59 protein-coding genes (2 of these 59 running past the window's edge) are annotated in these 57671 nt (G+C 51.3%); 31 read left to right on the top strand and 28 right to left on the bottom strand.

Going from position 1 to position 57671, the window contains the following annotated elements; translation table 11 throughout:
- The 6 genes from M975_RS03880 to artJ (M975_RS03855) form a co-directional block, all read left to right on the top strand.
- Window positions 1-391, top strand: partial view of a lipoprotein gene (locus M975_RS03880; protein ID WP_064557459.1) — the 3' portion only. Its footprint begins 137 nt before the window's first position; 391 of the gene's 528 nt are visible here — the last part of the coding sequence; its start codon lies beyond the left edge, outside the window; its stop codon occupies window positions 389-391.
- A gap of 251 nt (window positions 392-642) precedes the next feature.
- Window positions 643-1371: an arginine ABC transporter ATP-binding protein ArtP gene (gene artP / locus M975_RS03875; protein ID WP_064557670.1), complete on the top strand. Its 729-nt coding sequence runs from the start codon at window positions 643-645 to the stop codon at window positions 1369-1371.
- A gap of 19 nt (window positions 1372-1390) precedes the next feature.
- Window positions 1391-2122 (top strand): arginine ABC transporter substrate-binding protein, encoded by a 732-nt coding sequence (artJ, locus tag M975_RS03870; protein ID WP_064557457.1) that lies wholly within the window; start codon window positions 1391-1393, stop codon window positions 2120-2122.
- Between the two features lie 5 nt (window positions 2123-2127).
- A complete protein-coding gene (artQ, locus tag M975_RS03865; protein ID WP_064557455.1) occupies window positions 2128-2844 on the top strand; it encodes an arginine ABC transporter permease ArtQ in 717 nt (238 codons plus the stop codon).
- Entirely contained in the window at window positions 2844-3512 is a 669-nt protein-coding gene (gene artM / locus M975_RS03860) for an arginine ABC transporter permease ArtM (protein WP_064557453.1), read from the top strand. Before artQ ends, artM begins: the two co-directional genes overlap by 1 nt.
- A gap of 163 nt (window positions 3513-3675) precedes the next feature.
- Window positions 3676-4407, top strand: coding sequence for an arginine ABC transporter substrate-binding protein ArtJ (gene artJ, locus M975_RS03855; RefSeq protein ID WP_064557451.1), 732 nt, complete (start codon window positions 3676-3678; stop codon window positions 4405-4407).
- Window positions 4408-4461: 54 nt separating this feature from the next.
- Here the strand turns inward: artJ (M975_RS03855) and rlmC are convergent, their stop codons facing one another.
- The 13 genes from rlmC to M975_RS03790 all read right to left on the bottom strand — a co-directional run bounded on the left by rlmC (window position 4462) and on the right by M975_RS03790 (window position 16729).
- Window positions 4462-5589, bottom strand: coding sequence for a 23S rRNA (uracil(747)-C(5))-methyltransferase RlmC (gene rlmC / locus M975_RS03850; RefSeq protein WP_064557449.1), 1128 nt, complete (start codon window positions 5587-5589; stop codon window positions 4462-4464).
- A 45-nt stretch (window positions 5590-5634) separates the two neighbouring features.
- Window positions 5635-6069 carry a YbjO family protein gene (locus tag M975_RS03845; RefSeq protein ID WP_425338987.1) on the bottom strand — a complete coding sequence of 145 codons (435 nt, stop codon included), beginning with the start codon at window positions 6067-6069 and terminating at the stop codon, window positions 5635-5637.
- Between the two features lie 115 nt (window positions 6070-6184).
- Window positions 6185-7030, bottom strand: a complete 846-nt coding sequence (gene potI, locus M975_RS03840) for a putrescine ABC transporter permease PotI (RefSeq protein WP_064557448.1) — start codon at window positions 7028-7030, stop codon at window positions 6185-6187.
- The gene (potH, locus tag M975_RS03835; protein ID WP_064557446.1) at window positions 7027-7980 is read right to left on the bottom strand and encodes a putrescine ABC transporter permease PotH; all 954 of its coding nucleotides are present in this window, start codon (window positions 7978-7980) and stop codon (window positions 7027-7029) included. Before potH ends, potI begins: the two co-directional genes overlap by 4 nt.
- 9 nt (window positions 7981-7989) lie before the next feature.
- Window positions 7990-9123, bottom strand: coding sequence for a putrescine ABC transporter ATP-binding subunit PotG (gene potG, locus M975_RS03830; protein WP_157093323.1), 1134 nt, complete (start codon window positions 9121-9123; stop codon window positions 7990-7992).
- Window positions 9124-9393: 270 nt separating this feature from the next.
- Window positions 9394-10518, bottom strand: coding sequence for a spermidine/putrescine ABC transporter substrate-binding protein PotF (gene potF, locus M975_RS03825; RefSeq protein ID WP_064557444.1), 1125 nt, complete (start codon window positions 10516-10518; stop codon window positions 9394-9396).
- 380 nt (window positions 10519-10898) lie between these two features.
- A complete protein-coding gene (locus tag M975_RS03820) occupies window positions 10899-11378 on the bottom strand; it encodes a YbjN domain-containing protein (RefSeq protein ID WP_064557443.1) in 480 nt (159 codons plus the stop codon).
- Between the two features lie 107 nt (window positions 11379-11485).
- On the bottom strand, window positions 11486-12388 hold the full coding sequence (rimK, locus tag M975_RS03815; protein ID WP_064557440.1) for a 30S ribosomal protein S6--L-glutamate ligase: 903 nt from the start codon (window positions 12386-12388) through the stop codon (window positions 11486-11488).
- A gap of 64 nt (window positions 12389-12452) precedes the next feature.
- The gene (locus M975_RS03810; RefSeq protein ID WP_064557668.1) at window positions 12453-13370 is read right to left on the bottom strand and encodes a LysR family transcriptional regulator; all 918 of its coding nucleotides are present in this window, start codon (window positions 13368-13370) and stop codon (window positions 12453-12455) included.
- Window positions 13371-13436: 66 nt separating this feature from the next.
- Complete coding sequence (locus M975_RS03805; RefSeq protein ID WP_064557667.1) at window positions 13437-14693, bottom strand: nucleoside permease; 1257 nt, start codon at window positions 14691-14693, stop codon at window positions 13437-13439.
- 43 nt (window positions 14694-14736) lie between these two features.
- Complete coding sequence (gene xapA, locus M975_RS03800) at window positions 14737-15570, bottom strand: xanthosine phosphorylase (protein WP_064557435.1); 834 nt, start codon at window positions 15568-15570, stop codon at window positions 14737-14739.
- A gap of 153 nt (window positions 15571-15723) precedes the next feature.
- Window positions 15724-16446 (bottom strand): oxygen-insensitive NADPH nitroreductase, encoded by a 723-nt coding sequence (gene nfsA, locus M975_RS03795; protein WP_064557433.1) that lies wholly within the window; start codon window positions 16444-16446, stop codon window positions 15724-15726.
- Window positions 16430-16729: a YbjC family protein gene (locus M975_RS03790; RefSeq protein ID WP_064557432.1), complete on the bottom strand. Its 300-nt coding sequence runs from the start codon at window positions 16727-16729 to the stop codon at window positions 16430-16432. The genes nfsA and M975_RS03790 overlap by 17 nt, the downstream gene beginning before the upstream one ends.
- Before the next feature lie 293 nt (window positions 16730-17022).
- On the opposite strand from M975_RS03790, the gene M975_RS03785 reads away from it, so the two are divergent.
- Window positions 17023-17295, top strand: coding sequence for a GrxA family glutaredoxin (locus tag M975_RS03785; protein ID WP_034456459.1), 273 nt, complete (start codon window positions 17023-17025; stop codon window positions 17293-17295).
- 48 nt (window positions 17296-17343) lie between these two features.
- Here M975_RS03785 and M975_RS03780 read toward each other — a convergent pair whose 3' ends face one another.
- Window positions 17344-17709, bottom strand: a complete 366-nt coding sequence (locus tag M975_RS03780; RefSeq protein WP_064557430.1) for an inner membrane protein YbjM — start codon at window positions 17707-17709, stop codon at window positions 17344-17346.
- Between the two features lie 304 nt (window positions 17710-18013).
- Here M975_RS03780 and M975_RS03775 point away from each other — a divergent pair, with 304 nt between their 5' ends.
- The gene (locus M975_RS03775; RefSeq protein ID WP_064557428.1) at window positions 18014-19696 is read left to right on the top strand and encodes an aspartate:alanine antiporter; all 1683 of its coding nucleotides are present in this window, start codon (window positions 18014-18016) and stop codon (window positions 19694-19696) included.
- 293 nt (window positions 19697-19989) lie between these two features.
- Window positions 19990-20787 carry an SDR family NAD(P)-dependent oxidoreductase gene (locus tag M975_RS03770; RefSeq protein ID WP_064557426.1) on the top strand — a complete coding sequence of 266 codons (798 nt, stop codon included), beginning with the start codon at window positions 19990-19992 and terminating at the stop codon, window positions 20785-20787.
- A 46-nt stretch (window positions 20788-20833) separates the two neighbouring features.
- On the opposite strand, the gene M975_RS03765 is transcribed toward M975_RS03770, so the two are convergent.
- Window positions 20834-21379: a TetR/AcrR family transcriptional regulator gene (locus M975_RS03765; RefSeq protein ID WP_064557666.1), complete on the bottom strand. Its 546-nt coding sequence runs from the start codon at window positions 21377-21379 to the stop codon at window positions 20834-20836.
- A 106-nt stretch (window positions 21380-21485) separates the two neighbouring features.
- On the opposite strand from M975_RS03765, the gene M975_RS03760 reads away from it, so the two are divergent.
- Both M975_RS03760 and M975_RS03755 read left to right on the top strand, forming a co-directional pair.
- The gene (locus M975_RS03760) at window positions 21486-22709 is read left to right on the top strand and encodes an MFS transporter (protein ID WP_064557424.1); all 1224 of its coding nucleotides are present in this window, start codon (window positions 21486-21488) and stop codon (window positions 22707-22709) included.
- Window positions 22706-23521 (top strand): Cof-type HAD-IIB family hydrolase, encoded by an 816-nt coding sequence (locus M975_RS03755; RefSeq protein WP_064557422.1) that lies wholly within the window; start codon window positions 22706-22708, stop codon window positions 23519-23521. Before M975_RS03760 ends, M975_RS03755 begins: the two co-directional genes overlap by 4 nt.
- 91 nt (window positions 23522-23612) lie before the next feature.
- Here the strand turns inward: M975_RS03755 and M975_RS03750 are convergent, their stop codons facing one another.
- Together M975_RS03750 and mntR are read right to left on the bottom strand one after the other, a co-directional pair.
- Window positions 23613-24722, bottom strand: coding sequence for an anion transporter (locus M975_RS03750; protein WP_064557420.1), 1110 nt, complete (start codon window positions 24720-24722; stop codon window positions 23613-23615).
- Window positions 24722-25192 (bottom strand): manganese-binding transcriptional regulator MntR, encoded by a 471-nt coding sequence (gene mntR, locus M975_RS03745; protein ID WP_064557418.1) that lies wholly within the window; start codon window positions 25190-25192, stop codon window positions 24722-24724. Before mntR ends, M975_RS03750 begins: the two co-directional genes overlap by 1 nt.
- 190 nt (window positions 25193-25382) lie before the next feature.
- Here mntR and mntS point away from each other — a divergent pair, with 190 nt between their 5' ends.
- Window positions 25383-25511 carry a manganase accumulation protein MntS gene (gene mntS / locus M975_RS03740; RefSeq protein WP_064557416.1) on the top strand — a complete coding sequence of 43 codons (129 nt, stop codon included), beginning with the start codon at window positions 25383-25385 and terminating at the stop codon, window positions 25509-25511.
- A gap of 317 nt (window positions 25512-25828) precedes the next feature.
- Window positions 25829-27415, top strand: coding sequence for a phosphoethanolamine transferase family protein (locus M975_RS03735; RefSeq protein ID WP_064557414.1), 1587 nt, complete (start codon window positions 25829-25831; stop codon window positions 27413-27415).
- 186 nt (window positions 27416-27601) lie between these two features.
- Here the strand turns inward: M975_RS03735 and ompX are convergent, their stop codons facing one another.
- On the bottom strand, window positions 27602-28105 hold the full coding sequence (gene ompX / locus M975_RS03730) for an outer membrane protein OmpX (protein WP_064557412.1): 504 nt from the start codon (window positions 28103-28105) through the stop codon (window positions 27602-27604).
- A gap of 370 nt (window positions 28106-28475) precedes the next feature.
- Between ompX and rhtA the strand changes: the two genes are divergently transcribed.
- The 6 genes from rhtA (at window position 28476) to ybiO (ending at window position 35145) form a co-directional block, all read left to right on the top strand.
- Window positions 28476-29363, top strand: coding sequence for a threonine/homoserine exporter RhtA (gene rhtA, locus M975_RS03725; RefSeq protein WP_064557410.1), 888 nt, complete (start codon window positions 28476-28478; stop codon window positions 29361-29363).
- Between the two features lie 305 nt (window positions 29364-29668).
- Entirely contained in the window at window positions 29669-30172 is a 504-nt protein-coding gene (gene dps, locus M975_RS03720; RefSeq protein WP_064557409.1) for a DNA starvation/stationary phase protection protein Dps, read from the top strand.
- Window positions 30173-30536: 364 nt separating this feature from the next.
- On the top strand, window positions 30537-31283 hold the full coding sequence (gene glnH, locus M975_RS03715) for a glutamine ABC transporter substrate-binding protein GlnH (RefSeq protein ID WP_064557407.1): 747 nt from the start codon (window positions 30537-30539) through the stop codon (window positions 31281-31283).
- Between the two features lie 84 nt (window positions 31284-31367).
- Entirely contained in the window at window positions 31368-32027 is a 660-nt protein-coding gene (gene glnP, locus M975_RS03710) for a glutamine ABC transporter permease GlnP (RefSeq protein ID WP_064557405.1), read from the top strand.
- Window positions 32024-32746, top strand: a complete 723-nt coding sequence (gene glnQ, locus M975_RS03705; RefSeq protein WP_064557403.1) for a glutamine ABC transporter ATP-binding protein GlnQ — start codon at window positions 32024-32026, stop codon at window positions 32744-32746. The genes glnP and glnQ overlap by 4 nt, the downstream gene beginning before the upstream one ends.
- Window positions 32747-32889: 143 nt before the next feature.
- Window positions 32890-35145, top strand: coding sequence for a mechanosensitive channel protein (ybiO, locus tag M975_RS03700; protein WP_064557401.1), 2256 nt, complete (start codon window positions 32890-32892; stop codon window positions 35143-35145).
- Here the strand turns inward: ybiO and rlmF are convergent, their stop codons facing one another.
- Window positions 35146-36087, bottom strand: coding sequence for a 23S rRNA (adenine(1618)-N(6))-methyltransferase RlmF (gene rlmF / locus M975_RS03695; protein ID WP_064557399.1), 942 nt, complete (start codon window positions 36085-36087; stop codon window positions 35146-35148).
- Between the two features lie 92 nt (window positions 36088-36179).
- Between rlmF and M975_RS03690 the strand changes: the two genes are divergently transcribed.
- The 6 genes from M975_RS03690 to M975_RS03665 all read left to right on the top strand — a co-directional run bounded on the left by M975_RS03690 (window position 36180) and on the right by M975_RS03665 (window position 41499).
- Window positions 36180-36806, top strand: a complete 627-nt coding sequence (locus tag M975_RS03690) for a flavin reductase family protein (protein WP_064557397.1) — start codon at window positions 36180-36182, stop codon at window positions 36804-36806.
- A gap of 178 nt (window positions 36807-36984) precedes the next feature.
- The gene (gene mcbA, locus M975_RS03685; protein ID WP_064557395.1) at window positions 36985-37245 is read left to right on the top strand and encodes a DUF1471 family periplasmic protein McbA; all 261 of its coding nucleotides are present in this window, start codon (window positions 36985-36987) and stop codon (window positions 37243-37245) included.
- A gap of 224 nt (window positions 37246-37469) precedes the next feature.
- The gene (gene celB / locus M975_RS03680) at window positions 37470-38777 is read left to right on the top strand and encodes a PTS cellobiose transporter subunit IIC (RefSeq protein WP_064557394.1); all 1308 of its coding nucleotides are present in this window, start codon (window positions 37470-37472) and stop codon (window positions 38775-38777) included.
- Between the two features lie 7 nt (window positions 38778-38784).
- Entirely contained in the window at window positions 38785-39753 is a 969-nt protein-coding gene (locus M975_RS03675; protein ID WP_064557392.1) for a glycosylasparaginase, read from the top strand.
- Window positions 39750-41219 carry a leucyl aminopeptidase gene (locus tag M975_RS03670; protein ID WP_064557390.1) on the top strand — a complete coding sequence of 490 codons (1470 nt, stop codon included), beginning with the start codon at window positions 39750-39752 and terminating at the stop codon, window positions 41217-41219. The genes M975_RS03675 and M975_RS03670 overlap by 4 nt, the downstream gene beginning before the upstream one ends.
- On the top strand, window positions 41194-41499 hold the full coding sequence (locus M975_RS03665; RefSeq protein ID WP_064557388.1) for a PTS sugar transporter subunit IIB: 306 nt from the start codon (window positions 41194-41196) through the stop codon (window positions 41497-41499). Before M975_RS03670 ends, M975_RS03665 begins: the two co-directional genes overlap by 26 nt.
- Here the strand turns inward: M975_RS03665 and M975_RS03660 are convergent.
- Window positions 41496-42317, bottom strand: coding sequence for a helix-turn-helix domain-containing protein (locus M975_RS03660; protein WP_064557386.1), 822 nt, complete (start codon window positions 42315-42317; stop codon window positions 41496-41498). The genes M975_RS03665 and M975_RS03660 overlap by 4 nt on opposite strands.
- A 361-nt stretch (window positions 42318-42678) precedes the next feature.
- On the opposite strand from M975_RS03660, the gene ybiJ reads away from it, so the two are divergent.
- Window positions 42679-42939, top strand: coding sequence for a DUF1471 family protein YbiJ (ybiJ, locus tag M975_RS03655; RefSeq protein WP_064557384.1), 261 nt, complete (start codon window positions 42679-42681; stop codon window positions 42937-42939).
- A 206-nt stretch (window positions 42940-43145) separates the two neighbouring features.
- Here ybiJ and ybiB read toward each other — a convergent pair whose 3' ends face one another.
- Both ybiB and dinG read right to left on the bottom strand, forming a co-directional pair.
- Window positions 43146-44114 (bottom strand): DNA-binding protein YbiB, encoded by a 969-nt coding sequence (gene ybiB, locus M975_RS03650; RefSeq protein ID WP_064557382.1) that lies wholly within the window; start codon window positions 44112-44114, stop codon window positions 43146-43148.
- 14 nt (window positions 44115-44128) lie between these two features.
- Window positions 44129-46288 (bottom strand): ATP-dependent DNA helicase DinG, encoded by a 2160-nt coding sequence (dinG, locus tag M975_RS03645; protein ID WP_064557665.1) that lies wholly within the window; start codon window positions 46286-46288, stop codon window positions 44129-44131.
- A 165-nt stretch (window positions 46289-46453) separates the two neighbouring features.
- Between dinG and M975_RS03640 the strand changes: the two genes are divergently transcribed.
- The 3 genes from M975_RS03640 (at window position 46454) to M975_RS23300 (ending at window position 48648) form a co-directional block, all read left to right on the top strand.
- The gene (locus M975_RS03640; RefSeq protein ID WP_064557380.1) at window positions 46454-47575 is read left to right on the top strand and encodes a ribosomal protein uL16 3-hydroxylase; all 1122 of its coding nucleotides are present in this window, start codon (window positions 46454-46456) and stop codon (window positions 47573-47575) included.
- A gap of 81 nt (window positions 47576-47656) precedes the next feature.
- On the top strand, window positions 47657-48412 hold the full coding sequence (locus M975_RS03635; RefSeq protein WP_064557378.1) for a MerR family transcriptional regulator: 756 nt from the start codon (window positions 47657-47659) through the stop codon (window positions 48410-48412).
- A 143-nt stretch (window positions 48413-48555) separates the two neighbouring features.
- Window positions 48556-48648, top strand: a complete 93-nt coding sequence (locus M975_RS23300; protein ID WP_374941768.1) for a hypothetical protein — start codon at window positions 48556-48558, stop codon at window positions 48646-48648.
- Here the strand turns inward: M975_RS23300 and M975_RS03630 are convergent.
- From M975_RS03630 to bglX, 5 genes are all read right to left on the bottom strand, one after another.
- Complete coding sequence (locus M975_RS03630; RefSeq protein WP_064557376.1) at window positions 48629-49360, bottom strand: ABC transporter permease; 732 nt, start codon at window positions 49358-49360, stop codon at window positions 48629-48631. The two genes, M975_RS23300 and M975_RS03630, sit on opposite strands and share 20 nt — an antisense overlap.
- Window positions 49344-50288, bottom strand: a complete 945-nt coding sequence (locus tag M975_RS03625; RefSeq protein ID WP_064557374.1) for an ABC transporter ATP-binding protein — start codon at window positions 50286-50288, stop codon at window positions 49344-49346. The genes M975_RS03630 and M975_RS03625 overlap by 17 nt, the downstream gene beginning before the upstream one ends.
- A complete protein-coding gene (locus M975_RS03620; protein ID WP_064557372.1) occupies window positions 50285-51442 on the bottom strand; it encodes an ABC transporter permease in 1158 nt (385 codons plus the stop codon). The genes M975_RS03625 and M975_RS03620 overlap by 4 nt, the downstream gene beginning before the upstream one ends.
- 112 nt (window positions 51443-51554) lie before the next feature.
- Window positions 51555-52466 (bottom strand): glycine betaine ABC transporter substrate-binding protein OsmF, encoded by a 912-nt coding sequence (gene osmF, locus M975_RS03615; RefSeq protein ID WP_064557370.1) that lies wholly within the window; start codon window positions 52464-52466, stop codon window positions 51555-51557.
- Window positions 52467-52627: 161 nt separating this feature from the next.
- Complete coding sequence (bglX, locus tag M975_RS03610) at window positions 52628-54925, bottom strand: beta-glucosidase BglX (protein ID WP_064557664.1); 2298 nt, start codon at window positions 54923-54925, stop codon at window positions 52628-52630.
- A gap of 193 nt (window positions 54926-55118) precedes the next feature.
- Between bglX and dld the strand changes: the two genes are divergently transcribed.
- Together dld and M975_RS03600 are read left to right on the top strand one after the other, a co-directional pair.
- Window positions 55119-56864 (top strand): D-lactate dehydrogenase, encoded by a 1746-nt coding sequence (gene dld / locus M975_RS03605; protein ID WP_064557368.1) that lies wholly within the window; start codon window positions 55119-55121, stop codon window positions 56862-56864.
- A 110-nt stretch (window positions 56865-56974) separates the two neighbouring features.
- Window positions 56975-57526, top strand: a complete 552-nt coding sequence (locus M975_RS03600) for a GNAT family N-acetyltransferase (RefSeq protein ID WP_064557366.1) — start codon at window positions 56975-56977, stop codon at window positions 57524-57526.
- A gap of 137 nt (window positions 57527-57663) precedes the next feature.
- On the opposite strand, the gene pbpG is transcribed toward M975_RS03600, so the two are convergent.
- Window positions 57664-57671, bottom strand: the 3' end of a protein-coding gene (pbpG, locus tag M975_RS03595) for a D-alanyl-D-alanine endopeptidase (RefSeq protein WP_064557363.1). 934 nt of this gene lie beyond the right edge of the window; 8 of the gene's 942 nt are visible here — the last part of the coding sequence; its start codon lies off the right edge, out of view — the gene reads right to left on this strand; it ends in the stop codon at window positions 57664-57666.

Raw genomic sequence — 57671 nt, 5'->3', positions numbered from 1 at the left:
GCAATTTTACGATTATCAAATAGGCCATAAAACCCAGGGCAGCAGCGCGATTACCGGCTTACGCCCATACATGAGTGATTCACTGGCGCAGCAACTGCAAAAAGCCAGTACGTCGCCAAATGCGCAAAATGAATTTATGCGCAGCAATATGTTCACCAGCAACGCTGATGGCGCAGACACTGCTGAAGTCGCGTCCTCGTCAACCATTCTGAATACCGATGCACGCAATATTCCGTTGCGCGTGAAACTCACTAAAGGCAGCCAGAGCTGGCAGGATGAAGTTCTGATGATTCGTGAGGGTCAGTGTTGGGCGGTTGATGACGTGCGTTACCTCGGCGAAAACAGCCATGCTCCATCGGGCAGCTTGCGTCAGGCAATAGAAACCAACTAACGCTGCCTCTCGAAGTATGTCGGGTAGGTACAATATTCACACAATCGGCGGGGCGAAATTCATAACCCATATAAATAGTCTGGAGTTTACTTATAACTCCGACATTTATTCTTGCCTTCACCCCGCCCCGCTATATTGTGCTACTTTTAGTATGTGGGAGTAGTTATTTTTAGGTTTTAACGCACAAAGATTGCATAACTATTCTGTTAAAGGTACTCTTTCCGGCTTCAATTGCTATTCAACTTATGCGCATGAGTATTCAACTAAACGGCATTAATTGTTTTTACGGCGCACATCAAGCGCTGTTCGATATCACTCTTAGTTGCCCACAGGGCGAAACGCTGGTGCTGCTTGGTCCAAGCGGTGCAGGCAAAAGCTCGCTTCTGCGCGTACTCAATCTTCTTGAGATGCCGCGTTCCGGGCAACTCACCATTGCAGATAACCATTTTGACTTTGCTAAAGCGCCTGGCGATAAAGCCATTCGTGAACTGCGCCGCAACGTTGGCATGGTGTTCCAGCAATACAATCTCTGGCCTCATCTGACTGTGCTGCAAAACCTGATGGAAGCGCCTTGCCGCGTCCTGGGTATCAGCAAAGATGAAGCGCGCCTGCGTGCAGATAAACTGCTTGAGCGTTTACGCCTGAAGCCGTATATGGACCGCTATCCGCTCCACCTTTCCGGTGGTCAGCAGCAGCGTGTCGCGATTGCACGAGCATTGATGATGGAACCACAGATTCTGCTGTTTGATGAACCGACCGCAGCACTGGATCCAGAAATCACCGCGCAGATCGTCAGCATCATTCGTGAGCTGGCAGAAACCAATATCACTCAGGTCATCGTTACCCACGAAGTGGAAGTTGCGCGTAAAACCGCAAGCCGTGTGGTTTACATGGAAAATGGCCACATCGTCGAGCAAGGTGATGCGAGTTGCTTTGCAAAACCACAGACCGAAGCGTTTAAATTCTATCTGTCACACTGATGTATCCGGGAAAATAACCATGAAAAAAGTTCTGCTTGCCACACTATTAGCTAGCCTGAGCCTTTCCGCGACGGCTGCACAAACTATTCGTTTTGCTATGGAAGCGTCTTACCCTCCGTTTGAATCTATGGATGCCAGCAACAAAATTGTTGGTTTTGATGTCGATTTGGCGAACGCACTGTGTAAAGAGATTGATGCGACCTGTACTTTCAGCAACCAGGCCTTTGATAGCCTGATCCCAAGCCTGAAATTCCGCCGTATTGACGCGGTTATCTCTGGTATGGATATCACGCCTGAGCGTGAAAAACAGGTTCTGTTCAGTAGCCCATATTATGAAAACTCTGCACTGTTTGTCGGTCAGAAAGGCAAAATCGCTGATATCAGCGCGCTGAAAGGCAAAAAAGTTGGCATGCAGAACGGCTCTACACATCAGAAGTTCATCATGGATAAACATCCGGAAATCACTACTGTTCCTTACGACAGCTACATGAACGCTAAGCTGGATATGGAAAGCGGTCGTATTGACGCGGTATTTGGTGACACTGCTGTAGTAACCGAATGGCTGAAAGCCGATCCTAAACTGGCTGCTATCGGCGATAAAGTGACGGATAAAGACTACTTCGGTACAGGCTTGGGCATCGCTGTTCGTCAGGGCAACACTGACTTGCAGGCGAAGTTCAACACTGCGCTGGAAAAAGTGAAGCAAGATGGTACCTACAAAACCATCTACGAAAAATGGTTCCAGAAGTAATCTGAATGAACGAAATGTTTACTTTAGCGAGCGCCGCCGGGATGACCGTCGGCCTTGCCGTCTGTGCGCTAATCATCGGCCTGGCTCTGGCGATGATTTTTGCCGTATGGGAGTCCGCGAAATGGCGCCCGATTGCCTGGCTGGGTTCAGCTCTGGTAACGGTGCTGCGCGGCTTACCTGAAATTCTGGTGGTGCTGTTTATTTATTTCGGCTCCTCCCAGTTATTGCTGATCCTGTCAGATGGCTTTACGCTCAACCTCGGTTTTGCGCAGATCCCCATCCAATTACAAATTGAGAATTTTGACGTCAGCCCATTCCTGTGCGGTGTGATTGCGCTTTCGCTGCTCTATTCAGCCTACGCTTCGCAAACTTTGCGTGGTGCGCTTAAAGCCGTGCCCGTTGGGCAATGGGAATCCGGCCAGGCTTTAGGCCTGTCGAAAGCAGCGATCTTCTTCCGTCTGGTGATGCCGCAAATGTGGCGTCATGCGTTACCGGGTTTAGGCAATCAGTGGCTGGTATTGCTGAAAGATACCGCGCTGGTTTCGCTGATAAGCGTCAATGATTTGATGTTACAAACCAAGAGTATCGCCACCCGAACCCAGGAGCCGTTTACCTGGTATGTGGTTGCTGCCGCGATCTACCTCGTGATTACCCTCATCAGCCAGTACGTGCTCAAACGTATTGACCAGAGAGCGACACGTTTTGAACGGAGACCCGGCTGATGCTCGAGTATTTACCGGAACTGTTTAAAGGCCTGCACACCAGTCTGACACTCACCGCGGCATCCATTGTGGTCGCGTTGGTTTTATCGCTGTTTTTCACCATCGTTTTGACGCTGAAAACACCGATACTGGTTTATATCGTGCGTGCCTATATTACGTTATTTACCGGCACGCCTTTGCTGGTGCAAATCTTCCTGATTTACTACGGCCCGGGTCAGTTCCCATCCATTCAGAACTACCCTGTTTTGTGGCATCTGCTTTCTGAGCCGTGGTTGTGTGCGTTGATTGCATTGTCTTTAAACAGTGCAGCCTACACCACGCAACTGTTTTACGGAGCGATTCGCGCGATTCCTGAAGGCCAGTGGCAATCATGTGGTGCATTGGGGATGAGCAAAAAAGATACGCTCGCCATTTTGCTGCCTTATGCATTTAAACGCGCACTTTCTTCCTATTCGAACGAAGTGGTTCTGGTGTTTAAAAGTACTTCTCTTGCGTACACCATTACGCTGATGGAAGTGATGGGCCACGGGCAACTGCTGTATGGCCGTACTTACGATGTCATGGTATTCGGCGCCGCAGGCCTGGTTTATCTGGTCGTGAACGGACTATTAACGCTGCTGATGCGTGTGGTAGAACGCCGTGCACTGGCATTTGAACGCCGTAACTAAAACGTAAAAATCACTCGAATCAGGCGGGGACTTCCCCGCCTTTTTTACGCCCGCAAAAATATAATTATACATTTTTATTGCATACAAATTCACTTGATGGCATGATTTTTTGACGTCGAGAAACGGCGAATACAATAAAACATGACAGACGGGAGCAACACACATGAAGAAGTTTATTTTGGCCGCTATGTTCGCTACAGCCGCATTCAACGTGGCCGCGGCCGATAAAATCAACTTTGGTTCTTCGGCCACTTATCCGCCATTTGAATCACTTGATGCCAACAATCAGATTGTCGGTTTTGATATCGACCTGGCTAAAGCTTTATGCAAACAAATGCAGGCTGACTGCACCTTCACCAACCATGCATTTGACAGCCTGATCCCGTCGCTTAAATTCCGTAAATACGATGCTGTCATTTCCGGCATGGATATTACGCCTGAGCGTAGCAAGCAGGTCGCCTTTACGACACCGTACTACGCTAACTCTGCGGTAGTGATTGCCAAAAAAGGTGCGTTTAAATCTTTCGACGAACTGAAGGGTAAGCGCATTGGTATGGAAAATGGCACCACACACCAGAAATACCTCCAGGATAAACACCCGGAAATTAAAACTGTCTCTTACGACAGTTACCAGAATGCGATTATCGACCTGAAAAATGGCCGTATTGATGGGGTGTTTGGTGATACAGCGGTGGTGAATGAGTGGCTGAAAACCAACCCGCAATTAGGCACCGTTGGTGAGCATGTTACTGATGCAGAATATTTCGGTACCGGTTTGGGTATTGCTGTGCGCCCTGACAACCAGGCTTTGTTGACCAAATTGAATACCGCGCTGGCAGCGATTAAAGCTGACGGGACTTATCAGAAGATTAGCGATCAGTGGTTCCCGCAGTAATTATTGCCCTCACCCTGCCCTCTCCCTGGGGAGAGGATTAGGATGAGGGGAAAACTACCCGCGCACCAGCAACGTCAAAACCTCGTAATGCGCCGTGTGCGGGAACATATCGAATAACTGCACGCGCTCCACACGATAACCCGCCAGTGACGAGATATCTTGCGCCATGGTCTGTGCATTACAACTTGAATAGATAATGTATTTCGGGGCCATGTTATTGAGGAAATAACACAGCGCCTGGCCGATACCGCGCCTTGGCGGGTTCACTAAGACCAGGTCTGGAGTATCTTGCTGCTCGGTGGCAAATTTCGTTGAATCCAGCGCCTGAAAATGAATATCCGTTAACCCGAGTTTCTCCGCCGACTGGCGTGCGCAGGCAATCGCTTCTGATGCAATTTCAATACCCGTTAGTTTCATATCCGGCGTGGCGCAATGCAGCCCAAAACCACCGACTCCGCAGAATAAATCCCACATATGGTTAACCGGTAATTCGCGCACCCAATCACGCGCAGTTGCATACAATGAAGCAGCAACGGCCGGGTTGGTCTGGAAGAAACTTTGCGGACGGATAAATAGCGGCACGCCGTTGAATTGTTCTTCCAGCGCCTGCTGCTCAGTAAATGGGATCTCCTGCTCGCCTTCCAGAATCGCCATATGCACTGGCTGGATATTGGCAGAAATCACTTTGAGCTGCGGAAGTTGCTGTTGTAACCAGGGTATCGCTGCACGCAGTTGTTCCAGCTTGGCTTCTGAGCGCAGAACAAAACGCAGCATCATTCCGCCGTCTAACTGGCTTTCCGTTAACAGCAGAAATTTCAACTCACCACGCTTACGCGCAACGTTATACGGTGTCAGGCCTGCACGGGCAATAAACGGTTTAAGAACCGCAAACACAGCCTGGAATGAAGCAGGATAAAGCGGGCATTCAGTTAAATCTTCCGGTGTTCCATCGCGATGCAGCATCCCCAGCAAGGGTTTTTCTACACTGCCGCTGACAACCATTTTGGCTTTGTTACGGAATGCGTGCTCAGGGCCGCTGATTGGCGCGCACCACTCATGCACCGCTGTGCCCTCCAGCAATTGCTGAAGTTCGGTCATTTTGGCGGTGAGCTGTTCGGAAATCGGCTGTTCAATCCACTGACAAGAGCGGCAGCGATTAGCCTGATAGAGCGCGCAATGCATTATGTAATCCTAAGAACCGGGGGCGCAGATTGTAACACTACGCGGTCATTGAAGTTTGAAAAAAAGCCGACTCCGCGAAGGGACAAACAACAGAAACAGCACCAATAAATCGGGTAGTTTCTGCGTCATTAGCGAACGGAAGATCTCACGTTTTGACTCACCGGGGATGCTGAACAGTTCAGGGTAACCCCAGCCAAGGGACGCCGCCCACAAATACCCCACCGCAATAACCTGCGTGGCAAGAAAGACCCAGCGCCCCCAGTTGCGCCCTTTCATGATGACAAACGCACAACGTAATTCGATACACAGCATCACCAGGCTGCCGAGAAAAATCAGCGTCAGGCTCCAGGTTTGCACGCTGCGATGCACAAAATCCATCACACCACGCACGCCGAGCATGTTGAACAGCAACATGAGATCGAGCACTCGCGTAGTAAGAATAGCGATCGCCGCCACCAGCACTAATGTGGGAGCGTTCAATTTAGCTTGTGTTTGACTTCGTTTCCTGAAAATTTCCGCAAACCTCGTGTTCCATACGATACTGTGCCGCGTCTGGCGCGGCACAGTAGGCTTATCATTGCAGATTTTAAGCTACTCAGCTATGCCTTGCACGCTGGATGTCGCGCAAGCGTTGCTTTTCTGCTCGCGCCATAAACCACCAGGCAATCAAACCAATCACCCCGACGACACCTAAAATTATAGACGCCAGTGCGTTAATTTCAGGGTTGACCCCCATTCTTACGCTTGAGAATACCAGCATCGGCAACGTTGTTGCCCCCGGCCCTGAAACAAAACTGGCAATAACCAGGTCATCCAGAGACAGCGTGAATGCCAGCAACCAACCGGAAATAATCGCCGGAGCAATCATCGGAACGGTTATCACAAAGAACACCTTTAGCGGCGTTGCACCCAGGTCCATGGCCGCCTCTTCGATTGAGTGATCCAATTCCCGCAAACGGGAGCTAATCACGACCGAAACGTAGGCAGTACAGAACGTGACGTGCGCAAGCCAGATGGTCAACATGCCGCGATCGCTTGGCCAGCCAATAGCGTGCCCTAAGGCCACAAACAGTAACAGCAGCGAAAGGCCGGTGATGACATCAGGCATGACCAGCGGTGCCGTAAGCATAAAGGCAAATCCCGTGGAACCGCGAAATTTGCCAAAACGCACCATTACCACCGCAGCAATAGTTCCGAGAATAACCGCAGCGGTGGCTGCGGCTGCGGCAATGGTCAAACTCAGCCCTACCGCGCTCATCATCGCCGAGTCATGGAACAGTTCAACATACCATCGCGTCGACCACCCGGCCCAGACTGTCACCAGTTTTGAGCTGTTGAATGAGTAGATCACAAGCATCAGCATCGGCGCGTAAAGGAAGGTGAAGCCGATCACCAAAATCAAAATGCGCCAGGGTGAGCGCACTACCGGTAAATTGTTCATGCGTGGTCCCCCGCCGTTTTATTCTGGTATTTGTGGAACCACATAATCGGCACAATCAGCAAGATAAGCATGGTGATCGCCACCGCTGACGCCACCGGCCAGTCGCGGTTATTGAAGAACTCCTGCCACAATACCCGGCCAATCATGATGCTATCTGGCCCGCCCAGCAGTTCAGGGATCACAAACTCACCCACTGCCGGGATAAATACCAGCATCGAACCGGCAATAATTCCGCCTTTAGTTAGCGGCACAATGACGCTGAAAAACGTTTTCAACGGACGTGCGCCCAGGTCTAACGACGCTTCAACTAATGAGTAGTCGAGTCGGGTTAGCGCGGTATAAATTGGCAGCACCATAAAGGGTAGATAGGCATAAACAATACCGATGTAGACCGCGAGATTGGTGTGCAAAATTACCAGTGGTTGGTCGATAACGCCCAGCCACATCAGCACGTTGTTGAGGACGCCGTTATTTTTTAGGATCCCCATCCACGCATAAACGCGAATTAAGAACGAAGTCCATGACGGTAAAATCACCAGCAACAGCAAAATATTACGTGTTGATGGTTTGCTGTGAGCCACCGCCCATGCCAGCGGATAGCCCATCAGCAAACAACAAATGGTAGAAACACCTGCCACTTGCAGCGACTGCAAATAGGCTTCAGCATAGAGCGGATCGTCGGTTAACTGGAGATAGTTCGCCAGATTAAGTACGAAGGTTATCTGATCGTCAGCCCAGGTGATTAAGTCGGTATAAGGTGGAATTGAACGGGCTATTTCACCAAAGCTAATCTTGAAGACAATCAAGAATGGCAGCATGAACAGCAAAATCAGCCAGAGATAAGGCAAAGCGATAACCAGCTTGCGGCCATGGCGCATCTGCATTTTCCCCAGCCACAATTTAAAACTGCTTGCCGGTGGCTCAGCCGGGCGTTCCGTGATCGTGCTCATTTCGCCCCCTTAAACAGTCAGAACGACACAACTTTCAGCATCCCAACACAGGCGAACTTCATCGCCCCATGTTGGCATTCCTCTACGATTGCGGTTCTCGTTTTGTAACTGTGCGCTGATCATCTGGCCGCTTTTCAGGCGCACATGGTAAATCGACAAATCGCCCAGATACGCGATGTGCACCACTTCACCGACCGCGAAGTTGTAGCCATCGGCTGGCGGTTCCTCGCACAACATGACCTTTTCCGGGCGCAGGGCGACGTAAACCGGCACGCCATCGACAACAGAAATATCAGGGTCAACTTTTAGCGGATGTACAAGCCCTGGGCTATCAATCACCAGACCATCGTCCTGGCGATCTTTAAGCAACCCTTCAAAGACGTTCACCGAACCGATAAATTCGGCGCTGTAGCGGGTTGCCGGGTACTCATACACTTCTTCCGGCTCACCAATTTGCTCGAACTTGCCGCGATTCATGATGGCAATACGCCCCGCCATGGTCATCGCTTCTTCCTGATCGTGGGTCACCATGACGCAGGTTGCCCCCACGCGCTCAAGAATATCCACCACTTCGAGTTGCATACGGTCGCGTAATTTTTTATCCAGCGCGCCCATTGGCTCATCAAGCAGCAAGAGTTTTGGCCGTTTTGCAAGGCTCCTTGCCAGCGCGACACGCTGACGCTGCCCGCCAGAAAGCTGGTGTGGTTTACGTTTCGCGTACTCTTGCATATGCACCAACGCCAGCATTTCCTGCACCCGCTGAGTGATTTCACTTTTCGGGAGTTTGTCTTGCTTGAGGCCAAACGCAATGTTTTGCTCCACGGTCATATGCGGGAAAAGCGCATACGACTGAAACATCATATTGATTGGACGCTGGTACGGCGGCACGTGTGATAAATCCACGCCATCGAGCATGATTTGGCCAGCACTTGGTTGTTCAAAACCGGCCAGCATGCGTAACAATGTGGATTTTCCACAGCCAGACGGGCCGAGCAACGCAAATATTTCGCCTTTATAAATAGTGAGATTGACATCATCAACGGCATGTTGCCCGTCAAAGGACTTAGTGAGGTTGCGAACTTCAAGCAGCGGGGTGAGCGCTTTACGCGTTTTCGCATGCGGACGAGGAGTGACGTCGTTCAATTATGTTGCTCTCCGGCATAAACAAAAAGATGTACGACCCGGTTGCCGTACCAATGACGTGACAGAGGTTTGTGCCTCTGTCCGTGTTGGGGCGCATGCACCATTGGGGTGCACTGCCCCGTTGCATATCTAATTAGATAACACTTATACCCAAAATAATTCGAGTTACAGAAAAGCGACCAGGCCGTAAGTCCCCAGGAACATAGATAACTATGTGACTGGGGCGTACGGGTGCAGTCAACGCATCTGCGGCTTGAAGTATGACGGGTATTATTTGCCTGTCTTAACCTTAGTCCACGCACGGGTAATAACACGATCAACTTTTGGTGATTGCACGCCCTGAGTAAACAACTTGGCGCGCACATCAGCCGGTGGGTAAATCCCCGGGTTGTCACGAATCTCAGCGTTCAGCAATGGCAGCGACTCTTTATTCGCGTTCGCGTAATAAACGTGGTTACTGATATTCGCCACCACATCCGGGCGCATCAGATAGTTCAGGAACTGGTACGCTTCGTCTTTGTTTTTCGCATCAGCCGTCATTGCGAACATATCGAAGTACACCATCGCCCCTTCTTTAGGAATGGTATAAGCAATATTCACGCCATTTTTTGCTTCTTTGGCGCGGTTGGCTGCCTGGAGAATATCGCCGGACCAGCCAATCGCAACGCAGATGTCGCCGTTAGCCAGGTCATTGATATATTGGGATGAGTGGAAATAACGAATAGAAGGGCGCAGTTTCAGCAGCAGATCGTTCGCCGCACCGGTGTAATCTTTCGGATCGGTACTGTTTGGATCTTTGCCAAGGTAATGCAGAACCGATGCGTAAACTTCGCTAGGCGCATCAAGGAAGGAAACGCCGCAGCTTTTCAGCTTCTCAAGGTTTTCTGGTTTCAGGATAAGATCCCAGCTATTAACCGGGGCGTCTTTGCCCAATGCCGCTTTCACTTTCTCGACGTTGTAGCCGATACCGGTGGTGACCATCATGTAAGGAATGCCGTATTTGTTGTCATGGTCGTTATGCGCGACCAGTTTCAGCATTTCCGGATCAAGGTTTTTGTAGTTCGGCAGTTTGCTCTTATCGAGAGGCTGGAAAATACCGGCCTGAGCCTGGCGCTCGAGGAATTGTGAAGACGGCACAACCAGATCGTAGCCCGTACTTCCCGCCATCAACTTCCCTTCCAGCACTTCATTAGAGTCGAAGACGTCATACACCACTTTAATACCGGTTTCTTTAGTGAAGTTTGCCAGCGTATCCGGCGCAATATAATCAGACCAGTTATAAACGTGCAGCGTCTTTTGTTCAGCAGCAAACGTGGTGGCAGAAACGGCCATCAGCGCTGTCATCAGCACACCTGCCACCATACCCGATAGCAATTTTTTACGTTGGTTAAACATATTTAATTCCTTCTGAAAAAGTCTAATTCCCGCTTTCGCGAGCATAATTTACTCAATCATACTTTTACGCATTTTCTTCTCGCTTCTGGCACATGCAAGAATCATGCATCTCTATGCAAACTGCAGTAAAAAAGCTCAGACGACTTCCTGCGAATGTTGCACGCTTGACGCGTCTCGCAAGAATAACTGTAGCCAGACTTCGAGACTATAGCCCAAGCAGAAAAGTGACTTTTATCAATTTTTTAACCATAAAACATCTATGGTATGGCGCAAAACGGGCAGGAGTGGCGAGAATAATTCTGGTCGGAGGCTAAGAAGGCAGAATAAAAAAACGTGGAACGCAGCGGGTATAGTAGCCGCTGCGGTTAAGAATGAAACAATTAGTGAAGAAAGTGAGTTTGAATAACGGTGCCGTCTTGCTCTTCTTCTTCAGAGATATAGAGCAGCTGGTTTGCGCAGGCTTCCAGAATCACCATCGAGATTTGCTCTTCGCTCTGTTTTACAAAAGCCGCAAACTGCTCGCGGGTAATTCCCACCGACGCCTGCAATGACTGGCAAACCACTAATTTTGGCAGGTTATCATCCTGAATATCTAAAAACGCTTTCACGGTTAGCGAGCTTGCGTTAATTGATGACAGATCGGATGCCAGTGGTAGCAAAGCAGAAGGTTTTACTTCCGCCAGCGCTGAGAACAAAACGATATCGTCGACCAGATCGATTTTGGCATCATAGACACCATCGAAATTCTGCATATGCGGCAGATGGAGCGCCTGGCAAGTATCGCACTCGAAAATGGTCACACCGATTTCGTCAAGCCAGCGGCGTAAGATGTCCAGAGTCGGGACAACGAGTGAATCCATATTTGCCGTAGCCTCTTCTTAAAGGGAGTGATTAAGTCGCGCCATAGATTACGCAAAAATGGCGACGCATACTAATTTTATGCGCCCAATGACGCATTCGCTTGAATTTAACCGCCTATTTTCAGGCAAAATCCCGGCTGAGCCTGATGCTCAATCCATTCAATCATCAACGTGGCGATATCCACACCACTCGTCTTTTCAATGCCTTCAAGACCTGGGGAGGCGTTAACTTCCATCACCAGCGGGCCACGTTCAGCACGTAAAATATCAACACCCGCAACATCAAGCCCTAACGTCGCGGCGGCGTGTAAGGCGATTTCGCGCTCACGTTCGGTAATATCGACCTGATTAGCGACCCCACCACGGTGCAAATTGGAGCGAAAATCACCCGGCTTGGCCTGCCGTTCTATCGCCGCCACCACTTTATTGCCCACCACCAGGCAGCGAATATCCCGCCCTTTCGCCTCTTTTATATATTCCTGCACCAGAATATGAGCATTCAGGCCACGGAATGCATCTATCACGCTTTCCGCCGCCTGGCGCGTTTCGGCTAACACCACGCCAATTCCCTGAGTGCCTTCCACCAGTTTCACCACCAGCGGCGCACCACCCACCATGTCGATTAAATCACTGGTGTCATCGGGTGAATGGGCAAAACCTGTCACCGGCAAATCAATCCCCTGCCGCGCCAATAATTGCAGCGAACGTAGCTTGTCACGCGCGCGAGTGATCGCGACAGATTCATTTAGCGGATAGCTTCCCAGCATTTCAAACTGGCGTAAAACGGCGGTGCCATAGAAAGTGATCGCAGAACCAATGCGTGGAATAACCGCATCATAATGAGGCAGTTGGCGTCCTTTATAGTGCACAGAAGGTGCCGCCGGGTTGATATTCATATAGCAAGAAAGGGGATCGATGATTTCGACGACGTGACCACGGCGTGACGCCGCCTCGCGTAGACGTTTACAAGAATAAAGCGTTCCATCCCGGGATAAAATGGCGATTTTCACCGTACACCTCAGCGTTTCCAGTCTAATAATCACAGCGCGGATATCATAGCACTGCCATTCTGATTCAACGAACGGGCAATGTATCTGGAGACTGTTTTAGCACGTCAATTAGATGGCGCGTTGTCGACGCCAGATGATGCGGATCGTAGACCACATAGAGATCCGCTGGGATCGCTTTTGTGAGTGGGCGGAACGTGACGCCCGGCCAGTTCATTTGCGCGTAGCTGTCCGCCATAATCGTCAGCCCCATACCAATACTCACCAGTGCCAGAACCGTCTGCGGTTCAACGGCTTCTCTGACAACCCGTGGCGAGAACCCGGCTTCACGGCAAACACCTTGCAAGAAGGTCCAGTCCGAATGCACCGCCGTCATGGTGACAAAGGCTTCGTGGCGCAGTTGCTCAATATCAATGGCAGATTGTTTTGTCAGAGGGTGCTTTTCTGGCAAAGCGACCAGGAAGGTGGCGTCGTGGAGTTTTTCGCTGCGCATACCCGCTGGCGGATTGGTTTCCATACGCCAGATACCGGCGTCAATTTCGTGACGCTCAATTAATGAAATCTGATCGCCCGGTGACTTTTCACGAAACAAGATATCAATCGCCGGGAAGTCGGCGATAAACGTTTGCAGCCCGAGGCGTAACCCGCCCCAGATAGCCGTGCCGACAATCCCAAGGTGAATACGCCCACCTTCACCCCGGCCGATTTGCTCAACCCGCGCCAGGGCTATATTCGCGCTATCGAGCAGACGCCGGGTTTCTTCGAGCAGGATTTCGCCGGCATGCGTCAACGCAACACTGCGTGAGTGGCGAATAAACAAAACGGTGCCGAGCTGGGATTCTAACTCTTTGATGTGAAAACTCAGCGGCGGTTGGGACATATTCAACCGCACAGCAGCTTTGCCAAAATGTAGCTCTTCCGCCACCGCCTGGAAATAACGCAGAAGCTTTAAGTCGGTACGGTAAGTTCGCTGTGAAATAGTCATGGGGCCCCTTTGTTTTGGCAGCCCCATAACTTACCACTCCTGCCGCTCGCTGTAATCCTGACGGCTTTAAGGTGCGATCGGTGCCGCAGCCTTGAGCGCTGGATTGTGACGATACTGGAAACTGAAGTGGAAAATAACTGCCAGCACCAGTGCGTATCCGGCAAACACCAGCCAGATGGTGGTCCAGTCTTTAACGCCATCGACGCTAAAATAGTCCACTACATAACCGCTGAGTATTGCGCCAACATACGCACCAATGCCGTTGACCATCGTCATAAACAGCCCCTGCGCACTGGCACGAATACGCGAATCCACCTCTTGTTCCACAAACACGGAACCGGAAATATTGAAGAAATCGAATGCGCAGCCGTACACCACCATCGAGAGCAGCAGTAACACGAAACCAAACGCTGACGGATCACCCCAGGCAAAGAGAGCAAAACGAAGCACCCAGGCCACCATACTCATCAACATCACCTGCTTGATACCAAAGCGGCGCAGGAAGAATGGAATGGTCAGGATAAACGCCACTTCCGACATCTGAGAAACAGACAGCAGAATCGACGGATATTGCACCACGAAGCTATCGGCAAACTCAGGGTTGCGCGCGAAATCATGCAGGAACGGGTTGCCGAAGGTGTTCGTTATCTGTAGTACCGCACCGAGCAGCATGGCGAACAGGAAGAAAACGGCCATACGTGGGTTTTTGAATAATACGAAAGCATCCAGCCCCAGGCGGCTCACCCATGTGCGGGATACGCCACCTTTTGCCACCGGAATCGTTGGCAAAGTCAGTGAATAAAGAGCCAGTACAAGCGACGATCCGGCGGCAATATACAACTGAAGATTACTGAGCTCAAAACGCATCAGACTCACGGTCCACATCGCCGCAATAAAACCGATGGTGCCAAAAACGCGGATCGGCGGGAAATGGCTGACGGTATCCAGACCCACTTTTTCGAGACTGGCGTAAGAGATGGTATTCGACAGCGCAATCGTTGGCATAAACGCCATTGCGTTCCCAAGCATGATCCAGAACATCAACCCAGGTTGGTTAATGCTGGCCGCCCAGGTAAGCATAAGCGCACACACCAGGTGACACAGGGCATAGACTCGATTCGCAGGCAGCCATTTGTCAGCAATAATGCCGACAATCCCCGGCATTAATAACGCTGCAATGCCCTTGGTACTGTAAACCATACCTACGTCTGCCCCCCGGAACCCGAGGGTATTAATCATGTATGAGCCTAGCGTGACCAGCCAGGCGCCCCAAATGAAATACTGCAAAAACAACATGATTTTCAAGCGAGGTTTAATCGCCAGGTAGTGAGTCGCCATGTGTTTTACCCGATGTGTTGGAAATGCCTCAGGCGAGTTTGCCCAGGAAACCGCAGATAAGATTGATAAAGTTCTGGCGTGATAGCGCCGCGGCCGCCAGGGTTTGCGCATGGGAAAGCTGAATACTGCCCAACCCCTCTGCCAGGTTAGTAATTGCCGAAACCGCTACAACTTTCAGGCCGCAATGGCGCGCACTGATAACCTCAGGCACCACAGACATACCGACCACATCGCCGCCGATGATTTGCATCATGCGAATTTCTGCAGCAGTTTCAAAGTTCGGGCCAGGGTATGAAACAAACACACCTTCCGTGAGCGGGAAGCCCTGCTCTTTTGCCACGCTCTGCAAAACGCCACGGTAATCTGCGTCATAAGCATTCGCCAGTGAGAAGAAGCGCTCACCAAAACGATCATCGTTAGGGCCCACCATCGGTGTACCAGGCATGGTGTTGATATGGTCGTTAAGCGCAACCAGGCTGCCAGGCCCGACTTCAGGACGTAATGAACCGGCGGCATTAGTGGAGAACAGAATTTCACAACCGAGTAATTTGAATGTACGAATCGCGTTGGTCATCAACGACATACCGCGCCCTTCGTAGAAGTGACCACGCCCTTTCATGCAAGCGACAGGCACACCCGCCAGCGTGCCGACAACCAACTCACCCGCATGGCCATGCACGGTGCTCACCGGGAAACCAGGCAATTCATCGTACGGGAACACAACCGGCTGTTCGATTTTCTCAGCCAGCTCACCAAGGCCAGAACCCAGAATGAAAGCCACGCGTGGCACAAGCCCGTTAATACGAGAACGAATAATATCTGCGGCGTAATACGGGGAGTTATCAAGTGTTGTCATCGGCATCGGGAGTTCCTTATCAGAAGGTCGAAATAACAGAGTAAAAATTCTGAAACTGTTATACCGACTGATAAGTCCCCTCAACCAATACCGTTTAGGCGGCTGATTGATAGTAAAAATGTATTGATCGGCGGTGGCAGGAGCCACCCCCGAGGCCTTTTATCTCACAGCCCAACCCTGCTTATGCAGATAATCGAGAATGAAAGGACGGTTTTCTTTAATGATGGTACGACGAATATGGTCACTCCAGGTATCACGGCGCGTGTTGCTGCCACGCGAGAGATAATACTGCGCCATCTCTTCGTCATACTGTTCAAGCACGTTGTGGTCGACTGGCTGATAACTGTTTTCATGCATCAACATGGCAGCAGGCATACGCGGCTTGATACCGTGATCCTCATCAGGCCAGCCGAGGCACAGGCCAAATAGCGGCAACACATGTTTTGGCAGAGCCAATAATTCCGTTACGGCTTCAATGCCGTTACGAATACCACCGATGTAAACGCCACCTAAACCCAGCGACTCCGCTGCGGTAAACGCGTTTTGTGCCAGCATTGCTGTGTCAACAACGCCAAGCAGCAACTGCTCTGCAAGGCCGAGCTGCGCTTCGGGGCAAATTTGCAAATGGCGGTTAAAATCGGCGCAAAATACCCAAAACTCTGCCGCCTGCGCCACATGCTGTTGGCCCCCAGTCAGTGGAACAAGTTGCTCACGCAGCGACTTATCCGTGATGCGTATAATCGACGTGCACTGTAAAAAACTGGAACTGGAAGCCGCCTGGGCACTGGCAACAATCGCTGCGCGTTGTTCGTCGGTAATCGGCTCGTCGGTATAGCGACGAACGGAACGGTGTGAGCGCAGCAGATCAATGGTCGGCGTCATCGCGTTTATCCTTTGGCTTGTCTGAAAGAGATTTATCGAGTGGAGCTTGCCCTTTGGTCAGCAGCGGTGCAACGTTCTGAGCCATCGCCCAGACCATGAATGCCGCCGCTGGGATCATCAGCGCAATCCCTAAAAATACCATGATGATAGCCGCCGTGGCATTCCCAAAGGGTGCGGGTAAAACCACGTAACCGTTCAGGGAAAGATACGACAGCAGTAAAAAAGCGATACCGATAACTTCGAGTATGAGTACAGGTTTCGGTAACGAACCAAGTGAACGCATCCGCTTGTCTCCAGAGGCAATTATTGGCTCAGTATATACCCGAGGCATTTCGGGCGGCATCTTTGTTGTCTACGTTGTATGCCCTAAATAATTCACCAGGCAGGCGGCAACAAAGGGAATCTACAGGAGCTTACTCAAGTTATTGACCGTGGCACCAGCAGCCTGGAGTATGACGGGTATATAGGCGAGGAATATCAGACTAACAGGCAAGACCTTCTTTCCATTCGCAACAGTTAGCGGCATTATAGTTGCATTCGCCGGTTCGTTCGGCCACAAAAAATAAAGGAGATTCCATGTTTGCAGTAATCTTTGGTCGCCCAGGCTGCCCATATTGTGTTCGTGCTAAAGAGTTGGCTGAGAAATTGACCGCTGAGCGTGATGACTTCAACTTCCGTTATGTTGATATTCATGCTGAAGGTATCAGCAAAGCCGACCTGGAAAAAACTGTTGGTAAACCTGTTGAAACCGTACCGCAGATTTTCCTCGATCAGAAACACATTGGCGGTTGCACTGATTTTGAAGCGTACGCTAAAGAACATCTGAGCTTGTTCCAGAACGCGGAATAAGCTGCAAAATTCAGATATAAAAAAACCGGCTCAGTGAGCCGGTTTTTTTTATCGCCGCTGACGGCGGAGCGCAGTACGTACAAACAAGTAGCACAATGCTCCAAGAGCACACCAAAACACAGCGCTAAACATCCAGGCCATTTCTTGCCAGAACGTTCGCGTTGGCGACAGCCAAAAGTGAATGATTAACAGACAAAGCGGTGAAGCCAGTACTGCACCCATCAGCGGTTTGATCACTCGGCCATGGCGTGAAAACACGCTAGCGATGACACCCGGCAGGATAAAAAACAACAACCCCCACTCCGAATGCCTGTCACCCGGGTAGCTGTTGGCGACACTAAGTTTCTGCGAAAGAAACACGCCAACAAACAACACGAAGCAGCAAATGACTCCAAACCAACGTTGTCCACGCATGAACAGACATCCTCCTGACGATCGCTTGTATCGAACTTAAATTTACAGTTCTGCATGCAGAACCTTGCCCCAGTCAGATAAAGTCTCAGCAATCCCTGCTAAAAAAACACGTAGCGCAATTAGCACAATATTCTTACTAGCCGTTAATGTTCATAAAGATTAAACTAACGGCTATTATCAGGTCTGCGCACTGGATATTTTAATGCAACGAAAAAAACATTAAATTGCGTCGTAATTAGTAGAAACCCTAACCCAAAAAACCATCTCTTTCAACAAGTTACTAGTAAACAAGAAGTTATCCTTCGTGAATATAAACGTCGCAGATTTGTTAAGCGGGAATTACATCCTGTTATTATTTGTTGTTCTGACCTTAGGTTTATGCCTGGGTAAATTACGCCTTGGTTCCGTCCAACTGGGTAATTCCATTGGTGTTTTAGTGGTCTCTTTATTACTCGGCCAACAACATTTTGCCATTAACACAGACGCCCTAAATCTGGGTTTTATGTTGTTCATTTTTTGTGTCGGAGTGGAAGCTGGGCCAAACTTTTTTTCAATTTTCTTCCGCGATGGCAAGAATTATTTGATGTTGGCGCTGGTGATGGTCGGCTCTGCAATGCTGCTGGCATTAGGGTTGGGGAAACTCTTTGGCTGGGATATTGGCCTCACAGCGGGGATGCTCGCAGGCTCAATGACCTCAACGCCAGTGTTGGTCGGTGCGGGTGATACCTTGCGCCATTCCGGTGCCGCCGGAGCCCAGTTAGCCACTTCGCTCGACAACCTGAGTCTTGGCTACGCACTGACCTATCTTATTGGTCTGGTGAGTCTGATTGTTGGCGCACGCTACCTGCCAAAACTCCAGCACCAGGATTTGCAGACCAGCGCACAGCAAATTGCTCGCGAACGCGGGCTTGATACCGATGCAGCCCGCAAAGTTTATCTGCCTGTTATTCGTGCCTACCGCGTGGGTTCTGAACTGGTGGCCTGGGCTGATGGTAAAAACCTGCGAGAGCTGGGCATTTATCGCCAGACCGGTTGCTACATCGAACGTATTCGCCGTAACGGTATTCTGGCGAACCCGGATGGCGATGCCGTGCTGCAAAAAGGTGATGAAATCGCGCTGGTCGGTTACCCGGATGCACATTCACGCCTCGACCCAAGTTTCCGTAACGGTAAAGAAGTTTTCGACCGTGACCTGCTGGACATGCGCATCGTCACCGAAGAAATTGTGGTTAAAAACCACAACGCCGTCGGCCGCCGCCTTGGGCAATTAAAGCTGACCGACCACGGCTGCTTCCTGAACCGAGTTATCCGCAGCCAGATTGAAATGCCAATCGACGATAATATCGTGCTCAACAAAGGCGACGTATTACAGGTCAGCGGCGATGCCCGCCGCGTGAAAACCGTTGCAGAACGTATTGGGTTTATCTCGATTCACAGCCAAATTACCGACCTGCTCGCCTTCTGCGCCTTCTTCATTATTGGCCTGATGATCGGCATGATCACCTTCCAGTTCAGCTCATTTAGTTTCGGCGTGGGCAACGCTGCTGGCTTGCTGTTCGCCGGCATCATGCTCGGCTTCCTGCGAGCCAACCACCCGACATTCGGCTATATTCCGCAAGGGGCGCTGAATATGGTGAAAGAGTTTGGCCTGATGGTCTTTATGGCCGGTGTCGGTTTAAGCGCCGGTAGCGGCATTGGCAACGGCTTAGGTGCTGTTGGTGGGCAAATGCTGATTGCAGGGCTTATCGTAAGCCTGGTGCCTGTGGTTATTTGCTTCCTGTTCGGTGCATATGTTTTACGTATGAACCGTGCACTGCTCTTTGGCGCAATGATGGGGGCACGTACTTGCGCCCCGGCGATGGAAATCATCAGCGACACCGCACGCAGCAACATTCCAGCCCTTGGATACGCCGGGACTTACGCTATCGCTAACGTGTTGTTAACGCTGGCGGGGACGCTTATCGTAATCATATGGCCCGGTTTGTGATCCGTGCTGCAGACAAAGAAAAAAGATTTTTTTATGACAGTGCGAACTTTTTGCCCGAGGCAAAGTCTTAATTAGTGCCACTGCTTTTCTTTGATGTCCCCAATTTGTGGAGCCCATCAACCCCGCCTCTTTGGTTCAAGGTTGATGGGTTTTTTATTGCCTGGAGTTTGTGGCCCTCTTTTAAATCAAAAACTTGAGTTCCCGCCCTGACACCAACTCGTCACTATCTGCACCGAATATCTTTTCATCGTCCATAATTTTGGATGGTGCGGTTTGGTGAAGAGGTACACCCAATGTTACTTAAAGGCAAAGTAGCGGTGATCTTCGGTGGCAGCGGTGCTATTGGCAGCGCGGTTGCGCATGTTATGTCGCGCGAAGGGGCTGATGTTTATCTTGGCGCACGCAGCCAGCATAAGTTGGATCGGGTTGTGGGCGATATTCGTGCATCAGGCGGGAAATCCGAAACATTTTGCATCGACGTTCTCGATGAACAGTCAACTATCGAGCGAACGGCGCAACTGGCCCAACAAACCGGTGGTTTTGACGTGGTAATTAACGCAACCGGCTTTATCCATAATCAGGGCAAAGGCATTGCCGAATTATCTCTCGCAGAGTTCAGGCAGGGATTTGAACCGTTCCTCAGCGCGCAATTCAACATATCAAAAGCAGTTGCTCCGCATATGGGCGGCGAACGCGCGGGAAGTATCCTGACGGTAGTGGCTCCCGCAGGCGTAATGGCGATCCCCGGCCACTCCGGGCACATCGTCGGCTGTGCGGGCATTGAAGCCTTCGTTAAAGTTCTCGCCAGCGAACTGGCAGCCAGGAATATTCGCGTGATCTGCGTGCGGTCGCATGCGCTTGTGGGCGCAGTTCAGGCAGGTTCCTACACCAACGAAGTGTTCGCATCAAAGGCACAGGCGATGGGGTTGACGGTGGAACAATGGGTGGATGGTGCCGCACAAAGCACGATGCTCAAACGCCTGCCAACGCTTTCACAAATCGCGGAACTAATGGCGTTTCTGGCTTCAGATCATGCGAGTGCCATGACGGCAACGGTGGTCAATATGACTGCGGGTACAACAACGATATAAATGTTTTGCGCGGAATGAAAGTCAGCACCCTGGGCACCAACAAACTCTACCCGACAATTTTTGCCAGCATTCTGCCGAGGTCTTCACGGCTCAGCGGATGTCGGTCAGTCACATAATGCAGCGTCATGCCTTCGATAAAAGCATCCAGTGTGCGGGCCGTAATCGGGTCAACGAAGGCTTCCAGCACCTGTTGGCTGCGGCACATCCAGTCCTGCATGATGATTTTTAGCGCCGGGTTGCGGTTGGCGTAAGCGTAAAGCTGGTACATCACTTGCAGATTGTATGACGTGGCAATTTTCTCACCGCAAATCATATCAACTATCGCTTCGCAGGCTTCATCACGATTGCGGGCTTGTTCCATGCGGTGACGGTAATCGTCCGACATCTGATGTGCAAATTGCGTAAACGCTTCACTCAGTAGCGATTCGATGCCGTCAAAATAATAGGTCATTGACCCTAACGAAACGCCCGCCGCTTCGGCAATTTTACGGTGCGTGATATGGCTAATACCGTGTTCTACCAGCATATCCAGCGTGGCTTGCACAATGCGGGCTCGCCGGTCTGGATCGTTGCGCCTTGGGGCTTTGCTCATCATTTTCGCTCGGTAATAACTGACTGAAAAGAGTTTACCAGGCAATATGTACAAATGTACACAAACTTGCTAGTGTAATTTGTATTCACCGCCAACCGGTATATCCATGTCCGCCGCCATTAGCCATCGCAAAGCCACACAACTTCGCACCTGGGCGCTGTTCGCCTTCTTCTTTCTGCCTGGCCTGGTTATGGCCTCCTGGGCTACACGCACTCCAGCCATTCGTGACACGTTAAGTGTTTCGACTGCGGGCATGGGCGTTGTGCTGTTTGGCCTGTCAGTGGGGTCGATGAGCGGCATTTTATGTTCCGGCTGGCTGGTTAAACGTTTCGGTACACGCAGTATCATCCGCAGTGGTATGACGTTGATGGTCACGGGCATGCTGGTGATGGGCGTTGCGCTATTCCTTTCGTCACCTGTGCTGTTCGCACTCGGCCTGGCCATTTTGGGCTCAGGGCTTGGCTCTGCGGAAGTGGCGATGAACGTAGAAGGTGCCATTGTTGAAGGGCTGCTGAAAAAGACCGTGCTACCGATGATGCATGGCTTCTATAGCCTCGGCACGCTTGCAGGTGCGGGTATCGGCATGGGGTTAACGGCCTTCAATTTCAGCGCATATGGGCATCTGTTAGTGATTGGCCTCGTTGTCATTGCGCCAATCGTGATTGCCATTACCGCCATTCCGCATGGTGTTGGCAAAAGCAATGCAGTCACTGATGCCGAAAACCCACATGAACCCCACCCACCCTTTTATAAAGATCTCCAGCTGTTACTAATTGGCACCATCGTGCTGGCGATGGCGTTTGCCGAAGGTTCCGCCAACGACTGGCTGCCGCTTTTGATGGTCGATGGGCATGGTTTTAGCCCGACATCGGGTTCGATGATTTATGTCGGCTTTACGCTGGGCATGACGGTCGGGCGTTTCACTGGTGGTTGGTTTATCGACCGTTATAGCCGCGTGACGGTGGTGCGTGCCTGTGCATTGATGGGCATTTTAGGTATTGGCCTGATCATCTTTGTCGATAACACTGTTGTGGCAGGCATTTCAGTTATTTTGTGGGGATTGGGTACCTCGCTCGGCTTCCCATTAACCATTTCGGCGGCAGGCGATACCGGGCCAGACCCGGCCACTCGCGTCAGCGTCGTTGCCGCATCCGGTTATATTGCATTCCTGGTCGGCCCGCCGCTGCTTGGTTTCCTCGGTGAGCATTATGGCCTGCGCCTTGCCATGTTAGTCGTATTGAGTTTGATGGTCGTCGCGGCATTAGTCGCGAAAGCCGTCGCTAAACCTACAGACCTTGTTACCAACTCAGTTGAAGGGAGAGTTCGATGAGTGTGAAATTAATTGCCGTCGACATGGATGGTACGTTCCTGGACGATAAAAAAGAGTACAACCGCGCCCGCTTCGCTGAACTTTATGCGCAAATGAAAGCGCAAGGGATTCGTTTTGTGGTCGCCAGCGGTAACCAGTATTACCAGCTGATTTCATTTTTCCCGGAAATTGCCCACGAGATTTCATTCGTTGCTGATAACGGCGGTTGGGTAGTCAGTGAAGAAAAAGATACTTTCAACGGTGAACTGACGAATCAACAATTCAACACGGTTATCGACCATCTGCTGACCATACCGCATGTGGATATCATCGCCTGTGGCAAGCACAATGGCTATACGCTGAAAAGCTATGACGATGCCTTTATAACCATGGCGCGTAGCTACTATCACCGCCTTGAACTGGTAGATAACTTCTCGAACCTGGACGATGTGTTCTTTAAGTTCGCACTGAATCTGCCAGACAGCCTGTTAGACGACACCATGAATTCCCTGGCCGATATTCTCGACGGTGTTATGGTGCCGGTCACCAGCGGGCATGGCTCGATTGACCTGATTATTCCGGGCATTCACAAAGCTAACGGTTTGCGGATATTGCAGGAAAAGTGGGGCATTGATGACAGTGAAGTCGTGACATTCGGTGACGGCGGAAACGATATCGAAATGCTGCGCCAGGCCAAATACGGTTTTGCGATGGCTAACGCACCGGAGAAAATTAAGCAGATTGCCTCTTATCAGGCCGGCAATTGCAACCAGCAAGGCGTGCTGGATGTGATTGAAAAAGTGCTGAAAAAAGAAGCGCCGTTTAACTGCTGATGTTAAAAAACGGGTGGATGTCGCTTACGCTAATCCCCCGCCTTAGGTCGGATTAGCGCAAGCGACATCCGACATTTACATCAAAATACAGCTACAACAAATACAGCAGACCGTAACCCACCGCCGCCGCCCACAACAGCATCGGCAATGAATAGTAGTGGAAACGAACCCAGATACGGCGGTCGTTAGCCATGCGCAGGGCAATCAGATTGGCCAGCGACCCCGGCAGCAGACCGAAGCCGCCAATATTTACCGCAAATGCGAGTAACACCGATGCCGGAACGAAATTGAGCAGTAAAATGGTCGATGGAACATTGCTGATAAACTGCGATAAACCGATGCCCAGGGCAAACAAGCCGCTGCCTGAAAGCTGGTTTATTCCCGCCAGTGCATGTTGCAACACTGGAAGTTGCGTTATCAGGTAGACGTCGATAAACATCACCATAAACACCAGCAGCAAACTCCAGTCGATACTCAGCAATACCCGACGCGCCAGTAACAAAAAGCCCACGGCGACCACGGCCAGTCCCCAGATCTCCTGCTTCAACTCCAGCGATACAATGAATACAGCGTAAAGCGCCACGCAGCTCAGCACCAATCGCGGCTGCCAGTCGTGGCGTTTATCGTGAGTTTGATAGACAAGCTTTTTATTAGGGAAACAGAACCCGCACAGCATAAGCAAACTGACCATCATCGCCAGCGCCAACGGAGCCATTTGCCAGGTAAATTCGCCAAACGATAAACCCGAACGCCCCCACAGCAAAATATTCTGCGGATTGCCAATTGGCGTGAGCAGCGACCCGGCATTCACCGCCAGAGCTTCAAATATAATGAGGCGACTGATCGGTATCGCGCACAGTTTTTTCAGCGTAATCGTCAACGGCACGATGATAAACAGCGCAACGTCGTTGGTCAGAAACGTTGAAAGCAGTGCTGCGGCACTGACCAGAAATAGCGCCAGCGTTCGTTCGTTATCAAAACGCTTCACCATACGGCGGCCCAGCACATCGAAATAACCGCTTTGCTCAACGCCTTTAGTTAACATCATCAGGCCCGCAAGCGTAATGATGGTATGCCAGTCGATAGCATGAACCCAGCGTTGTGGCTGAAATGGCGCAACAAAACTCAGCGCCACGCCGACAAGCAGCAATAGATGAAGAAAGCGGTCACGGGCAAAGGGGCGAACCAGAGTGAGCAACATTACTGCGTGAACCCTCGTTTTTCACTAAACAAGCGAAAGGCTTCCAGAGTCTCTTCACTGACGTGGTGCTCAACACCTTCGGCGTCAATCCTGGCCGTTTCTGCACTGATACCCAGCGCGAGGAAAAAGTTTTCAACTATCTGATGGCGCTCGCGACTCATCTGCGCCAGTTTCTCCCCTTCTGCGGTCAGAAACACACCGCGCCACGGAATCTGTTCAATCAGCCCAACGGAGGCGAGTCTTTTTAACATTTTCGCAACTGTTGGTTGTGAGACACCAAGGCGTGCGGCCATATCAACCTGGCGCACTTCGCCGACCTCACGAATCAAATCAGAAATCAGCTCAACATAGTCATCAATTAATTCCCGACGATGCGCTTCCCGCACCTGTCGAAAGCCTTCCACATGCTCTTCAACGTTTACCAACTGCGTCACTTTCTCTTTCTTTTGTTGGCCCGGCGTACGGCTCATGATGCTTCCTCTTGCAGTGGCGCGGCATCGTCCAATGACGACGTTCGGCACCATTGTAAACCAGCAGCACGGAAGCACAAAAATTTAACGAATTAGCAATAGCTATACAATATAGCCTGTGCTATATCTGTATGTAATGCAGTCAGCCTTAAACGGAAATAAGGGCAGCAGAAGTGAACAGGAGGATTTTATGAATGAATTTAAGAGGTGCATGAACGTGTTTACACATTCCCCGTTTCAAGTGCGGCTGATGCTGCTCAATATGTTGTGTGATTGGGTTTCCGGGAAACCACAGCAGGGCGAAAAACCAAAGCCATAGGCAGTCGCCCTGCCTTCTTCTTATTCAGTCTCTGAACAGTTTACTTCGCCTGTTTGTCATTCTTCATTTCCATAGATTCTGTGAATGCCTCAAGTTTTCGCGTTTTAACCCTATCATTTGTCGGATTTGCTACCTGCTTCGCAAAACACATTTCTCTTATCAGTTGATCTTCTTATCGTACCGCTCTATCTTCTTGCAGCCCTGAACATGAAGCGGCCCGCAGATGCGGTCCAGTTTCCTTTCTTTTCCGTCTGTCAGGCAGGTTCTTACCCTCGTCGCCAGGGTTTTCGCATGGCGTTTAGTAGATCTCGATAAACATGAATTTAACGGTTAAAGATACCCTGACGACCCGCGCTATTGCGCTCAATCCGTGGACTGGTTTTTATTTCCTTCAGTCATTACTGATTAACTTCGCACTCGGTTATGAATTCAGCATCCTGTATGCCGTGGCTTTTAGCTGCATATTACTTTTGCTTTGGCGAAGCAGCCCTAAATTACAAAAAGGATTGCTGGCGATTTGCAGCGTAATCGCGGCGATGTATTTCCCTTTTGGCCAGGCCTACGGCTCGCCGAACTTTAATACCCTGCTTGCCCTGCACTCGACCAACTTCGAAGAATCCACGGAATTGATGACTATCTTCCCGTGGTACAGCTATTTGGTTTCGTTGTTTATTCTGGCTCTCGGGGTTATTGCCGTGCGCCGCAAAGTGACCCCGAAAAAAAGAGCATGGTGCCATTTCGACAGCCTATGTCTGGTGGTGAGCGTGGTCTGCTTCTTTGTCGCACCAGTACAAAACCTGGCGTACGGCGGCGTATTTAAAATTAAAGACTCCGGCTATCCGGTATTCCGCTTTGTCAAAGATGTTGTGGTTAACAACCAGGAAGTGATAGACGAGCAAACCCGCATGCGGGCCTTCTCAGAAATGAAGGACACCTGGAACGTGCTGGCGGTAAAACCGAAGTACCACACTTATGTCGTGGTGATTGGTGAAAGTGCGCGTCGCGATGCGTTAGGGGCCTTTGGCGGCCACTGGGATAACACCCCGTTCGCAAGCCAGGTGAACGGCAATATCTTTATGGATTATGTCGCGGCCAGTGGTTCAACACAGAAATCGCTGGGCATGACGCTCAACCGCGTCACAGACGGCAAACCACAATATCAGGACAACATTATTACCCTGGCAAACCGCGCAGGTTTCCAGACGTGGTGGTTCTCAAACCAGGGGCAAATTGGTGAGTACGATACTGCCATTGCCAGCATCGCTAAACGCGCGGATGAAGTGCAGTTCCTGAAAAGTGGTGATTTTGAAGCGGATAAAAATACCCGTGATGAAGCGCTGTTAAAGATGACGGCTCAGGTGTTTGCCACTCAGCACACCACGCCACAACTGATTGTCCTGCATTTGATGGGCTCTCACCCGCAGGCGTGCGACCGTACTCAGGGCAAATACAAAGATTTCGTCCAGTCGAAAGAGACATCCTGCTATCTCTACAGCATGACGCAAACCGATGACCTGCTAAAGCAGCTTTATCAGCAGCTGCAAAACAGCGGCGAAAGTTTCTCGATGGTTTACTTCTCCGATCACGGTCTGGCTATCAAAGAACGCGGTACTAAAGTGCAGTATCTGGCTCATGATGATGAGTTCCAGCAAAACTTCCAGGTGCCGTTTATGGTGCTTTCAAGCGATGATAAAACGCACCGTCAGATCAAAGCGCGCCGTTCAGCGAATGATTTCCTGAATTTCTTCTCTGCGTGGACGGGGATTAAAACCAAAGAGTTAACGCCGAAGTACAAGTTCATTTCTGAGCAAAACGCAGGGCCTGTCTACATCACCAACTTTAAGTTGAAGCAGGTGGACTATACTCATTTGCAGACGGATGTGTTTGAGACAAAGACTCGCTGATATTTCAGGTTCATTCCCTGATTAGCTGGTGTTGCAACAAGGCGGCAAACGAACTTATCCCGATGAGCTTACAACAGTAAGTGATTCGGGGAAGTGAGTTGAGACAACGCCGTTGCAGCGTCAAAAAAGGGAATAAAAAAATCCGCCACAAAGGGCGGATTTTTATTTTCACCGGTTAAAGTGAAATTAGAAGCGGTAACCCACGCCAGCGATCCAGGTGCCAACATCAACGTTACGGATGCGGCTCTGCTCGTAGGAAACGTCCAGAGCAACGTTTTCGATTGGGTTAAACTGCATACCTGCGCCGTAAGAGAAACCGTAATCGCTGGTATCAGCTTTAGCTGGGTAATCAGTGTTCTGGAATTTACCGTAACCAACACCGACTACACCGTAGATGCTTGCCCAATCGTTGATGCGGTAAGCAGGACCAGCAGTGATGCCGTAGTATTGTGATTTGTCGTAAACGCCAGCTTCGCTACGGTTTTTCTCGGTGTAAGTGAAAGAACCGATGTAACCCAGCGGGGTGTCGTTTTCATAACGGTATTTCAGGTTGAAACCGCCAGCTTTGTTAGCTTTGCCCTGCATATCGCTCTGTGCGTAGCCGCCAGTTACGGTGCTAGCTGCAGATGCGGTACCAACGGAAACGGCCAGAACACAAGCCAGTGCTGAAAGACATGCAATTTTTTTCATAATCCACCTCAAATGTGCTTCAAGTAACTTCTAAGTTTTTAATATATCAAAATTGTGTAGGAAACTCTGCGACATTTACGTTGTCTAACCATTTCTTTCATGTAACAGAACATTTCCATTACATCGTAGTCCCTTCAATTTACAGTGCTTTTGTCTAAAAACGCGTTAATTATTGGCATGAATTGCAGCATCGTCATCCAGATAATTCTTAATTTAATCTGAACAAATCTTACGCAATCAGGCCCTTATGGTACGGTATCAGCCAATTATTTTTTTAAATGAATTCTCAACCAGCCATAACTTAATCATTTACACTGGTGTTACTTTTATTTTCTTGACTGAAATTAGACATTAACTGACAGGACGCAGGATGCCGCTATCGCCACGTAAAACCCCCGTTTGGTTACCTATCGTTGTTCTTTTGATTGCTATGACCTCCATTCAAAGTGGTGCTTCGCTGGCAAAATCACTGTTCCCGCTGGTTGGCGCGCCGGGTGTCACCGCACTGCGCCTGGCTTTGGGCACCTTAATTCTGGTGGTGATATTTAAACCGTGGCGGCTGCGCTTTAAGGCGGAGCAGCGTTTCCCGTTGCTGATGTATGGCCTGGCGCTCGGGGGCATGAACTACCTCTTCTATTTATCTATTCAGACTGTCCCACTAGGGATCGCCGTCGCACTCGAATTTACCGGGCCCCTTGCCGTAGCGCTGTTCGCGTCGCGCCGCGCCGTTGATTTCGTCTGGGTGATTCTGGCGGTGTTAGGCCTGTGGTTCCTGTTGCCGCTCGGTCAGTCTATTTCGAGCGTTGACTTAGCTGGTGCTGCTTTTGCGCTGGGCGCTGGCGGGTGCTGGGCAATTTACATTCTGTTTGGCCAAAAAGCAGGAGCCGATCACGGCCCGGCAACAGTAGCTTTCGGTTCGCTGATTGCGGCGATTATCTTTGTGCCGATTGGCGCGTGGCAGGCCGGCGAAGCGCTCTGGCACTGGTCACTGATACCGCTGGGTCTGGGTGTCGCGATTTTGTCGACAGCATTGCCCTACTCGCTGGAGATGATTGCGCTGACACGTTTGCCTACCCGCACGTTTGGCACGCTGATGAGCATGGAGCCAGGGCTTGCGGCGTTGTCCGGCATGTTGTTCCTCGGTGAGCACCTGACACTTGTGCAGTGGCTGGCATTGCTCTCCATCATTGCCGCATCAGTCGGTTCAACCCTGACGATTAAGCGTGAACCGCAGATTACCAGCGTTGATGTAAATTAATTCTCTTCATTATTTACCGTGATTATTGCGATCACGGTAAATATTTATCACCAATCAAGATTTTATATTCAGGATTACTCTTAGATTTAAATAAAAATAATTCCCATTCACAATACACCCTTTGTTTATTATCGTCACATCTCGTCATAAATAATATAAAGTAATTTACTAACAATGAGTTACTGAAATCCATCTGACCTCTGCTATTAATCTGATAGGTATTATCTGCTCCAACAAGAATTAAAACCGGTGCTATACTTATTTCCGGTAATTCATTGGACATAACATCAAGAGGACGAAAGATTATGACTACCGCTAAACTGGTAAAGACCAAATCGACCAACCTGCTGCATACCCGTAATGATGTTTCTGACAGCGAAAAAAAAGCTACCGTTGAGCTGCTCAATCGCCAGGTAATACAGTTCATTGATTTGTCTCTCATTACCAAACAAGCGCACTGGAATATGCGTGGCGCTAACTTTATTGCCGTTCATGAAATGCTCGATGGTTTCCGCACAGCACTGACCGACCACCTGGATACCATGGCAGAACGCGCCGTTCAGCTTGGCGGTGTAGCACTGGGGACAACACAAGTCATTAACAGCAAAACGCCGTTGAAAAGCTATCCGCTGGATATTCACAGCGTGCAGGATCACCTGAAAGAGTTGGCTGACCGCTACGCGATTGTGGCAAACGATGTACGTAAGGCCATAAGCGAAGCCAAAGACGAAGACACAGCTGATATTCTGACCGCTGCTTCACGCGACTTGGATAAATTCTTATGGTTTATCGAATCTAATATCGAATAATTGCTAGCAGATTGTTACGCCATCCTCCTGTATTCGGGAGGATGGTTGCACTATTTTAGCGCACGAAATTGTTTATCCCTGCGGCACAAGTTACCCATTTGTAATAATCACTTCACACAATCGTTAACGATTGGTTGTTTTGCCGCCTCAAGTTGCGGTAAAACTAGACGCCTGACTTCCCTCTCAATTTACGCACCAAAATCGGGCACCATAACAGTGCGTTTTTAGCGGCTTGCAACCATTATTGTGCAATGTTACAAATTCACATCCTTGCAAAACAGTATGTTGTAAACCTGGCACGATTCTTCCATGTTGCGGCTTACTGATGCGGGGGATTGCCCCATGGATTAACAAAGGAAATGCTATGAAGTCGATTTTAAAAGTTTCACTGGCTGCACTCACTCTGGCTTTTGCGGTTTCTTCCCACGCCGCTGATAAGAAACTGGTCGTTGCGACCGACACCGCATTCGTTCCTTTCGAATTTAAACAAGGCGACAAGTACGTCGGCTTTGATATTGATTTGTGGGATGCTGTGGCGAAAGAGTTAAAACTTGATTACACCCTCAAGCCAATGGATTTCAGCGGCATCATTCCTGCGCTGCAAACTAAAAACATTGACCTGGCGCTGGCGGGTATCACCATCACCGAAGAACGTAAAAAAGCTATCGAATTCTCTGACGGCTATTACAAAAGCGGCCTGTTAGTGATGGTTAAAGCTGACAACGACACTGTTAAAAGCGTCAAAGATCTCGACGGTAAAGTGGTTGCAGTGAAGGGCGGTACCGGTTCTGTTGATTACGCGAAAGCCAACATCAAAACAAAAGACCTGCGTCAGTTCCCGAACATCGACAACGCATATATGGAACTGGGCACCAACCGTGCTGATGCAGTTCTGCACGACACGCCAAACATCCTGTATTTCATCAAGACTGCAGGCCAGGGCAAATTCAAAGCTGTGGGTGACTCTCTGGAAGCACAGCAATACGGCATCGCCTTCCCTAAAGGCAGCGATGACCTGCGTGTGAAAGTTAACGGCGCACTGAAAACGCTGAAAGAGAACGGCAAGTACAACGAAATCTACAAAAAATGGTTCGGCACTGAGCCAAAATAATAAATCTAAAATGATTTAAGTAAGACTCGGGGGCGGCTTTCGCCCCTGCTATTTTTGAACCACGGTAACATATAGGAATTAATCATGGAGTTCGACTGGAGCGCCATTTGGCCTGCAATCCCGATTTTGTTTGAAGGCGCCAAAATGACTTTGCTGATTTCGGTCATCGGGTTGTTTGGCGGTCTGATAATTGGTCTGGTCGCTGGTTTCGCCCGTACTTACGGCGGCTGGATTGCCAACCACATCGCATTAGTTTTTATCGAAGTCATTCGCGGCACACCAATTGTCGTGCAGGTGATGTTTATTTACTTCGCCCTGCCAATGGCCATTCCTGACCTGCGTATTGACCCGTTCAGCGCGGCCGTTGTCACCATTATGATCAACTCCGGTGCGTACATCGCGGAAATTACCCGTGGTGCTGTGCTGTCGATTCATAAAGGTTTCCAGGAAGCTGGACTAGCACTGGGTCTGTCTAAGCGCGAAACGATTCGCCACGTGATTATGCCGCTGGCGCTGCGCCGTATGCTGCCACCATTGGGCAACCAATGGATTATCAGCATCAAAGATACCTCGCTGTTCATCGTTATTGGTGTGGCTGAACTGACTCGCCAGGGCCAGGAAATTATTGCCGGAAACTTCCGCGCACTTGAAATCTGGAGTGCCGTTGCGGTCTTCTATCTGATTATTACTTTGGTGCTGAGCTTCGTGCTGCGCCGTCTGGAAAGAAGGATGAAAATCCTGTGATTGAATTTAAGAACGTTTCTAAGCACTTTGGCAAAACCCAGGTGCTGCATAATATCGACCTCGATATTAAACAAGGCGAAGTTGTTGTGATTATCGGGCCATCAGGCTCTGGTAAATCCACGCTGCTGCGCTGCATCAACAAGCTGGAAGACATCACCAGTGGTGACCTGTTTGTTGACGGCCTGAAGGTCAACGACCCGAAAGTCGACGAGCGCCTGATTCGTCAGGAAGCCGGTATGGTGTTCCAGCAGTTTTACCTGTTCCCACACCTGACCGCGCTGGAAAACGTCGCCTTTGGTCCGATTCGTGTGCGTGGCCTGAAAAAAGAGGCCGCCGATAAACTGGCTAAAGAGCTGTTGGCTAAAGTGGGCCTCGCGGAGCGTGCGCATCACTATCCGTCAGAGCTTTCCGGTGGCCAGCAACAGCGTGTGGCTATTGCCCGTGCATTAGCGGTTAAGCCGAAAATGATGCTGTTTGATGAACCCACTTCTGCTCTCGACCCGGAACTGCGTCATGAAGTGCTGAAAGTTATGCAGGATCTGGCTGAAGAAGGCATGACGATGGTTATCGTGACTCACGAAGTGGGCTTTGCCGCCAAAGTCGCATCGCGCTTGATCTTCATTGATAAAGGGCGCATCGCTGAAGATGGTAACCCGCAAGAGCTGATTGATAACCCGCCTAGTCAGCGTTTGCAGGAATTCTTGCAGCACGTTTCCTGAGTTTTCGCCCTCACCCTAACCCTCTCCCCCAGGAGAGGGCCGGGGTGAGGGGCGACCCTCCAGATAATTCCTGTTTTCCCGACCACAACCCCCCGCGCTCTATACTTATTCCTTTGTCTGACTTTTCAGTTCGGAGGAACGCCGTGCCGCTACTCTTGCTACTGCTGTGCATGTTTAGCTTTCAAACGCAGGCCGTCACTCTACCGGCGGCGACTGTTGCCGCATCCGCCCAACAGAATGCGACCGCCCCACCCGCCGAACCGAATCTGGAAGAAAAAAAGAAAGCCTATTCGGCTCTTGCCGATGTGCTGGATAACTCGCAATCACGTGAGGAACTGATTGGGCAATTGCGTAAAGTAGCCGCCACGCCACCGCCAGAACCGGTGCCAACCATCGCTCCGCCTGAACAACTCAGCGAAGACAAAACCGTTCTCGAAAACGTCACCGATGTCAGTCGCTATTACGGTGGTGAGCTTGCCCAACGCTTCGCTCAACTGCATCGAAATATCGCAGGCGCCCCGCACAAAGCATTTAACCCGCAGACTTTTTATAACGCCCTGACCCACTTTACGATGCTGGTTGTCTCGGTCTTTGCCTTTTACCTGCTGATTCGCGCCTGCATGACGCCAGTCTGGGCGCGTATGGGGAAGTGGGGCCGCAAAAAGAATCGCGACCGATCAAGCTGGTTCCATCTACCGCTCATGATCATCAGCGCGTTTATTATTGATTTGTTATTACTGGCGCTGACTCTTTTCGTCGGGCAAATATTTAGCGACATGATGAACGCGGGCAATCGCACCATCGCCCGTCAGCAAGGGCTGTTTCTGAACGCTTTTGCGCTGATCGAGTTCTTTAAAGCGACGCTGCGTTTAATTTTCTGCCCACGCTTCTCCGACCTGCGCCCATTCCCGGTGACCGACCAAAGCGCGAAATACTGGAATATTCGCCTCGCGGGCTTAAGCAGCCTGATTGGTTACGGCATTCTGGTCGCGGTGCCGATTATCTCCAACCAGGTGAATGTGCAGGCAGGTGCAATCGCCAATGTGGTGATCATGCTGTGCATCACGCTCTGGGCGCTGTATCTGATTTTCCATAATAAACGCCAGATCCAACAAAACCTGATCCAGTTGGCTGACCGCTCAATGGCGTTTTTCAGTCTGTTTATCCGTGCCTTCGCGCTGGTGTGGCACTGGCTGGCAAGTGCCTACTTTGTGGCGTTGTTTTTCTTTTCGTTATTCGACCCGGGAAATAGCCTGAAATGGATGATGGCGGCGTCACTTCATAGCCTCGCCATTATCAGCATCGCGGCCTTTGTCTCTGGCATGCTTTCGCGCTGGCTGGCAAAAACCATCACGTTGTCACCGCAAGTGCAGCGTAACTATCCTGAGCTGCAAAAACGCCTCAACAGCTGGATATCTGCTTCGCTGAAACTGGCGCGTGTGCTGACGGTTTGCGTGGCGGTGATGTTGCTGCTCAATGCCTGGGGGCTGTTTGATTTCTGGGCGTGGATTGCCAACGATACCGGTGAGAAAACTATCGATATAATGATTCGTATCGTGCTCATCTTACTGTTTTCCGCCGTTGGCTGGACATTGCTGGCAAGCCTGATTGAGAACCGTCTGGCGTCGGATATTCATGGCCGCCCGATGCCCAGCGCGCGTACCCGCACGCTGTTAACCCTGTTCCGCAACGCGTTGGCAGTGGTGATCAGCACCATCACAATCATGATTTTGCTTTCAGAAATAGGCGTTAATATTGCCCCATTACTGGCCGGGGCTGGCGCACTGGGTTTAGCCATCAGTTTCGGTGCGCAAACCCTGGTGAAGGATATTATTACCGGCGTCTTCATTCAGTTTGAAAATGGGATGAATACCGGTGACTTAGTGACTATCGGCCCCATCACCGGCAGCGTTGAGCGGATGTCGATTCGTTCCGTTGGCGTGCGCCAGGATACCGGGGCGTACCACATCATTCCGTGGTCCTCGATAACCACCTTCGCCAACTTTGTGCGCGGCATTGGTTCGTTTGTCGCGAACTATGATGTCGACAGACAAGAAGATGTCGATAAAGCCAATCGCATTTTGAAAGAAGCGGTTGATGAGCTGATGAAACAGGATGAGATTCGTATGCTGGTGATTGGAGAGCCGTCATTTGCGGGTATTGTCGGGCTGACCAACCAGGCCTTTACGGTGCGCGTATCGTTTACCACCCAACCACTGAAACAGTGGACGGTACGATTTGCGTTAGATGGGATGGTGAAAAAGCACTTCGATGCGGCGGGGGTTCGCCCACCCGTGCAAACCGTGCAGGTGAAACAGCCTGGCGGCGATGCTGCTCAGGCGCTTCAGGAGTCACAGGCAGCGGCGGGGATGCTGCCGCCTGCCAACCCTACAATTTGACTACTTGTAACGCGTAGCAGCCCAACGAGCGCGTTGTGCGTCATTCATAAAGGTCCAGGCGACGAAGCGGCTTTGCTTCTGACCCTGTGCCATCTCTTTCTTCACGACTTTCTCAACACCGGCTTCCTGCAACGCGCGATAAATCAACGGCAGGTTTTCGCCGCGAGAAACCAGCGAGGTGAACCATTGAACCTGGCGGGCAAATACTTTGCTTTCGTCCACCATCTGATTGACGAAAGCGACTTCGCCGCCTTCACACCACAGCTCTTGCTCGCGGCCACCAAAGTTCAGCGCGCCGTCTTTAGCCTGGCCGAGGTTTACGCGTTTACGTTCGCTGCCACTGCGTGCCGCCTGCGCGGAATCGTGGAACGGTGGGTTACACAATGTGGCATCAAACATTTCATTCTTATGAATCACACCCGGCAAAATAGCGCCTGGGGTTTTCTGGCGACGCAAACGAATCAGGCGCGTAAGCCCTGGGTTGGCATCAATAATTGCCGTTGAATTGGTCAGCGCTTCAGGATCGACATCTGTTCCAGTGAAACGCCAGCCGTATTCGTGTTGACCAATCAGCGGGTAAATACAGTTTGCGCCAACACCCACGTCCAGCACTGAAGCCTGAGAAGGCACCACACCGCCATTACTGTCAGCCAGCAAATCAGCCAGGTGGTGAATGTAATCAGCACGTCCCGGAACGGGAGGGCAAAGAAAACCTTCAGGAATATCCCACTGTTTCACACCGTAGAAATGCGCCAGCAGCGCCTGATTGAGCGCTTTCACCGCCAGAGGATCGGCAAAATCAACCGTGGTTTCACCGTGCGGGCCTGGGCGTAAAAACGCGCCGAGTGCCGGGCTGCTTTGCGTCAGCGCAGGGAAATCATAACGGTCACGGTGACGGTTGCGTGGGTGCAAACCAGGTTTAATGGTGGCAGGGGTTTTCATTGCGGCTTCTCCTTGTGTGGGCGCGTAAGATACTCTGTGAAGCCAGCCGGGTAAATACACCACGCCAATTTCACTACTGATGCAGAGGTTTTATGTCCACAAAACGTTATTACTACGAGCCTGCCGACGGCCACGGTTTACCCCATGATCCGCTTAACGCGATTATCGGCCCGCGCCCTATTGGCTGGATTGCATCATACGATAGCCTGGGAAAACGAAACCTGGCGCCATACAGCTTTTTTAACTGTTTTAATTATCGCCCACCGATTATCGGTTTCGCCAGCAGCGGCTGGAAAGACAGCGTGCGCAATATCGTTGAGACAAAAGAGTTCGTCTGGAACCTCGCCACGCGTGAACTGGCAGAGCAGATGAATGAAACTTCTGCCTCCATACCGCATGGTGAAGATGAGTTTGTTCGCGCGGGTTTAACTGCCGTTGTCGGGCAAAAAGTCAAAGCAAGCCTTGTGGCAGAAAGTCCGGTTAACTTTGAGTGTCGCCTGTCTCAGTGCATTCAGCTAACGACTGCCAACGGTACAGCGATTGATACTTGGCTGGTACTGGGCGAAGTCGTGGCCGTTCATATCGACGAGTCTCTACTTATAGAGGGCATTTACCAAACCGCGCTGGCAAAACCCGTGCTGCGAGCGGGAGGCCCATCAGCATATTACACCATTGATGAAGCTCAGCGTTTCGATATGGTTCGCCCCGACGCCCGATAAAATCAGCAAAATCATGCACCTGTATCTAACTGATTTGTAAGTACTTCGTCAAGTTTTGTTGTTCAAAAAATAAGCATAAGTCCATCAGTTTTTTGCGTCTATGGTTTACCGCATTACACCTACACTTTGAGAGCTGATGTTTTTTTAATCGGCTCCCAAAAGCGATGAGGATGTGATTATGAAAAAATTGCTGTATTTTTCTGCGGTTGTCACCCTTGCGGCATTACCGTTTGCAACCATGGCAGCTCAGGAAATGTCTGATGCAAATACCGGTCAGCTTCGCCCGGCAGGAACAGTTTCTGTCTCCGGTGCGGCAAACCTTGATGATCTACAAACCAAGCTTGGAGAAAAAGCGAAAGAAGAAGGTGCAAAAGGTTTTGTTGTTAACTCTGCTAGCGGTGAAAACCGGATGTTCGGTACCGCGACTATTTATAAATAGTCTCAAAAGTTTATCCCCGGGGTATGCTCAATAACGGTTTCTTTTTCAAAGAAGCCGTTATTTATTCTTTTATCTCAACTCTTTCCCCCCCCAAAAAAAACCAAAGTAATCACCTGATACTTTTATCGCCCTTCTGTGAATCACTTCACTTTATTGCCCGCTAACAATGGCTACTGTATGCAGCACAAGAATTGTCTCTTGTGATTACTTACGGAGCGGTAGCAATGAAAAACCTGATGGCCGCAATAGAAGCAAAGCTGATGCCGCTTGCCGGAAGAATGGCGCAACAACGCCACCTCGGTGCCATTCGTGATGCCTATATCTCGTTTATGCCGTTTATTATTGTCGGTTCAATCCTGCTGGTTATCTCCTCCTTCCCAAGCACGGCCTATCAGCAGTTTATGGCATCGATTTTTGGCGAAGGCTGGTCTGCAACTATCGAAATCCCGTTTAACGCCATTTTCTCTACCATGGCAGTGTTTATCAGTTTCCTGGTCGCCTACCGCCTGGCGGAGCGTTATGACATCGACAAAATGTCGGCGGGTATTTTGTCCCTCTCTTGCTTCTTGATTCTGACTCCTTTCGCGAAAACCCAGGAAATTGGCAACCTGATCCCGATGGAATGGTTGGGATCAAAGGGCTTGTTTGTCGCGATGCTTGGCGCAATAGCCAGTACCGAACTCTTTGCCTGGATGCTGCGCCAGAACTGGGTGATTCGTATGCCAGATGGCGTGCCGCCTGCAGTGCAAAAATCATTTGCGGCCCTGATCCCGTCGTTACTGATTCTGGTTATTGCGCTGGCTATTCGCGTGCTGTTTGCCAGAACGGATTACCACACCATTCACCAGTTCGTGTATGAAGTGCTGGCCACACCAATCCGCCACTTTGGTACATCCTATGTCGGTGCGTTATTCACAAGTTTTAGTATCACCAGCTTGTGGTCGGTTGGGATCAACTCCGGTTCGATGGTGAACGGCATCCTGCGTCCTTTCTGGATGGAAAACCAAATGGAGAACCTGGCAGCAACGCAGGCCGGTTTGCTGCCGCCGCATGTCGTCACTGAGCAGTTCTACGACATGATTTGGATGGGAGGCGCGGGTGCGACGTTGTCTCTGGTGATTGCTATGCTGCTGTTTGCCCGCAGCCAGCACATTAAGAACGTTTCCCGCCTCGCCGCCGGCTCCTCAATTTTCAACATCAACGAACCGGTGCTGTTTGGCCTGCCGGTGATCATGAACCCGGTCATGCTGATTCCCTTTAACCTTGTGCCGTTGGTGCTGGTCACGGTGCAGTACATCGCCATGTCGGTGGGTTTGGTCGCCACTACCACCGGGGTGTACATCCCGTGGACACTGCCACCCGTACTGAGTGGTTTTATCGTGACCGGACATATCAGCGGCGCCGTTATTCAGCTTATCAACCTGACGATTGGCGCCATCATTTACCTGCCATTCCTTAAAGTTGTCGATAAGCAATACCGGGCTAATGAAGCCCCAACGCTTGCCGCATCCACAAAACCCGCCACGGAGTAAATAAAACATGACGTTATCGACAAACTGGGGCGTGATAGCAACCTGGCGCATGGCCTGGGAAGGGGTCAGTGAAGCCGCGAGTTTATTGCAGGAAAACGGCAACGCCAGTAGTGCTGCTGTGCGAGCGGTGACTTGTGTGGAAGATTATCCGTTCTATAAATCCGTCGGCTACGGCGGTTTGCCAAATGAACAAGGCGTGGTTGAACTCGACGCTGCGTTTATGGATGGTTCAACGCTTGCCATCGGTGCGGTCGCCAGCATTCGCGACATCGCCAACCCAATTCTTGTAGCCCAGGCGCTGAGCCGTGAGCGCTTCAATAGTTTTATGGTCGGTGAAGGTGCGCAAACTTGGGCGTTCGCGCAAGGTTTTGAGCGCAAAAATATGCTGACTGACCGTGCCCACCAGCATTACCTGAAACGTAAACGTGAAACCCTCGATCGCGGTCTCAGTCCGTATACCGGTCATGACACCGTCGGCGTTATTACGCTCGACCAAAATCAGCAAATGTGTGTCGCCACCTCCACCAGCGGGTTGTTTATGAAACGCCCTGGCCGAGTCGGTGATTCCCCGGTTTCTGGCTCCGGTTTTTATGCCGACAGCCAGATTGGTGCAGCAACAGCAACGGGCCTTGGCGAAGACCTGATGAAAGGCTGCATCAGCTATGAAATTGTCAGTCGAATGGGGCGTGGCATATCACCGCAACAGGCGGCAGAATCGGCCGTTTACGATTTGGAAAGCCAGCTGATTGCGCGCTTCGGCCGTGCGGGTGATTTATCAGTGGTGTGTATGAATAACCGGGGAGAGTACGGAGCGGCGACCACTATTGATAACTTCTCGTTTTCTGTTGCCACACCAACGCAAACACCCGCGGTCTTTTTAACCACTCGTGAAGGCAAACATACCTTGATTCGCCCCGCAGACCAGGCGTGGCTTGATGCCTATTTGCAACGTGTGACTGCGGAGGTGATTGTATGAAATGCCAGGTAACCACGCCCGCGCTGTGCCCAAAAGAGGCCCATCTGATGGTGTGGAAAACACATTCAGATGCCTGGCCGCATTCGTTGCGCCCTTTGCTCAATGAGATGGCTCAGCATGAAGATGCACAATCCACGCCGTTTGGTTTAAACGAAACCTGCCAGCAGCTCACACTGTTACCTTCGGGTGAACTCGAGCGCCCTGAAGTGCTGCGCCAGGCGATAGAATGCCTGAACACGCTGATCCCCTCCCCTGTGTCACAGCCCATCGCACTGGATATTTCAGGTTTTGATCTGGCAAACCACACCGTTTTTGCTCGCCTGCGAACTCTACTCGTGGCAGTAATGAACCACTTTTATCAGTTGCCACAGTTGGGTTACCGCCAGAAACAAACGCAAAGCCATGGGCAACTGTGGTTATTAACCGAAAATACCCATGCACAAGCGACTGAGCTGGCCGTGCAGACCCAGGCGATTGCAGGCGGAATGCTTATCTCACGCCAGCTTGCCGACCTGCCAGCCAATGATTGCCGCCCGCAGGATGTCGCCCAGCAGGCCGAACGCTGGGCGAGCGCACATCCACAAACGCACTGTGAAATCCTTGATGAAAACGCCATCCGTGAATTGGGTATGGGTTGTCTGGATGCAACCGGAAAAGGCAGCCATAACCCGCCACGCCTGGTGACTCTGCGCTGGCAAGGTGCGGCGCAAAGCGCACCGACTTACGCATTTGTGGGCAAAGGCATTACCTTCGATACCGGCGGGATGTGGCTCAAAGAGGGCGAAGGGATGCGCACCATGAAATACGATATGTGTGGTGCGGCGACGGTGTTCGGGCTGATGGAGACAGTCAAAACGCTGCAAATGCCGCTCAATGTTGTGGCGGTAATGGCGCTGGCCGAAAATATGCCGGGCGTTGACGCGATGCTCCCCGGCGACGTTGTGAAATCCCATGCCGGGCACAGTGTCGAGATTATCAATACCGATGCCGAAGGCCGCCTGGTGCTGGCCGACGCCCTTAGCTATGCCGCCACACGCTTTAATCCGGCGGCATTAATTGACGTCGCCACGCTGACGGGAGCGGTAGTGAAAGCGCTGGGTTACGATATCTCCGGCCTGATGAGCAATAACCCGGCACTCAGCCAGCAACTGCAACAGGCCGCCGACCTTACTCAGGACAGAGTCTGGCCGCTACCGCTGGATGAAAGTTTTGATCCCCAGGTTAAAAGCCATATTGCCGATCTCACGAATACCCCACCGAATAATGCGGCAATCGCCGTGTCCGCCGCCCATTTTTTAAGTAAGTTTTGCCATCAGGCAGCGTGGGCACATCTGGATGTCAGTGGAACCGCGCTAAGCCGTGGGAAATTTACCCAGGCCAGCGGCCGCCCTGCTCTGCTCTTGACACAATTCTTACTCAATCTGTGCAAAGGAAAGACTCATGAAAAAGATTCTGCTGGTTTGTGATTTAGGGATGTCGACCAGTCTGGTGGTCAAACGCATGCAGGAAGCTGCGCTAAAACGCGGGCTGGAGATTGAAATTGCGGCCAAAGGTGTGAGTGATTTTAAAAATGCGATAACCACTTTCGACTGTGCGCTGCTCGGCCCGCAGATTGCCTACAAACTGGCTGACTGCAAGCAGCTCGCCGCACCGCTTAATAAGCGCGTTGAAACCATTAATATGATGGATTACGGCATGGTCAACGGGGAGAAAATTCTCGACCACGCGCTAAGTCTTTGCGATTAACGGGACTTTAACCACGCAGCTGGCGTGAGGTTTTTCAGCCGGCTGCGAATAATACGTTTGTTCAGTAAATCCTCAAACTCCAGCAACACCGCCCCAAAACCTAGCCGCTTATCATAACGTTCGCCGTTAAGAAGTTGCTCCAGCGGCCGCCCCCACTCGCCAGTTGCCGCCTGTTGTTGCCAGGCTTCTGACTGTGGCTCATAGAGCGAAACCCCAAGTTTTTCTGCCAGGTGTTGCGAAAGCGGCGTCGTTTTTGCCGTGATGGAACACACCTGCAACAACAAACTCTGCTGCAAAAAGCCCACCAGCGCATCAAGCGACTGTTCATCATCACGCTCACGCAGCGCTACGGCAATAAAACCCGATACCGGGTCGCTAAACACCAGCAAAGCGCCGTGCTTATGGGTAATGCTTTGTGGCAGCGGGAAGACATCCAAACGCAAATGGCCGACAGGTTGTTTCAGATCGGGTTTTGATAAACGGGATTGCTGCCAGTTTTGCAGCGCCCGGCTGACACTTGCGCGGGAAATCCCTTGCTGCACCAGCAGTTGTGCTGCTTCCAGCAGTTCATCGAGCGAAAGTGACAAACGCACGCGCAGAAAAACTAACATCGCCTCCTGCTCATGGCTCAAAGCACGATGAATGGTATTAGGCCGATGAGATTTGTCAAAACAGTCATCTCGCTTACGCCAGCGCCTGACGGTATCGACAGAGATATTCAGCTCCTCCGCCAGTTCACTGTCGGATTTATCAGAGTTCTGAATGTACTTGCGAGTTCGTGGCGTGGTGGTGGCGTTGGAGTGCAGCTTAATCTCCATCAAACCTCTTCTGGTATGCGGTTAAGTAAAGTCTTCATTATAAAAGCAAGTTAGCAGGCGCAAAGGGTAAATCCCACATTAATAACAAAAACTACGCGCAAGCGATTGCACAACAGAGCTGACCAGTGATAACAAAAAAAGTAGCAAAAAATGCGGAAAGCGAAGCGTGAACCAGATCACAAAAATCAGAGTGATGATTAACTGGCGAATCATCACTCATTTCAATGATTTAGACGAGATTCAAAAATTTTGAATAAGGTGGTCAATTCTATTCGATTTATTCTTCTACTTAAAAGTGTGACCATAATCACATCGACGGAACAACGTCACCTTAAACAGAATAACCTGCGAGAAATTAACTATGAAAACCATCAAATATGCTGTAGCCGCAATCGCCCTTTCTACTCTTTCTTTCGGTGCTTTCGCTGCACAATCTATCAGCCCATCTGAAGCTCAGAACTTAAATAAAGTGGGTGTGGTTTCAGCGGATGGCGCAACAACTCTGGACGGCCTGGAAGCAAAACTGGCTGCAAAAGCAAAAGACGCTGGCGCAAGTGCGTATTCAATCACTTCTGCTAACACCAACGGCAAAATGAGCGGTACTGCGGTTATCTATAAGTAAGACTGCAGTAGTGCACTGATTTACCCTCATATTTTATATCTGGAGCTTTGCTCCGCACCACTGTTTTACTCTGTTATGACCCTTGTTGCCCGCGGCCATTTACCGCGGGCTTTTTTTTGCCTTGCATTCAGCTATATCAAAAATAAAAGTCAGTAACCTGGGCGAAAGCTCGCAGCCAACAAAGATGCAGCCTAAAACGGGGATAATCAGAATGTCTGATTAACTCGGCTTAAACCGTCCTCAAAGGTTGCGACCTCACCTGTTGCCACCAGGCAGCAGGCCATCTGCGTTCTTAATGATTGCGGGATAGGTTCCACACCGGCCACACAGCGCTCAATCCAGCGAGCGGTCACATCCGGGTCTTTCCCCTCAGGCAACACCACGGTTTCGTCGCTGACGTCTGTCTGCCGTTCGATTACGACCCGCGAACCCTGGCTGTCGATAAGCGTTATCTGTGGGCAGCGTTGCGGATTGGCATACACCTCGCCTTCGGTGCCGTGCATCAGCAGACCGCGCCCGCCGATATTAGCAAAGAACTTCGCCACTTTCGGGACATATTCAGGATGGGAAACGCTGGCAAGGCGCAGTGCGGCATCTTCTTCAAACGGCGTCGCAAGTTTTGCGAGCGTATGCGCACTGTTACGCACGCCCATGCGCCAGCGCATGGCGAGCTGGTCTTCCATCGGTGGGCAAAGCGCGCTGATGGGGATGTAAACCGGGTGATGTGAGTCCAGTTTGGCTTGTGCCTGGCCTGCATGCAGCGTTGGTTCAATGCCCATCAAGCTAAAAATCGTTTCGGTGAGCACACGGGTGGGATCGTGACTCACGCCATGTACGACAACCGGGAAGCCAAGACGGTTGAGTAACATGGCAAGCAATGGCGTGAGATTTGCCTGTTTGCGGGCGCCGTTATACGAAGGAATGACAATCGGCATCGGCTTGTTTACGGGTGGCGTCAGCGAAATCAGGTGATGCTTCATGGCATCATAGAAGCCAAGCATTTCTGCCTCGCCCTCACCTTTAATACGCAATGCAATCAGCACGCCGCCCAGCTCCAGTTCCGGCACTTCTCCCCTGAGCATATGGGCATATAAGCCGCGAGCGGTGTCAAAATCCAGATCGCGTGCGTGGTTTTTACCGCGCCCGACTTCTTTAATGATCTTACGGTAATCCACTCAGAGTCTCCTTTCTATTTCTTGCTCACACGTTTGCGCCGCACCGTCTTTTTAGGTGTGGTATCAATCAGTTTAGCCGCTGGCGCTTCGGGCTGGCTTATTGGAAACACCGGCAATGCCCCCAGTAAACGCTGCCCGTAATTTTTGGTCAACAAGCGGCGGTCATAAATCACTACCTCACCATAACAGCCGTGGCTACGAATTAAACGCCCTACCTGTTGAATAAGATTAAATGATGCGCTCGGTAAACTCTGTACTTCAAAAGGATAGCGTTTTAGCGTTTTTAACCATTCACCTTCCGTGACCACCACCGGACTGTCGATGGGTGGGAAGGCGATTTTGTGAATATGCACCTGGCTGAGTAAATCGCCCTTTAAATCGAGGCCTTCTGCAAAAGATTGCAGGCCAATCAGCACGCTGGTTTCACCCTGCTCAACACGTTTACGGTGCAATTCCACTAGCCGATAGCGCGGCATGTCGCCTTGCACCAGCAGAGTCAGCCGCAAATCAGTGACGTGTGTCAGGAACACCTGCATTGCGCGGTTGCTGGCAAACAGCACCAGCATGCCTTTATGCTCACCTTTCGCCAGCTCAGCACGGAAGAACGCCGCCATTTCAGCCAGATGTTGAGCTTCGTTTTCCATCGTTGGCTCAACAGTTAACTGCGGGATAACCAGCTTGCCCTGCTCGACATGGTTAAACGGGGAATCCAGCGCAATAAACCGATCGCCCGCATCTTCATCCAGCCCGCTCATCTCTTGCAGGCGGTCGAATTTATTGAGCGAGCGCAACGTTGCAGAGGTCACAATCACATGTGGAACGTTGCGCCAGACCAGTTTTTCTAACTGATCGCAAACACGAATGCCCACACAATGGAAATACAGATGTGGCTGCCCTTCGCGGATTTCACGCGTCACCCACTTCGACACCGGCGCTCCCGATGCCTTTTCCATTGCCGAAAGCCGCCACAGTTTGCTCTGCGTTTCGAAATAGCCTAACGCCCGGTTCATGTGCAGCAGTGAACGGTGCAAACGCACAATATCGTGCGTTCCGGTTTTTTCGCCAAGATCGTTAAGCAAGGCCTCTGACAGGCTGCGCAGCCCTTCCATCAGCTTCGCCAGCCGCTTGCAAATCACCATAATTTCTTCGGGTAGAACACCCATTTCAAAACGATGTTCGGCCTCTTTTTCGCCCGGCAACCACAATGAAACAATGCTGTTAAACGAGCTGAGCAGCTCAAAAATTTCTTCGCAATGATTGGTCAAACGTTCTGGATTGGTCAGCGGCGGTGGGCTTTTTGGGCGGAACTGCGCCATGCAGGTTTCGACCAGTTTGGTGAAGAGATCGAACTGCAAACGGCTATAGCCCGGCGTGACTTCGGCACTCATTTCCAGCGCGTCACGCGCCACATCCGGCAAATGGTGGCCTTCATCTAAAATCAGCAGCAGGTTTTTGGCTTCGGGCAGCACCGCATCACTTTCCATCGCGGCCATCACCAGGGCGTGGTTGGCGACCACCACTTCGGCGTCGTCAATTTCACGGCGAGCCACAAAAAACGGGCATTCACGATACCAGTGGCAATTGCGCCCCAGGCAACTGGCCTTGTCAGTGCTTAAGCGCCGCCAGAGATCGTCTTCAATATTTTGCGAAGTGTGGTCACGCAACCCGTCCCATTTATAGGCATCAAGGTCGGTTTTCAGTTTTACGCAACGCTGTTGTTCGTCTTTGCTGGTCGGTGCCATCTCATCTTCGAGAAAAGCCAGCAAATCGCCCTGTGAGGCGTTGTCCGTGGCAAGAGCGGCAAGGTTGCGCGGGCAAACGTAACGCCCACGGCCAAACGCGGCGGTAAATTTCAGATCGGGAATGATTTTGCGCAGCAGCGGCAAATCTTTGCTGAATATTTGATCCTGAAGGGCAACGTTTGCCGTGCTGACCACCAACGTTTTTTGCTCGCCGCGTGCAATAGCGATACCGGGGATCAGGTATGAAAGCGTTTTCCCCACGCCAGTGGGAGCCTCGATCGCCAGATGTCGCCCCGCTTCACCCGCAAGCGTTTTTGCCACTTCGGCAATCATTTGCCGTTGCGGTGGGCGCGGAATGAAGTCTGGGATCTGCTGTTGTAGCGCCTTATACCAGGCGGCGATTTGCTCTTTTTGAGCGGAGGACAAGGCCATAAAAACCACTTCTACTGTATAAACAGCCACTATTGTCCCACTTTTTAAAGCCGGGATGTATTGTTTTTTCACCAACACTGTGAGCAAGCCTTGACTCATGACAAGGCGGCCTGCGGCGTACCTTCTCTATAATCGAGCCCGTTTATCCTCCACTGGTATCAAAAAATGGATTATCAACTTAATTTAGACTGGCCTGAGTTCTTAGAGAAATACTGGCAAAAAAAGCCGGTCATCTTAAAAAATGCGTTTCCTGATTTTGTCGATCCGATTACCCCGGATGAATTAGCCGGTCTTGCTATGGAAGCAGAGGTGGATAGCCGACTCGTCAGCCATACCAATGATCAATGGCAGGCCGCCAACGGTCCGTTCGAGAATTTTGACAATCTCGGTGATACCGGTTGGTCATTGCTGGCTCAGGCTGTTAACCACTGGCATGCACCGTCTGCTGAATTGGTTCGCCCATTCCGTGTCTTGCCGGACTGGCGTTTAGACGATCTGATGATCTCCTTCTCGGTCCCAGGCGGCGGCGTTGGCCCGCATATCGATCAGTATGATGTGTTTATTATTCAGGGCATGGGTAGCCGCCGCTGGCGTGTGGGTGACAAACTGCCAATGCGCCAGTTCTGTCCGCACCCTGCATTGCTGCACGTTGACCCGTTCGAGCCAATCATTGATGAAGACCTTGCGCCGGGCGATATTCTGTATATTCCGCCAGGTTTCCCGCACGATGGCTTCACCCATGAAACGGCACTTAACTATTCCGTTGGTTTCCGTGGGCCAAATGGCCGTGATTTGATCAGCAGCTTTGCTGACTACGCGCTGGAAAACGATCTGGGCGGCGAGCATTACAGCGACCCGGATTTAACGGTTCGCGAGCACCCAGGCAAAGTGGAAGGCTACGAGCTTAATCGCCTGCGCGACATGATGATGGAAGTCATCAACCAGCCGGAAGATTTCAAGCAGTGGTTTGGCCGTTTTGTCACGACACCACGCCACGAGCTGGATGTCGCACCTGCTGAGCCACCTTATCAGCAAGATGAAATCCTCGATGCATTGGTTGGCGGTGAAAGCCTGACGCGCTTAAGCGGGTTGCGTGTGCTGAACGTTGACGGTGTGTTCTTCGTCAATAGCGAGCCAATGGAATCCCCTGTTCCAGCGGCAGCGGATGCACTTTGCCGTTTCACAACACTGGGCCAAACAGAATTGGGTGACGCATTAAAGAACCCGGAATTTGTTAACGTATTGACTGAACTGGTTAATCAGGGCTACTGGTACTTCGACGATTAATTTTTAGTTACATTAGTCACTAAAGTTCATGTGAATGACTACATTTATACGGGGGCTTCCCGGGCAGAGTGTGGAGATAACATGGCGCTTTATACCATCGGTGAAGTGGCTGTGCTTTGCGATATCAACCCCGTAACGTTGCGTGCCTGGCAACGGCGTTACGGGTTATTAAAACCACAGCGCACGGATGGCGGGCATCGCTTGTTTGACGATGCCGACATCGAACGTATTCGTGAAATCAAACGTTGGATTGAAAATGGTGTGCAGGTCAGCAAGGTAAACGCCTTGCTGGGTGGTGAACTCCAGAATCTTGAAAGCGGCTGGCGGGAGCGCCAGGAGCTGTTATTGCATCATTTGCAAAGCGGCAGCCCCAACCGCTTACGCACCTGGATGGCTGACATTGGCCGTGATTATCCCGCAGAAACCCTCGTCCACCAGCTCTACATTCCCCTTCGCCGCCGCCTGCAATGCCATCAAGTCACTCTCAATACACTGCTCAGCCTTTTGGACGGCGCACTGATCAACTACATTGCGTTGTGCCTCGCCTCAGCGCGTAAACGCAGTGGAAAAGATGCTTTATTGATAGGTTGGGATACGCCCGACACCACTCGCTTATGGATGGCTGCATGGGTGGCAATACAGCAGGGCTGGCGTATTGACGTTCTGGCGCATTCGCTCCATCAACTGCGCCCTGAGCTGTTTGCACAACAAACATTGCTGGTCTGGTGCGGCGACACCCCCACCCACACTCAGCTCGATCAACTTGAACTCTGGCGCTGCGCCGGGTTACAGATTTTCCCTCTGTCGAGTAACGGGAACACCACAACGCACGCATAAGATGAATTTAATGATTCATTAACAACCCTGCTTCGCCTTATAATCGACACCATATACACCTGTTAACATTCCCGAGCAGCCAACCGCGCAGCCCTTGAAGGATGACGGGTCGAACATATGGAGCGAAGATGAAACTAAGTAAAATGGCCCTTGTGGGCGGCATGCTGGTCATGGCTATCGGCGGGATTGGCGGCGTCATGCTGATGGGTTATATCGTTATCCTTCATAACGCGTGATGTAGCGCAAAAGGCGCTCAAACAGGCGGTCAATAACAATGGCCGCCATCGCAACCAGTAAAGCCCCCTGAATCACATAGGCGGTGTTAAAACCGCTCAAGCCGATGATGATCGGTGATCCCAACGTGCTGGCCCCCACGGTGGATGCAATCGCCGCAGTACCAATATTAATAATCACCGACGTACGAATCCCCGCCAGAATGACCGGTGCCGCTAGCGGTAACTCCACTTTTCGCAGCATCTGCCAGCGGCTCATTCCGGTCCCCAGCGCAATCTCTTTTGTCGCGTCCGGCACCGTCCCCATTCCGGCGAGTGTCCCCTGTAAAATCGGCAACAAACCGTAAAGCACCAGCGCGATAATCGCGGGCTTCGGGCCAAACCCCATCACCGGTACCGCAATGGCCAGCACCGCTACCGGCGGGAATGTTTGCCCCGCGGCGGCGATAGTTTCGACCAACGAGCGAAATTCCAGGCCCGCCGGGCGTGTGACAGCAATCCCCAGCCCCATACCAATCACCACCGCCACCAGGCTTGAAATACCCACCAGCATGAAGTGTTTTAGTGCCAGGGCGATAAAACTGTCTTGCTGGTAGAGCGGCCTTTCCAGCTCCGGAAACAGCCAGCTAAACAAGGGGCTGCTGTAAGGCATCACCACCAGAAGTGCGATGAAAAACGCAATCAGCCACAACAGAGGGTCACGAATCAAGCGCATTTTCACCCCGAACTAAATCGCTGAAATGCAAAACGCCGCACGGTTCGCCCTGCTGATTAACCACCGGTAACTGCTGGCACTGGCGATCAACAAACAGCGATAACGCCTCGCGCAAACTTAACATTTCGCTTATCGGCTCACCCGCTAAGCGTTCTTGTGATCGCACGCGATCTGCGACATGGCGTAGTGACAACAACCGCACGCCCAGTTCGCTACGGCCAAAGAAATCACGCACAAAATCTGTCGCCGGGCGGGTTAAGAGTTCTAACGGCGTGCCTTGTTGAACCACCTGCCCGTTGTCCATCAGCACAATGCGATCGGCCAGCGTCAGTGCCTCGTCGATATCGTGCGTCACCAGCACAATGGTGCGGCCAAGCAACTGGTGGATGCGGATGATTTCTTGCTGAAGCGCCCCGCGCGTGACCGGGTCCAGCGCGCCAAATGGCTCATCCATCAGCAACACTTCCGGGTCGGCGGCCAGTGCACGTGCCACGCCAACACGCTGCTGTTGCCCACCGGAAAGCTGATGCGGGTAGCGGTAACGGAATTGCGCGGCATCAAGACCAAGCAGATCCAGCAATTCGTCGATACGCGCATTGATTCGCGCTTTCGGCCATTTCAGCAGTTGCGGTACGGTGGCGATATTCTGCGCCACGCTCCAGTGGGGGAACAGGCCGATTGACTGAATCGCGTACCCCATGCGGCGGCGCAACGCTTTGGCGTCAAAATTACGTATCTCTTCGCCGGCAAAGCGGATACGCCCGCTATCATGTTCCACCAGGCGGTTAATCATTTTCAGCGTGGTGGATTTACCGGAACCAGAAGTACCAATCAGCACCGTAAATTCACCCTCTTTGATGTTCAGCGATAAATCCTGAACCGCCGCCGCACCCTGAAAGGATTTACTGACATTTTCAAATTCGATCATGGCTGTTTTTCCTCAAGCAATGAGATAAACAGTTTAAAAAACGCATCCAGAATCACCGCCAGGGCGATCACAGGGATCACGCCGAGCAACACCAGATCCAGCGCGCTGCTGAGTAGCCCCTGGAAGATAATCGCACCGAAACCTCCGGCGCCAATAAGTGCAGCAATCACCGTCATACCAATAGTCTGAACACAAACCACGCGTAGGCTGCGCAGCAAAACCGGCAACGCCAGCGGCACTTCGGCCTGCCAGAAAATCTGCCAGCGTGACATGCCCATACCTTCGGCACTTTCAATGATATTGCGCGGGACATGCTGCAAACCTGCGACGACACCGCGCACCAGCGGCAGCAGTGCATACAGCACCAGCGCGATGATCGCCGGAGCCACGCCAATTCCGCTTACGCCTACTGATCCTAACCACGGTAAAAATTTCACCAGTCCTGCAAGTGGTGCAATCAACAGGCCAAACAACGCCACTGACGGTACCGTCTGAATAATGTTGAGTACCGAAAATACCGAAGACTGCCAGCCAGGGCGGGTATAACAAAACACCCCCAGCGGCACGCCAATCACTAACGCAGGGAACAAGGTACCGAGCAACAAAGCCAGATGGCGCGTGAGTGCATCATCAAAAACATCCTGGCGGTTGGCGTACTCTTTGAGCAGTGAAAGGTCGGAAAAATAACCACTCCAGAGCAGCGCGACGGGCACAATCCAGATCTGTAGATTCAGCAATAAACGCCAGAGCGCTTTGGCCGTCAGGCGGTTGATGGCATCCGCGCACAACAACAGACATAAGGTCAGCGACAGCCATAACCCGCTGCCCGGCGATGTTCGCGCAAGCGTGCTTCCCTGCTGCGCAAATTGCGTCGCCGTCAGCCCCATCACCCACAGAATGGCGATAAACAGCAGTTCGCCTAACATGAGCGTGATAAACAGTGGAAATGAGCGGCAAGGTAGTAGCACCAGGAAAGCCAGTATCAACACCGGAAGGGCAAGCAGGAGCCCAGCGTGTGCGGGGAGTTGGCTAAGCGCAACAGGCTCCCCGGAAACCAGGCGGTTGGGTGCAAAGTTGATAAACGGCAAAGCCGCGCCTGCCACCACCAGCAATATCACCAGAAGCAGCAGGACGCGATTATGAATTTTGAGCAAACAGACATCCTGTTGTTTTTATCGTGGTCGGATAGCATTACGCGTGTCCGACCGGGGTGAAAGCCCTTCCAGGGTGGATAGGCACCAGCCCATCCACCCGTCGTTCAGTAACCTACTTCACAAAGCCTTTTTGTTTCAGGTAATCAGCAGCCACTTTTTTGGCATCCAGCCCTTCCACCGCAATGCTGGCGTTAAGCTGTTGCAGTGTTTTCTCATCAAGTGATGCAAACACCGGTTTAAGCCATTCGTCCATCTGCGGATAAGCCTTCAGCACGGCCTCACGCACAACGGGCGTTGGCGCGTAAATTGGCTGCACACCTTTCGGATCGCTCAGCGTTTGCAGGCCAAGTGCCGCCACCGGGCCATCCGTTCCGTAAGCCATTGCCGCATTCACGCCAGAGGTTTGCTGCGCCGCAGCTTTAATCGTGACCGCCGTATCGCCCCCCGCCAGCGACAGTAATTGCGGCTGTTCAAGTTTAAAGCCATAGGCTTTTTCGAACGCAGGCAGCGCATCAGAGCGTTCGATAAATTCAGCCGAAGCAGCAAGCTTAAATTCACCGCCTTTTTTCAGGTACGCGCTGAGATCGTCAAGCGAGGTGAGTTTGTTTTTCTCGGCCAAATCTTTGCGCACCGCGATGGTCCAGGTATTGTTCGCCGGAGCTGGTGTCAGCCACACGAGGTGATTTTTGTCGGCGTCGAGTTTTTTAACTTTCTCATAGCCCTGTTGCGCATTTTTCCATGCAGCATCTTTTTCATCTTTGAAGAAAAATGCCCCGTTACCGGTATATTCCGGGTAAATATCCAGTTCGCCCGCCGTAATCGCGCCACGCACGACCGGGGTGGTGCCTAACTGCACTTTATTGACAGTTTTGACGCCGTGGCTGTCCAGTACCTGCAAAATGATATTGCCGAGCAGTGAGCCTTCGGTATCAATTTTTGAACCTACTTTCACCGGCTCCGCAGCTTGTGCCCCTGCGGCCAGTAAGACTAACCCCGCCATACCCCAACGCGCTGATACGTTCATCGTGCTTCCTCACTGTTTTTCTTTGCTTAAAAATCATGGACTCGCAAAAGTTTAGTCGAGTTTTGGCATTTTGGCAGGTTGGTAGAGCGAGGAGAGCAGAATAAGAAAAGAGCCGGAAAACCGGCTCTTTTCTTGGGTGCAGCTTCAAGTATGAAGGGTAATTACTTGAGTTCAAACTCACCCTGTTTCACGCGGGCTGAATCCAGGCCGATAAACACATTAAACTTGCCTGGTTCGGCAACATGTTTCATCTGCGCGTTCCAGAACTTCAGTGCTTCAACGTCAATAGGGAAGCTCACGGTCTGGGTTTCGCCAGGTTTGAGCATCACTTTCTTAAAGCCTTTTAGCTCTTTGACCGGGCGGCTCATTGATGCAGTGACATCCTGCACATACAGCTGCACAACGGTTTCACCTGCACGGTCACCGGTGTTTTTCACATCAACTGAGGCTTCTACTTTGCCATCTGCTTTCATCGTCGGGGCAGACATTTTCACGTCAGACACCGTGAACGTGGTGTAGCTCAGGCCGTAACCAAATGGATACAGTGGGCCGTTGGCTTCATCAAAGTAGCGGGAAGTGTATTTGTTTGGTTTTTCCGGATTGTACGGGCGGCCAGTGTTCAGGTGGCTGTAGTACGTTGGGATCTGCCCAACAGAACGCGGGAAGGACATCGGCAATTTGCCTGACGGGTTGTAATCGCCAAACAGTACATCGGCAACGGCATTACCGCCTTCGGTACCCGGATACCAGGCTTCGAGCAGTGCATCGGCTTGCTGATCTTCTTTCACCAGCGCCAGAGGGCGGCCATTCATCAGCACCAGCACCAACGGTTTACCCGTCGCTTTCAGCGCAGCGATCAAATCACGCTGGCTTTGCGGCAGCACCAAATCGGTACGGCTTGATGCTTCGTGAGCCATGCCTTGTGCTTCCCCCACAACAGCCACCACCACATCGGCAGATTTCGCAGCGTTAACCGCTTCGTCGATCATTGCTTGTGGAGAACGTGAGTCAACCTGAACCGCAGGTTCGTACTGGTTCAGGAACGCGACGATGTCTTTTTCATCGGTCACATTGGCACCTTTCGCAACGACGATTTTCGCGTTATCACCAACGGTGTTTTTAATCCCCTGCAACACGGTCACGGTTTGATCGGCAACACCTGCAGCAGACCAGCTACCCATTACGTCACGCTTGCTGTCCGCCAGCGGGCCGACAACGGCAATGGTGCCGGATTTTTTAAGCGGCAATACTTGCAGGCGGTTTTTCAGCAACACCATGCTTTCACGCGCAACTTCACGTGCATCTTTACGATGCAGGCGACTTTCCGCGTTGGTGTCTTCAGGGTCAGATTCTTTCGGCCCTAAGTGGCTGTATGGGTCGTTGAATAGCCCCATATCGTATTTCACGTTCAGCACATGGCGCGTGGCATCATCAAGTTCAGCCATTGGCACATCGCCGCTTTTCACCAGTTCTGGCAAGTATTTGCTGTAATACTCATCGCTCATACTCATGTTGATGCCAGAGTTCAGCGCAATACGCACCGCATCTTTCGGGTCACTTGCCACGCCGTGCTTGATCAACTCTTTGATGGCACCATGATCAGAAATAGTGATGCCTTTAAATTTCCACTCATCGCGCAGCAGATCTTTCAAAAGCCATGAATCAGAAGAAGCTGGTGTACCGTTCAGTGAGTTCAGCGCCACCATTACGCCACCGCTGCCCGCGTCCAGCGCGGCTTTGTACGGCGGCATATAGTCGTTGAACAAGCGTTGAGTGCTCATATCAACCGTGTTGTATTCTTTGCCGCCTTCCACTGCGCCATAAGCCGCGAAGTGTTTGACGCTGGTCATCACCGAATAACGGTCTGCCGGGCTTTTGCCCTGCATCGCGTCAACCATAGTGCGACCCATGATGGACGTCAGATAAGTATCTTCACCAAAGCCCTCAGAAACACGGCCCCAGCGTGGGTCACGAGACACATCCACCATTGGCGCCCAGGTCATGTTCAGGCCATCGTCTGCAGCCTCATAAGCCGAAACACGGCCTACCGTTTTTACCGCTTCGAGATTGAATGAAGACGCAAGGCCGAGGCTGATGGGGAACACGGTACGTTGGCCGTGAACCACGTCATAAGCAAAGAATAATGGGATTTTCAGGCGACTGAGATCCATCACCTGGTCTTGCATGCTGCGGATGTCGTGACGTGTGACGGTGTTGAAAATCGCCCCGACCTGCCCGTCTTTAATCATCTCGCGAATGGCTTCTTTCGGGTTATCTGGCCCAACGCTGATTAACCGCAACTGGCCGATTTTCTCGTCGGTGGTCATTTTCTTCAGCAAATCAGTGACGAATGCGTCACGCGCCTCAGGTGTTAACGGGTGTGGGCCAAACATTTCGTTAGCCAGCGCGGGTTGCAGCGCAAGGCTAACTGCAATACTTACAGAACAGAGCCATTTCATCGACATTACTCTCTTGCTCAAGCCGCCACAGAGGGCCGCACGAAGTGATAAGACGAGCAGTGTGCCACAAGGTTACTGCTGTAAGAAGTGTCGCTTCGGTGTTATGTGCTGATTTTCCGAACCTTTAAGACGATTCATTATCGATTTGCGAGCTATGCTTGTAGTCGTCAATATTTTCCCAAGGAGCGGATAAATGTCTAACTCTACGCCATCCCAAAAACAAACATTTATAAATGAGCTGAACCGCCTGGTGGGCAGCCAACATGTATTAACCGATGCGGCAAAAACGGCACGTTATCGTAAAGGTTTCCGCTCCGGCCAGGGTGATGCGCTGGCGGTAGTTTTCCCCGGAACACTGCTTGAGTTATGGCGTGTTCTGAGCGTTTGCGTCAGCACCGATAAAATTATCCTGATGCAAGCCGCCAATACAGGCCTGACCGAAGGCTCAACGCCGAATGGCAACGATTACGACCGTGAAATTGTCATTATCAGCACGTTGCGTCTGGATAAATTGCAGCTGTTAGATGGCGGCAAGCAGGTGCTGGCCTTCCCTGGAAGTACGCTCTATCAACTAGAAAAAACCCTAAAACCATTAGGTCGTGAGCCCCATTCAGTGATTGGTTCATCGTGCATTGGCGCGTCGGTGATTGGTGGGATTTGTAATAACTCCGGTGGTTCACTGGTTAAACGAGGCCCTGCGTATACCGAAATGGCGCTGTACGCCCGCATCGATGAGCAAGGTAAGCTAACGCTGGTCAACCACCTGGGAATCGACTTAGGTGTGACCCCCGAACAGATTCTCGGCAAGCTCGATGATGAGCGCGTCAAACCTGAAAATGTGCTGCATGACCAACGCCAGGCCTCTGATAAAGATTACGCCGAGCGCGTGCGTGATGTGGAGGCTGACACACCATCACGCTTCAATGCCGATCCCAGCCGCCTTTTTGAAGCCTCAGGCTGTGCCGGAAAGCTCGCCGTATTTGCCGTGCGCCTCGATACCTTTGTGGCAGAAAAACAAAACGAAGTGTTTTACATCGGCACCAATAAACCAGAAGTACTGACTGAAATCCGCCGCCATATTCTGGCCAACTTTGAAAACCTGCCGGTGGCGGGTGAATACATGCATCGAGATATTTACGATATTGCCGAAGTGTACGGCAAAGACACCTTTATGATGATCGACAAACTCGGCACCGACAAAATGCCGCTTTTCTTCACCCTGAAAGGTCGCGCTGATGCATGGTTTGAAAAAGTCCCGTTTGTAAAACCGCACTTCTCTGACCGTGTTTTGCAGCGTCTGAGCGGCTGGTGCCCGAGCCATTTACCGCCGCGCATGAAAGAGTGGCGTGGAAAGTACGAACACCACCTGTTGTTGAAGATGTCAGGCGATGGCATTAGTGAGGCCCGTAACTGGCTTGAGAGCTATTTCGAGCAGGCTGAAGGCGCATTTTTCGTCTGCACACCAACCGAAGGGGCAAAAGCATTTTTACACCGTTTTGCCGCCGCCGGTGCCGCCGTGCGTTATCACGCGGTGCACGCCAGTGAAGTGGAAGACATTCTGGCACTCGATATTGCCCTGCGCCGCAACGATCAAGAGTGGTTTGAGCAACTGCCGCCAGAAATCAGCAGCCAGATAAGCCACAGCCTCTATTACGGCCACTTTATGTGCCATGTCTTCCACCAGGATTACATCGTTAAAAAAGGCGTTGATGCCCATGCGCTCAAAGAGCAGATGCTAGAACTGTTGCGTTCACGCGGCGCGCAATATCCGGCTGAGCATAACGTTGGACATTTGTATGAAGCTCCCGCCAGCTTAAAACAGTTTTATAAGGCAAATGACCCGACTAACAGCATGAACCCGGGGATAGGAAAGACCACCAAGCACAAATGGTGGGAAGAAGCATCCTGCAACCATACGCATCACCACGATAACCCTTAAGGCGTATTGTCAACTGCCAGAATCCGGCTGTCTTTAGACTATTTTTCGTACTAGATTAGTGCAGGTGGTGTGACCTCATGCCACCTGCCTTTTTGTTACAGGAGCGAGAAATGTCGGTGTTAGAAACATTGCCGTCCGCGCGGTTACAAGTTCGGGACGCAACGCTCGACGATATTCCTGCCATCACGGCTATTTATGAATGGCACGTTCTTCATGGCCGCGGTTCTTTTGAAGAGTCACCTCCCACAATTAGCGAAATGGCAGAACGCCTGAATGCCGTGCACCTGCAACAGCTCCCCTGGCTCGTTGCCCTGCACAGTGGAATTGTGGTGGGTTATTGCTATGCAACGGCGTATCGCCCGCGTCCGGCGTATCGTTATACACTCGAAGATTCAGTTTATATCGACGCCAGCATGACCGGCCAGGGTGTGGGGCGTGAATTGTTAAACCATCTTATTGAGCGGTGCGAAAAAGGCCCGTGGCGGCAGATGGTGGCGGTGATTGGCGATGGTGAAAACAACACAGGTTCGTGCCGCCTGCACAAGATGCTCGGTTTCGAAGTGGTCGGGCAATTACGTAGCGTGGGGTTTAAGCTTGGTGGCTGGCGAGATACCTTGATTATGCAGCGCCCACTCAATGAGGGTGACTGGACGCTGCCCTGATACCCGTCATACTTCAAGCTGCAACTGCGTTGGCTGCGTTCATTCGCCCAAATCACTTAGTTGACTAAGCTCATTGGGACTCTCTCACTTGCCGCCTTGCTGCAACTCGAATTATTTAGGGTATCGTTTGATTTGCCTTAATCGT

It is taken from the genome of Buttiauxella brennerae ATCC 51605, assembly GCF_001654925.1.
In the GTDB taxonomy this organism is placed as follows: Bacteria; Pseudomonadota; Gammaproteobacteria; order Enterobacterales; family Enterobacteriaceae; genus Buttiauxella; species Buttiauxella brennerae.
Note: the sequence above shows the minus strand (reverse complement) of the source record. Positions and strands in the feature narration are given on the sequence as shown.

Bases quoted from the DNA above. Each gene is read 5' to 3' on its own strand.
- artM (WP_064557453.1), top strand. From the start codon at position 2,844: ATGCTCGAGTATTTACCGGAACTGTTTAAAGGCCTGCACACCAGTCTG.
- rhtA (WP_064557410.1), top strand. From the start codon at position 28,476: ATGCCGCTATCGCCACGTAAAACCCCCGTTTGGTTACCTATCGTTGTT.
- bglX (WP_064557664.1), bottom strand. From the start codon at position 54,925: ATGAAATGGCTCTGTTCTGTAAGTATTGCAGTTAGCCTTGCGCTGCAA.
- M975_RS03635 (WP_064557378.1), top strand. From the start codon at position 47,657: ATGGCGCTTTATACCATCGGTGAAGTGGCTGTGCTTTGCGATATCAAC.
- mcbA (WP_064557395.1), top strand. From the start codon at position 36,985: ATGAAAAAATTGCTGTATTTTTCTGCGGTTGTCACCCTTGCGGCATTA.
- dps (WP_064557409.1), top strand. From the start codon at position 29,669: ATGACTACCGCTAAACTGGTAAAGACCAAATCGACCAACCTGCTGCAT.
- M975_RS23300 (WP_374941768.1), top strand. From the start codon at position 48,556: ATGGCCCTTGTGGGCGGCATGCTGGTCATGGCTATCGGCGGGATTGGC.
- M975_RS03630 (WP_064557376.1), bottom strand. From the start codon at position 49,360: ATGCGCTTGATTCGTGACCCTCTGTTGTGGCTGATTGCGTTTTTCATC.
- artJ (WP_064557451.1), top strand. From the start codon at position 3,676: ATGAAGAAGTTTATTTTGGCCGCTATGTTCGCTACAGCCGCATTCAAC.
- dinG (WP_064557665.1), bottom strand. From the start codon at position 46,288: ATGGCCTTGTCCTCCGCTCAAAAAGAGCAAATCGCCGCCTGGTATAAG.
- M975_RS03790 (WP_064557432.1), bottom strand. From the start codon at position 16,729: ATGCGTTCACTTGGTTCGTTACCGAAACCTGTACTCATACTCGAAGTT.
- M975_RS03600 (WP_064557366.1), top strand. From the start codon at position 56,975: ATGTCGGTGTTAGAAACATTGCCGTCCGCGCGGTTACAAGTTCGGGAC.
- M975_RS03765 (WP_064557666.1), bottom strand. From the start codon at position 21,379: ATGAGCAAAGCCCCAAGGCGCAACGATCCAGACCGGCGAGCCCGCATT.
- osmF (WP_064557370.1), bottom strand. From the start codon at position 52,466: ATGAACGTATCAGCGCGTTGGGGTATGGCGGGGTTAGTCTTACTGGCC.
- M975_RS03660 (WP_064557386.1), bottom strand. From the start codon at position 42,317: ATGGAGATTAAGCTGCACTCCAACGCCACCACCACGCCACGAACTCGC.
- artQ (WP_064557455.1), top strand. From the start codon at position 2,128: ATGAACGAAATGTTTACTTTAGCGAGCGCCGCCGGGATGACCGTCGGC.
- M975_RS03735 (WP_064557414.1), top strand. From the start codon at position 25,829: ATGAATTTAACGGTTAAAGATACCCTGACGACCCGCGCTATTGCGCTC.
- M975_RS03670 (WP_064557390.1), top strand. From the start codon at position 39,750: ATGAAATGCCAGGTAACCACGCCCGCGCTGTGCCCAAAAGAGGCCCAT.
- M975_RS03780 (WP_064557430.1), bottom strand. From the start codon at position 17,709: ATGCGTGGACAACGTTGGTTTGGAGTCATTTGCTGCTTCGTGTTGTTT.
- ybiJ (WP_064557384.1), top strand. From the start codon at position 42,679: ATGAAAACCATCAAATATGCTGTAGCCGCAATCGCCCTTTCTACTCTT.
- dld (WP_064557368.1), top strand. From the start codon at position 55,119: ATGTCTAACTCTACGCCATCCCAAAAACAAACATTTATAAATGAGCTG.
- M975_RS03810 (WP_064557668.1), bottom strand. From the start codon at position 13,370: ATGACTATTTCACAGCGAACTTACCGTACCGACTTAAAGCTTCTGCGT.
- M975_RS03820 (WP_064557443.1), bottom strand. From the start codon at position 11,378: ATGGATTCACTCGTTGTCCCGACTCTGGACATCTTACGCCGCTGGCTT.
- artP (WP_064557670.1), top strand. From the start codon at position 643: ATGAGTATTCAACTAAACGGCATTAATTGTTTTTACGGCGCACATCAA.
- M975_RS03750 (WP_064557420.1), bottom strand. From the start codon at position 24,722: ATGTTGCTCACTCTGGTTCGCCCCTTTGCCCGTGACCGCTTTCTTCAT.
- rlmF (WP_064557399.1), bottom strand. From the start codon at position 36,087: ATGAAAACCCCTGCCACCATTAAACCTGGTTTGCACCCACGCAACCGT.
- mntS (WP_064557416.1), top strand. From the start codon at position 25,383: ATGAATGAATTTAAGAGGTGCATGAACGTGTTTACACATTCCCCGTTT.
- potH (WP_064557446.1), bottom strand. From the start codon at position 7,980: ATGAGCACGATCACGGAACGCCCGGCTGAGCCACCGGCAAGCAGTTTT.
- artJ (WP_064557457.1), top strand. From the start codon at position 1,391: ATGAAAAAAGTTCTGCTTGCCACACTATTAGCTAGCCTGAGCCTTTCC.
- glnH (WP_064557407.1), top strand. From the start codon at position 30,537: ATGAAGTCGATTTTAAAAGTTTCACTGGCTGCACTCACTCTGGCTTTT.
- M975_RS03770 (WP_064557426.1), top strand. From the start codon at position 19,990: ATGTTACTTAAAGGCAAAGTAGCGGTGATCTTCGGTGGCAGCGGTGCT.
- M975_RS03760 (WP_064557424.1), top strand. From the start codon at position 21,486: ATGTCCGCCGCCATTAGCCATCGCAAAGCCACACAACTTCGCACCTGG.
- M975_RS03690 (WP_064557397.1), top strand. From the start codon at position 36,180: ATGTCCACAAAACGTTATTACTACGAGCCTGCCGACGGCCACGGTTTA.
- M975_RS03640 (WP_064557380.1), top strand. From the start codon at position 46,454: ATGGATTATCAACTTAATTTAGACTGGCCTGAGTTCTTAGAGAAATAC.
- M975_RS03625 (WP_064557374.1), bottom strand. From the start codon at position 50,288: ATGATCGAATTTGAAAATGTCAGTAAATCCTTTCAGGGTGCGGCGGCG.
- ompX (WP_064557412.1), bottom strand. From the start codon at position 28,105: ATGAAAAAAATTGCATGTCTTTCAGCACTGGCTTGTGTTCTGGCCGTT.
- xapA (WP_064557435.1), bottom strand. From the start codon at position 15,570: ATGCCGATGACAACACTTGATAACTCCCCGTATTACGCCGCAGATATT.
- nfsA (WP_064557433.1), bottom strand. From the start codon at position 16,446: ATGACGCCGACCATTGATCTGCTGCGCTCACACCGTTCCGTTCGTCGC.
- celB (WP_064557394.1), top strand. From the start codon at position 37,470: ATGAAAAACCTGATGGCCGCAATAGAAGCAAAGCTGATGCCGCTTGCC.
- M975_RS03755 (WP_064557422.1), top strand. From the start codon at position 22,706: ATGAGTGTGAAATTAATTGCCGTCGACATGGATGGTACGTTCCTGGAC.
- M975_RS03675 (WP_064557392.1), top strand. From the start codon at position 38,785: ATGACGTTATCGACAAACTGGGGCGTGATAGCAACCTGGCGCATGGCC.
- glnP (WP_064557405.1), top strand. From the start codon at position 31,368: ATGGAGTTCGACTGGAGCGCCATTTGGCCTGCAATCCCGATTTTGTTT.
- rlmC (WP_064557449.1), bottom strand. From the start codon at position 5,589: ATGCATTGCGCGCTCTATCAGGCTAATCGCTGCCGCTCTTGTCAGTGG.
- potF (WP_064557444.1), bottom strand. From the start codon at position 10,518: ATGTTTAACCAACGTAAAAAATTGCTATCGGGTATGGTGGCAGGTGTG.
- M975_RS03665 (WP_064557388.1), top strand. From the start codon at position 41,194: ATGAAAAAGATTCTGCTGGTTTGTGATTTAGGGATGTCGACCAGTCTG.
- mntR (WP_064557418.1), bottom strand. From the start codon at position 25,192: ATGAGCCGTACGCCGGGCCAACAAAAGAAAGAGAAAGTGACGCAGTTG.
- potI (WP_064557448.1), bottom strand. From the start codon at position 7,030: ATGAACAATTTACCGGTAGTGCGCTCACCCTGGCGCATTTTGATTTTG.
- M975_RS03785 (WP_034456459.1), top strand. From the start codon at position 17,023: ATGTTTGCAGTAATCTTTGGTCGCCCAGGCTGCCCATATTGTGTTCGT.